At 42.5% G+C, this 56,297-nt stretch carries 59 protein-coding genes, 1 pseudogene and 1 riboswitch (2 of these 61 running past the window's edge); of the genes and pseudogenes, 28 read left to right on the top strand and 32 right to left on the bottom strand.

Annotated features, from left to right (window positions below):
- The 5 genes from NL643_RS05030 to NL643_RS05010 all read left to right on the top strand — a co-directional run.
- Window positions 1-411: the 3' portion of a MarR family winged helix-turn-helix transcriptional regulator gene (locus tag NL643_RS05030; RefSeq protein ID WP_253644027.1), read on the top strand. It extends 72 nt beyond the left edge of the window; only the last 411 of its 483 coding nucleotides appear in the window; its start codon lies off the left edge, out of view; it ends in the stop codon at window positions 409-411.
- 24 nt (window positions 412-435) lie between these two features.
- A complete protein-coding gene (locus NL643_RS05025; RefSeq protein WP_253644026.1) occupies window positions 436-789 on the top strand; it encodes an MmcQ/YjbR family DNA-binding protein in 354 nt (117 codons plus the stop codon).
- A 77-nt stretch (window positions 790-866) separates the two neighbouring features.
- Complete coding sequence (locus tag NL643_RS05020) at window positions 867-1,301, top strand: DUF962 domain-containing protein (protein ID WP_253644025.1); 435 nt, start codon at window positions 867-869, stop codon at window positions 1,299-1,301.
- 208 nt (window positions 1,302-1,509) lie between these two features.
- Complete coding sequence (locus NL643_RS05015) at window positions 1,510-1,821, top strand: hypothetical protein (RefSeq protein ID WP_046874879.1); 312 nt, start codon at window positions 1,510-1,512, stop codon at window positions 1,819-1,821.
- Window positions 1,822-2,029: 208 nt separating this feature from the next.
- Entirely contained in the window at window positions 2,030-2,644 is a 615-nt protein-coding gene (locus NL643_RS05010; RefSeq protein ID WP_006741616.1) for a sugar O-acetyltransferase, read from the top strand.
- A 44-nt stretch (window positions 2,645-2,688) separates the two neighbouring features.
- Here the strand turns inward: NL643_RS05010 and NL643_RS05005 are convergent, their stop codons facing one another.
- The 7 genes from NL643_RS05005 to metA form a co-directional block, all read right to left on the bottom strand.
- Window positions 2,689-3,780, bottom strand: coding sequence for an outer membrane protein (locus tag NL643_RS05005; RefSeq protein WP_065646794.1), 1,092 nt, complete (start codon window positions 3,778-3,780; stop codon window positions 2,689-2,691).
- A gap of 1 nt (window position 3,781) precedes the next feature.
- Window positions 3,782-4,258, bottom strand: a complete 477-nt coding sequence (locus tag NL643_RS05000; protein ID WP_048626317.1) for a hypothetical protein — start codon at window positions 4,256-4,258, stop codon at window positions 3,782-3,784.
- A gap of 9 nt (window positions 4,259-4,267) precedes the next feature.
- The gene (locus NL643_RS04995; protein ID WP_253644024.1) at window positions 4,268-7,447 is read right to left on the bottom strand and encodes a response regulator; all 3,180 of its coding nucleotides are present in this window, start codon (window positions 7,445-7,447) and stop codon (window positions 4,268-4,270) included.
- Between the two features lie 145 nt (window positions 7,448-7,592).
- Window positions 7,593-9,752: a GGDEF domain-containing phosphodiesterase gene (locus NL643_RS04990; RefSeq protein WP_253644023.1), complete on the bottom strand. Its 2,160-nt coding sequence runs from the start codon at window positions 9,750-9,752 to the stop codon at window positions 7,593-7,595.
- Window positions 9,752-10,681, bottom strand: a complete 930-nt coding sequence (locus NL643_RS04985) for a phosphate/phosphite/phosphonate ABC transporter substrate-binding protein (RefSeq protein WP_065646792.1) — start codon at window positions 10,679-10,681, stop codon at window positions 9,752-9,754. The genes NL643_RS04990 and NL643_RS04985 overlap by 1 nt, the downstream gene beginning before the upstream one ends.
- A 269-nt stretch (window positions 10,682-10,950) precedes the next feature.
- A complete protein-coding gene (gene pilW / locus NL643_RS04980) occupies window positions 10,951-11,676 on the bottom strand; it encodes a type IV pilus biogenesis/stability protein PilW (RefSeq protein WP_053807335.1) in 726 nt (241 codons plus the stop codon).
- A 178-nt stretch (window positions 11,677-11,854) separates the two neighbouring features.
- Window positions 11,855-12,796 (bottom strand): homoserine O-succinyltransferase, encoded by a 942-nt coding sequence (gene metA / locus NL643_RS04975; protein ID WP_006741610.1) that lies wholly within the window; start codon window positions 12,794-12,796, stop codon window positions 11,855-11,857.
- A 340-nt stretch (window positions 12,797-13,136) separates the two neighbouring features.
- On the opposite strand from metA, the gene NL643_RS04970 reads away from it, so the two are divergent.
- The gene (locus tag NL643_RS04970) at window positions 13,137-13,523 is read left to right on the top strand and encodes a hypothetical protein (RefSeq protein ID WP_012841885.1); all 387 of its coding nucleotides are present in this window, start codon (window positions 13,137-13,139) and stop codon (window positions 13,521-13,523) included.
- Between the two features lie 152 nt (window positions 13,524-13,675).
- A complete protein-coding gene (locus NL643_RS04965) occupies window positions 13,676-14,032 on the top strand; it encodes a multidrug efflux SMR transporter (RefSeq protein WP_276574079.1) in 357 nt (118 codons plus the stop codon).
- A 74-nt stretch (window positions 14,033-14,106) separates the two neighbouring features.
- Here the strand turns inward: NL643_RS04965 and NL643_RS04960 are convergent, their stop codons facing one another.
- Window positions 14,107-15,534, bottom strand: coding sequence for an APC family permease (locus NL643_RS04960; protein ID WP_145532189.1), 1,428 nt, complete (start codon window positions 15,532-15,534; stop codon window positions 14,107-14,109).
- A 696-nt stretch (window positions 15,535-16,230) separates the two neighbouring features.
- Between NL643_RS04960 and NL643_RS04955 the strand changes: the two genes are divergently transcribed.
- Complete coding sequence (locus tag NL643_RS04955; protein ID WP_041853039.1) at window positions 16,231-17,181, top strand: LpxL/LpxP family Kdo(2)-lipid IV(A) lauroyl/palmitoleoyl acyltransferase; 951 nt, start codon at window positions 16,231-16,233, stop codon at window positions 17,179-17,181.
- Between the two features lie 70 nt (window positions 17,182-17,251).
- Here NL643_RS04955 and NL643_RS04950 read toward each other — a convergent pair.
- Window positions 17,252-17,521, bottom strand: a pseudogene (locus tag NL643_RS04950) (carboxypeptidase M32); the annotation flags it as partial.
- A gap of 34 nt (window positions 17,522-17,555) precedes the next feature.
- Here NL643_RS04950 and NL643_RS04945 point away from each other — a divergent pair.
- A complete protein-coding gene (locus NL643_RS04945) occupies window positions 17,556-19,145 on the top strand; it encodes a recombinase family protein (protein WP_253644022.1) in 1,590 nt (529 codons plus the stop codon).
- Between the two features lie 60 nt (window positions 19,146-19,205).
- On the opposite strand, the gene NL643_RS04940 is transcribed toward NL643_RS04945, so the two are convergent.
- The gene (locus NL643_RS04940) at window positions 19,206-19,436 is read right to left on the bottom strand and encodes a helix-turn-helix domain-containing protein (RefSeq protein ID WP_025818071.1); all 231 of its coding nucleotides are present in this window, start codon (window positions 19,434-19,436) and stop codon (window positions 19,206-19,208) included.
- Window positions 19,437-19,534: 98 nt separating this feature from the next.
- Between NL643_RS04940 and NL643_RS04935 the strand changes: the two genes are divergently transcribed.
- The 8 genes from NL643_RS04935 (at window position 19,535) to NL643_RS04900 (ending at window position 24,875) form a co-directional block, all read left to right on the top strand.
- Window positions 19,535-20,470: a hypothetical protein gene (locus tag NL643_RS04935; protein WP_253644021.1), complete on the top strand. Its 936-nt coding sequence runs from the start codon at window positions 19,535-19,537 to the stop codon at window positions 20,468-20,470.
- 106 nt (window positions 20,471-20,576) lie between these two features.
- Complete coding sequence (locus NL643_RS04930; RefSeq protein WP_045629513.1) at window positions 20,577-20,879, top strand: hypothetical protein; 303 nt, start codon at window positions 20,577-20,579, stop codon at window positions 20,877-20,879.
- A complete protein-coding gene (locus NL643_RS04925; protein WP_253644020.1) occupies window positions 20,872-21,162 on the top strand; it encodes a hypothetical protein in 291 nt (96 codons plus the stop codon). The genes NL643_RS04930 and NL643_RS04925 overlap by 8 nt, the downstream gene beginning before the upstream one ends.
- Window positions 21,155-21,388, top strand: a complete 234-nt coding sequence (locus NL643_RS04920) for a hypothetical protein (RefSeq protein WP_253644019.1) — start codon at window positions 21,155-21,157, stop codon at window positions 21,386-21,388. The genes NL643_RS04925 and NL643_RS04920 overlap by 8 nt, the downstream gene beginning before the upstream one ends.
- A 162-nt stretch (window positions 21,389-21,550) precedes the next feature.
- Window positions 21,551-22,108 carry a recombinase family protein gene (locus tag NL643_RS04915; protein ID WP_253644018.1) on the top strand — a complete coding sequence of 186 codons (558 nt, stop codon included), beginning with the start codon at window positions 21,551-21,553 and terminating at the stop codon, window positions 22,106-22,108.
- Between the two features lie 150 nt (window positions 22,109-22,258).
- Window positions 22,259-23,296 carry a hypothetical protein gene (locus tag NL643_RS04910; protein ID WP_253644017.1) on the top strand — a complete coding sequence of 346 codons (1,038 nt, stop codon included), beginning with the start codon at window positions 22,259-22,261 and terminating at the stop codon, window positions 23,294-23,296.
- A 12-nt stretch (window positions 23,297-23,308) separates the two neighbouring features.
- Window positions 23,309-23,944, top strand: a complete 636-nt coding sequence (locus NL643_RS04905; protein WP_253644016.1) for a hypothetical protein — start codon at window positions 23,309-23,311, stop codon at window positions 23,942-23,944.
- A 442-nt stretch (window positions 23,945-24,386) separates the two neighbouring features.
- Window positions 24,387-24,875, top strand: a complete 489-nt coding sequence (locus tag NL643_RS04900; protein WP_253644015.1) for a hypothetical protein — start codon at window positions 24,387-24,389, stop codon at window positions 24,873-24,875.
- A 38-nt stretch (window positions 24,876-24,913) separates the two neighbouring features.
- On the opposite strand, the gene NL643_RS04895 is transcribed toward NL643_RS04900, so the two are convergent.
- Complete coding sequence (locus NL643_RS04895) at window positions 24,914-25,918, bottom strand: hypothetical protein (RefSeq protein WP_253644014.1); 1,005 nt, start codon at window positions 25,916-25,918, stop codon at window positions 24,914-24,916.
- Window positions 25,899-26,081, bottom strand: a complete 183-nt coding sequence (locus NL643_RS04890; RefSeq protein ID WP_153645775.1) for a hypothetical protein — start codon at window positions 26,079-26,081, stop codon at window positions 25,899-25,901. The genes NL643_RS04895 and NL643_RS04890 overlap by 20 nt, the downstream gene beginning before the upstream one ends.
- 1,332 nt (window positions 26,082-27,413) lie before the next feature.
- Between NL643_RS04890 and NL643_RS04885 the strand changes: the two genes are divergently transcribed.
- The 3 genes from NL643_RS04885 to NL643_RS04875 all read left to right on the top strand — a co-directional run bounded on the left by NL643_RS04885 (window position 27,414) and on the right by NL643_RS04875 (window position 28,741).
- Entirely contained in the window at window positions 27,414-27,680 is a 267-nt protein-coding gene (locus NL643_RS04885) for a hypothetical protein (RefSeq protein ID WP_253644013.1), read from the top strand.
- A gap of 2 nt (window positions 27,681-27,682) precedes the next feature.
- A complete protein-coding gene (locus tag NL643_RS04880) occupies window positions 27,683-27,877 on the top strand; it encodes a hypothetical protein (RefSeq protein ID WP_253644012.1) in 195 nt (64 codons plus the stop codon).
- A gap of 69 nt (window positions 27,878-27,946) precedes the next feature.
- Complete coding sequence (locus NL643_RS04875) at window positions 27,947-28,741, top strand: hypothetical protein (RefSeq protein ID WP_253644011.1); 795 nt, start codon at window positions 27,947-27,949, stop codon at window positions 28,739-28,741.
- A gap of 200 nt (window positions 28,742-28,941) precedes the next feature.
- Here the strand turns inward: NL643_RS04875 and NL643_RS04870 are convergent, their stop codons facing one another.
- The 5 genes from NL643_RS04870 to NL643_RS04850 all read right to left on the bottom strand — a co-directional run bounded on the left by NL643_RS04870 (window position 28,942) and on the right by NL643_RS04850 (window position 31,342).
- Window positions 28,942-29,559 (bottom strand): hypothetical protein, encoded by a 618-nt coding sequence (locus tag NL643_RS04870; protein ID WP_253644010.1) that lies wholly within the window; start codon window positions 29,557-29,559, stop codon window positions 28,942-28,944.
- Between the two features lie 16 nt (window positions 29,560-29,575).
- Window positions 29,576-29,932 (bottom strand): hypothetical protein, encoded by a 357-nt coding sequence (locus NL643_RS04865; protein ID WP_253644009.1) that lies wholly within the window; start codon window positions 29,930-29,932, stop codon window positions 29,576-29,578.
- 2 nt (window positions 29,933-29,934) lie between these two features.
- Window positions 29,935-30,408: a hypothetical protein gene (locus NL643_RS04860; RefSeq protein ID WP_253644008.1), complete on the bottom strand. Its 474-nt coding sequence runs from the start codon at window positions 30,406-30,408 to the stop codon at window positions 29,935-29,937.
- Window positions 30,395-30,586, bottom strand: coding sequence for a hypothetical protein (locus tag NL643_RS04855; RefSeq protein WP_253644007.1), 192 nt, complete (start codon window positions 30,584-30,586; stop codon window positions 30,395-30,397). Before NL643_RS04855 ends, NL643_RS04860 begins: the two co-directional genes overlap by 14 nt.
- Window positions 30,587-30,775: 189 nt before the next feature.
- Window positions 30,776-31,342, bottom strand: coding sequence for a hypothetical protein (locus tag NL643_RS04850; RefSeq protein ID WP_253644006.1), 567 nt, complete (start codon window positions 31,340-31,342; stop codon window positions 30,776-30,778).
- Between the two features lie 186 nt (window positions 31,343-31,528).
- Between NL643_RS04850 and NL643_RS04845 the strand changes: the two genes are divergently transcribed.
- Complete coding sequence (locus NL643_RS04845) at window positions 31,529-33,034, top strand: hypothetical protein (protein WP_253644005.1); 1,506 nt, start codon at window positions 31,529-31,531, stop codon at window positions 33,032-33,034.
- Between the two features lie 67 nt (window positions 33,035-33,101).
- Here the strand turns inward: NL643_RS04845 and NL643_RS04840 are convergent, their stop codons facing one another.
- Window positions 33,102-34,634 (bottom strand): carboxypeptidase M32, encoded by a 1,533-nt coding sequence (locus tag NL643_RS04840; protein ID WP_253644004.1) that lies wholly within the window; start codon window positions 34,632-34,634, stop codon window positions 33,102-33,104.
- Between the two features lie 223 nt (window positions 34,635-34,857).
- Between NL643_RS04840 and NL643_RS04835 the strand changes: the two genes are divergently transcribed.
- Together NL643_RS04835 and NL643_RS04830 are read left to right on the top strand one after the other, a co-directional pair.
- Complete coding sequence (locus NL643_RS04835) at window positions 34,858-35,493, top strand: LysE family translocator (RefSeq protein ID WP_047008704.1); 636 nt, start codon at window positions 34,858-34,860, stop codon at window positions 35,491-35,493.
- The gene (locus NL643_RS04830) at window positions 35,493-36,059 is read left to right on the top strand and encodes a hypothetical protein (RefSeq protein WP_005393418.1); all 567 of its coding nucleotides are present in this window, start codon (window positions 35,493-35,495) and stop codon (window positions 36,057-36,059) included. The genes NL643_RS04835 and NL643_RS04830 overlap by 1 nt, the downstream gene beginning before the upstream one ends.
- A 114-nt stretch (window positions 36,060-36,173) precedes the next feature.
- Here NL643_RS04830 and NL643_RS04825 read toward each other — a convergent pair whose 3' ends face one another.
- Window positions 36,174-37,550, bottom strand: a complete 1,377-nt coding sequence (locus NL643_RS04825; RefSeq protein WP_065646787.1) for a sodium:alanine symporter family protein — start codon at window positions 37,548-37,550, stop codon at window positions 36,174-36,176.
- Between the two features lie 122 nt (window positions 37,551-37,672).
- A riboswitch (glycine riboswitch) is annotated at window positions 37,673-37,772 on the bottom strand.
- Window positions 37,773-38,300: 528 nt separating this feature from the next.
- Here NL643_RS04825 and NL643_RS04820 point away from each other — a divergent pair.
- A complete protein-coding gene (locus NL643_RS04820) occupies window positions 38,301-38,459 on the top strand; it encodes a hypothetical protein (RefSeq protein ID WP_005377784.1) in 159 nt (52 codons plus the stop codon).
- A gap of 31 nt (window positions 38,460-38,490) precedes the next feature.
- Entirely contained in the window at window positions 38,491-39,225 is a 735-nt protein-coding gene (locus NL643_RS04815) for a hypothetical protein (RefSeq protein ID WP_046874891.1), read from the top strand.
- Between the two features lie 91 nt (window positions 39,226-39,316).
- On the opposite strand, the gene NL643_RS04810 is transcribed toward NL643_RS04815, so the two are convergent.
- The 13 genes from NL643_RS04810 to proV all read right to left on the bottom strand — a co-directional run bounded on the left by NL643_RS04810 (window position 39,317) and on the right by proV (window position 52,420).
- Entirely contained in the window at window positions 39,317-39,700 is a 384-nt protein-coding gene (locus tag NL643_RS04810) for a hypothetical protein (RefSeq protein WP_005393414.1), read from the bottom strand.
- Between the two features lie 100 nt (window positions 39,701-39,800).
- Complete coding sequence (locus tag NL643_RS04805) at window positions 39,801-40,166, bottom strand: VOC family protein (RefSeq protein ID WP_253644003.1); 366 nt, start codon at window positions 40,164-40,166, stop codon at window positions 39,801-39,803.
- 142 nt (window positions 40,167-40,308) lie between these two features.
- A complete protein-coding gene (locus NL643_RS04800) occupies window positions 40,309-42,258 on the bottom strand; it encodes an LTA synthase family protein (RefSeq protein WP_253644002.1) in 1,950 nt (649 codons plus the stop codon).
- Window positions 42,259-42,444: 186 nt separating this feature from the next.
- Entirely contained in the window at window positions 42,445-43,857 is a 1,413-nt protein-coding gene (locus NL643_RS04795) for a HAMP domain-containing sensor histidine kinase (protein WP_243327229.1), read from the bottom strand.
- Window positions 43,847-44,503, bottom strand: a complete 657-nt coding sequence (locus NL643_RS04790; protein WP_005393404.1) for a response regulator — start codon at window positions 44,501-44,503, stop codon at window positions 43,847-43,849. The genes NL643_RS04795 and NL643_RS04790 overlap by 11 nt, the downstream gene beginning before the upstream one ends.
- A 3-nt stretch (window positions 44,504-44,506) precedes the next feature.
- The gene (locus NL643_RS04785; RefSeq protein ID WP_253644001.1) at window positions 44,507-45,142 is read right to left on the bottom strand and encodes a hypothetical protein; all 636 of its coding nucleotides are present in this window, start codon (window positions 45,140-45,142) and stop codon (window positions 44,507-44,509) included.
- A gap of 14 nt (window positions 45,143-45,156) precedes the next feature.
- Complete coding sequence (locus tag NL643_RS04780; protein WP_253644000.1) at window positions 45,157-45,951, bottom strand: SDR family oxidoreductase; 795 nt, start codon at window positions 45,949-45,951, stop codon at window positions 45,157-45,159.
- 8 nt (window positions 45,952-45,959) lie between these two features.
- Window positions 45,960-46,643, bottom strand: coding sequence for a TenA family transcriptional regulator (locus tag NL643_RS04775; RefSeq protein WP_164666126.1), 684 nt, complete (start codon window positions 46,641-46,643; stop codon window positions 45,960-45,962).
- Between the two features lie 25 nt (window positions 46,644-46,668).
- Complete coding sequence (locus NL643_RS04770) at window positions 46,669-48,228, bottom strand: AMP-binding protein (protein ID WP_253643999.1); 1,560 nt, start codon at window positions 48,226-48,228, stop codon at window positions 46,669-46,671.
- 80 nt (window positions 48,229-48,308) lie between these two features.
- Window positions 48,309-48,920, bottom strand: a complete 612-nt coding sequence (locus tag NL643_RS04765) for a thermostable hemolysin (protein ID WP_253643998.1) — start codon at window positions 48,918-48,920, stop codon at window positions 48,309-48,311.
- 216 nt (window positions 48,921-49,136) lie between these two features.
- Window positions 49,137-50,144: a glycine betaine/L-proline ABC transporter substrate-binding protein ProX gene (gene proX / locus NL643_RS04760; RefSeq protein WP_005393392.1), complete on the bottom strand. Its 1,008-nt coding sequence runs from the start codon at window positions 50,142-50,144 to the stop codon at window positions 49,137-49,139.
- Entirely contained in the window at window positions 50,137-51,228 is a 1,092-nt protein-coding gene (gene proW, locus NL643_RS04755) for a glycine betaine/L-proline ABC transporter permease ProW (protein ID WP_253643997.1), read from the bottom strand. Before proW ends, proX begins: the two co-directional genes overlap by 8 nt.
- A gap of 4 nt (window positions 51,229-51,232) precedes the next feature.
- The gene (gene proV / locus NL643_RS04750; RefSeq protein WP_253643996.1) at window positions 51,233-52,420 is read right to left on the bottom strand and encodes a glycine betaine/L-proline ABC transporter ATP-binding protein ProV; all 1,188 of its coding nucleotides are present in this window, start codon (window positions 52,418-52,420) and stop codon (window positions 51,233-51,235) included.
- Window positions 52,421-52,858: 438 nt separating this feature from the next.
- On the opposite strand from proV, the gene NL643_RS04745 reads away from it, so the two are divergent.
- From NL643_RS04745 to NL643_RS04735, 3 genes are all read left to right on the top strand, one after another.
- Window positions 52,859-54,739, top strand: coding sequence for a DUF294 nucleotidyltransferase-like domain-containing protein (locus tag NL643_RS04745; RefSeq protein ID WP_006741594.1), 1,881 nt, complete (start codon window positions 52,859-52,861; stop codon window positions 54,737-54,739).
- Entirely contained in the window at window positions 54,739-55,485 is a 747-nt protein-coding gene (locus tag NL643_RS04740) for a 3'-5' exonuclease (RefSeq protein ID WP_253643995.1), read from the top strand. The genes NL643_RS04745 and NL643_RS04740 overlap by 1 nt, the downstream gene beginning before the upstream one ends.
- A gap of 191 nt (window positions 55,486-55,676) precedes the next feature.
- Window positions 55,677-56,297: the 5' end (the start) of a BCCT family transporter gene (locus NL643_RS04735; protein WP_253643994.1), read on the top strand. 1,041 nt of this gene lie beyond the right edge of the window; 621 of the gene's 1,662 nt are visible here — the first part of the coding sequence; its start codon is at window positions 55,677-55,679; its stop codon lies beyond the right edge, outside the window.

Raw genomic sequence — 56,297 nt, 5'->3', positions numbered from 1 at the left:
ATTATGGGTCGGCTAATGCGAATTGCTAAGCACATGGAGTGTCGGGTCGCTGACCTACATAAGAAGTACGATCTTAAGATGGGTGAATTTGATGTGTTGGCGACACTTCGCCGAGCAGGTTCACCATATTGCCTTACTCCCTCGGCGCTAATTGATTCGATGATGCTCACTTCGGGCGCGATGACGAACCGATTAGATAAACTCGAGAAGAAAGGCTTTATTACCAGAACACACAGTAAAGAAGATAGACGCAGTGTCACCGTTGAGTTAACCGAAAAGGGCTTAACCTTAATTGACAAGTTGATCTTAGAGCATGTGGACGTTCAGCAATCGCTGCTACATGGTTTAGAAGGCAATGAGAAAGCGCAGGTTAACCAGGCGTTAAGACTACTATTGCCTTTGTTTGAGTAAAAGATACAGGAAGGGTGGGACGGAATGAGAAGCAAAGAGTTAGAAGGTTATTTAAGTACCTTTATGTGTGCGGAGAGTGATTTCCCATTTGGGCCAGAAGCGCTTGTATACAAAATCAAAGGTAAAATGTTTGCGATTATTGCAGAGAGAAACGGTCGGGAGTATGTCAGCGTAAAAGTAAAACCAGAAGATGGAGAAGTCTTAACATCGCAGTTTACGGACATCACTCCTGGTTATTACCTAAATAAGCGTCACTGGATAACGGTTTATTTTAATGGTGATGTGGAAGATGGATTGATTCAGGATTTATGTGAACGCTCTTATACTCTCGTCGTTGCCAAACTACCAAAAGTGCAACGAGCATTGCTTGGTCAGTAATAGCTATTACAGAAAAATTCGCACCTTTTCCATCCTCAAGCTATATAAGAATAAGTAGGCGGAAAAGTAGGAATGATATGCGAGCATTATCTGAATGGCTAAAAGAATATGGGGAGAGCCATCAAAACCCCATCAACCAAAAGATTCACACAATCGCAGTTCCGGGTATTTACCTATCTGTGGTCGGTCTAATTTGGTCAATTCCTCAAATCTCCATCTTGGGTTTCGAGTTTAACTGGGTCTGGATTGCTGTCATACCGGTATGGGTTTTCTATTTTCGTTTGTCTCTCAGCGTCTTTATGATGATGTTAGGGTATACATTAGCGTGCATCGGCCTGATATGGTCTTTCGAGGTATTGGCGCTGCCCGTACTGCATATTTCGATGCTCCTATTCGGTGTACTGTGGATCTTGCAGTTCATTGGTCACAAAATAGAAGGGAAGAAACCGTCTTTTTTCGAAGATTTGCAGTTTCTTCTTATTGGTCCAATTTGGGTGTTCCGAAAACATTAACTCACTCCGTAATTAACAAGCTGATATCTCCCTGTATTGCGCGATCATGCTAGCGTCCATAAGGTCGTAAAATGCGCAGCATGATGTGTCGCTTTCTCATTGCCATGACAAGCATTCGCTTCTAATTCACACTATCATTAGAGTGCAGCTAAAGCCTGTTACTTTGCCTGAATGTTTGTGGCTAGTGACATTGTCACTTGGGGGATGAATGTACGACCGACAACATAAATATGCCTATTGGCGAGAAGAGCGTAAAAAAGGCAAATGGCATTACATCATGAAGTCTTTTTTTATGATTTGTTGCGCACTATTGCTTGGTAAAGTCATTGGTTTATTCATTTTTGGTGAGCTGCACTCCCTGAGTGATATTTTGGAGCAACTGCCCGCGGATCTTTTTATCATGATGCTAGTGGGCTTCCCGGTTAGTGTTATCGGCTGGTATCACGAGGAGTCGAAGTTTTTCCGAGCGTTACGACGTAAAGAAAAGCGCTTGAAAATGAAACGAGATAAACAAAGCTAACTCTGTATCGAGCTTTGTGTTATTTACTCGTCTGATTCACATATTTCTTTCAAGTTATTCGGTATTTTGCGTTAGGCCTCGCAAGCATGTCATTAAACTTATTGCAAAAAACGACATCATGCATTCTGTTAGCCAATCTTGACAGGAACTCGTACTGCGAGGTGTTCCAGCAGCCTGAGGCTACTGGGCAGATAGAACGGAGGATATTATGGATAGTGAATCAATGCTTCATAGTCAGAAAATATATTTTTGTAATGATGAAGCGTTAGTCGAGCAGCAAACACAGTGTTTAGAAGTTCTTTACGATTACAATCAAACTCGGCCTTCTGAATCTGAAAAGCGTACAGAAATATTACGACGTTTGCTCGGCGCTGTTGGTGACAACTGCTATTTTGAGCCGCCGCTTCGAGCGAATTGGGGGAGGCATACATACGTTGGTGATAACGTGTATGCAAACTTTAACTTAACCCTAGTCGATGATACGTATATCTACATTGGCAATAGCGTCATGATTGGACCCAATGTGACACTAGCAACGGCAGGCCACCCGATTGAACCGGAGCTCAGAAGAGAAGTTGCGCAATTCAATATCCCTATTTATATTGGTGATAATGTATGGATCGGCGCTAACTCAGTGGTATTGCCTGGCGTCAAGATTGGAGAAAACAGCGTAATTGGTGCCGGTAGCGTGGTAACAAAAGATATTCCAAGTAATGTTGTTGCGGTAGGGAACCCGTGTCGTGTATTGCGAGAGATAGGCAAACATGACAAAGAATTCTATTACAAAGAGCGTCAAATCACGCACAACATGTATCAACGATAACAAAGGTAAATGCCCACGGTTTATACGGTGTCAGTATAGAAAAGTTAAAAAACGAAATTTAACATCAGGGTGTAAAGATTGGCGCTGTTATCTTCTGGTATCGATGAAAACGCGCCAGTATCGTTATTGTGGGCGTTAAACTTTTGCCATTCAGCATTCAGTGACACGTTATAATCTAGGTCGTATCTCACCCCAAACAGATAGCTGTCCCCATTCTTTGTATCACTGCTATTAAACTGCTGGCCGTAAACTATGTAGGGGGTCAATTTGTTCACGTTGTAACTCGTTGTTGCGTACCAAGAGGAGGAAATGTTGCTGGTTTGTCCTTCAGCCATTATCACAACGTTATCAAGCTCATACCTTACGCCTAGAGAAAACTGGTCAATCGTATTGCCTTTTTCTTTTAGAACCAAACGGTCAATTAACATGGCTCCTCCTTCAGGTGTGGATTGCTTGGTATTGGAGAGAACCGTAGTTTGGTCATAATCGCCATGTAGATAAGAAAAGTTCAAACGGTAGGCATTTCCGCTGAGTGTTAAGTTTATTCCGGCTGTGTTGTCTGATTCGATCTTCAGTTCAGTGTCTTCGTTGAGGGTGACATCACTGCTGTCTTTAAACCCTATAAACGGCATTGCAGTAAGCATGATTTGCTCATTGAGGTCGTGATTCCAGCGAATGGATAAACCATTGTAAGCGGTGATGCCTAATATGCTGTCATACACTTCATTTGGTGGTCGAGCTTGAGTAAAAGCGTGACCGACATAATTATACTCAGACATCAAAAACAGCGGCAGCCTCAATCGTCCCCCACGTATCTCTACATTTTTATAGGTATAAGCTAAATATGCCCACTCTAATTGGGGCGAGCTCCAATGATCTTGCGGACGCTTGACTATCTGTGCGGATGCTCGAAATGCCTTGTAAAAGTAATCAAGCTGCAGGCCGAAGGTTGTGTCACAATCGTAGCAGGCTTCATCATGAATAAAGCGGTTGACGAGAACCGTTGTGGAGTTATCCGACTTAGACCAAGATGTCGAACCAAAACCACTCAAAGACAGGTGATCTGATAACTCAATGGTGGCTAAGCTCGGAAAGGCGACAACACTCAGTGATAACATGGTCAAATATTTTTTCATATTAATCCTCCGAGCTCACCACACACAAAATACGAGCATTTCCAGGCACGCTCGAAGCAGGGGCATAACCAATCCGATTGGGCTTTTCTTGCATCCACGTGATCAGCGCATCAATGCTAGAGTTTGCAATCACTTTGGGTGGCCTCGCTTTGCCTGAAAAAGACAAGCTCGCCCAGTGCGCGTTCATTTGCGCCAAGTTTTTATTGAGAAGGTAGCGATAGAACTCCGCTCTCTCCGTTGATGTCGCTGGCCAGTCAGATAGCTCAATTCTCTGCCCTTGTAAGAGTTGCGTTTTTCCTCTGTACAACTTTCGCGCTTTATTGATGGTTAGGGGCGAGAACTCACTATTAAACGAGAAAACGGCGTAGCTCTCTGCAGCAAGTACTTGACTATCTATGGGTAGAAGGAAAACAACAATGAATAGGTAGCGTTTTATGCAGCGCAAAAGAAAACAGAGGAGAGAAATGTCGCCGCTCATCATCGCTACCTATATCGCATTTTCAATCTGGTACAACAGCTTTTCTCTACGAACAGGCTTGGGGACATAAGCGTCCATGCCTGAATCGAAGCAGCGTTGAATGTCATCATCCACAACACTTGCCGTTAGCGCGATGATGGGAGTCTTAGGAAGACCTTTACTTGCTTCGTAGGCGCGTATTTGTCGCGAGGCTTCGAACCCATCCATGATCGGCATCATGCAGTCCATCAAAATGATGTCGAACCCACCATCTTTTTGGAACATTTCGACCGCAACCTGTCCGTTTTCGGCCACTTCAAATTGATAACCAGCTTTGGATAACAGCAGCGAAGCGACTTTTTGATTTACTCTGTTATCTTCGACGAGCAAAATCCGTTCTGAGCGAATAGGCGTCACGGTCGCTTCTGATTGTTCAGCATGCGAGGTTTTTTCAGGAGTGTGAGTGGTGTTTGTTGCCAGTCGCTTTTCATCAGAAACAATATTGGAAATGCGTAGTCCAATGGCTTTATCTAATTTCTCTTTCAACAAACCCGCTTTAAAAGGTTTGGGCACATAATCATCCATTCCAACATCAAAACACTTTTGAATGTCATCATCGACTACACTTGCTGTTAGCGCGATAATTGGGATTCTGATCGTCCGTTTTTCTTTTGCTTCAATTTGACGGATCATTTTGGTTGCTTCAAACCCATCCATCACAGGCATCATGCAATCCATTAAGATTAAGCTGTATTGATTCTGTTGAAACATATCTACGGCTTCTTCTCCGTTTACGGCGATATCAAAGTCGAAGCCCGCTTTTGTGACGTGTAATCCAGCGATTTTTTGATTAACGGTGTTGTCGTCGACCACCAAGATTTTTGGGAGAGTCTTAGCATTGGGTGTTGTCGTGTTCTCCTGGTTTGCTTGAGGGAAGTTTGCAGCACAAGTTTCAAGTGCTTTTACTAAGCGCTGTCCTAAGAGGGGTTGAGTTACCAATGCACTAATGCTGTTACCAAAATCACGTTGGGCACTATGAAGGTGTTTAATAAGACAAACTCGAACATTTTGCATGCAAAGTCTTTTCATTTCACCTAGATGTTTGGCTGCGGTATTTGGAGAAGTTTCTACGTTGATAACAACGATGCGCTCGTTATCAATCCACGTTGGCAGAGCATCCAGTGTATTTACTGATTGCTGAACATTGATGTGGAAAAAGCTCAACTCGTCACGCAGCTTTTGCTCCAAAGTAGGGTTGTTGCAAACTATCCATATATCGTTGTGATTAAGGGAGTGATAGCCATTGAACTCTTGAGTCACAATTGGAGCCGTAAGTTCGAAGAAAAATCGGCTACCTTTGCCTTTCTCGGATTCAAGCTGAATCTCACCGCCCATCAACTCTACCAGCTGCGTGCTAATTGCAAGCCCGAGCCCTGTCCCTCCAAACTGTCGGGTGGTGGAGTTATCTTCTTGGGCGAAAGGAGCAAATATCTTCTTTTGTTGCTGCTCATCAATACCGATCCCTGAGTCTTTGACTGAAAACTCGATGCTCGCTTCACCATTTTTGATTTCTCTAGTGATGACAGAGAGTTCAACGCTACCTTGTTCGGTGAACTTTACGGCATTGGACATGAAGTTCATGATAATTTGGCGTATACGGTGATCATCCAACATAACGTGATAGGGCGTATTGCGGCTGATGCTGACTTGAACGTCGATGCCTTTTTCTTTCGCTTTCGGGGAAATAATAGAAGCAATATCGTAGATGGATTCACGAACACAGGTTGAATGAGGGCTGATAAGCAACATACCAGATTCAATTTTAGAGAAGTCCAGAACGTCATTTATTAGGCTCAACAGTAATTGCGAGGAGGTTTCTATCGTGTCGACATAATCACGCTGTGTCGCCGTTAGCGGCGTGTCTGACAAAACTTCTGAAATGCCAATAACGCCGTTTAACGGGGTTCGAATCTCATGAGACATATTCGCCAGAAAGCTACTTTTGGCTTTGCTTGCCTCGATGGCATCATCTTTCGCCTTTTCAGCATCTTCTTTGGCTTGAGTTAACTTTTGTCTTGACTGCTCACGTTCGTAACTCAGTTTTTTTACCTCTTTAGCAAACTTACTGAGCTCATCTTTCCCTTTGGTCAACTCTGTCAGTGGTGAGTTTTCATTGTTGTCCTCTTCGTAAGTGTCTCGACTTAGGAATTCGAGGACTAAATTCAAGTTGCCAGTGACCTTACGCACTAACCTCAGTGTCAAACTCACAACCAGCAATGTCACGAGGCTCATTAGCGCAATGAAGCCAATGCGGTGCTGTGTTGTTTCACTGATCGTCTTGGTTATATCCTCAATAAGTTGTCGTTCCATCTGGTCATCAACGTTGCGTAATAAACTTAAGCGTTTATAAAGCGCAGACAACCCGTCATCTATTTGAGCGGGGGTCAACACGCTAAGGTTTGATGGCTGCAACAAATTGGCTCGAAATGCTTGGCTTTTAACAAACACATTATCGGTAAAGGTTTCGATGAGAAGATGGACTTGCTGCTTATTCGCATTAAGTGTGACAAAACGTTCGAACAGCAGTTGTTGGTTCTGGATTAATGATTGAATACTGGCTTGGATAGCTGGATCGTAAATCTGCCCCTGTTCTGTGGATTCCACTAAGTATTTGCTGAGTCTATGCTCTTCTGTTGACCAAAACATTAACCACTCAAGCTGCATCAATGAGGAGAGGTGAGTGTTGGTTTCATAACTTACATGGCTGAAATAGACTCTATCCAAACTCAAAAGAATCTCTTTGAATGTGTCGGCACGCCACTCAGCAGCATCTAACTTATCTTCTGCATTATTGGACGAGAGCATTGACAGTGTTGCTTCTTCGAAATTCGTGAGCTGATTTAATATATCGGCATTGTCACCAAAAACAGGCGAAGCCGTATCTTGTAAAGTTTGAACGAGCTGGCGGGTTTCTTGAGCGTTATTCGCGACTCTTGGCTCGCTCGTCAAATAATACAGTGAGGAAACACGATCTATATATTGGGAGAAGAGTTGTGCTTTTTGAAGTTCTTGAGCTTGGATAGAGAGGTTTTGTACATGTTTGCCCGCCAGAAGCAATAACAATAAGATTGGTAGTAGGACCAATCCAAAAAGTTTCTGCTTCACAGACAGGTTGTTCCAAGCAAATATCCCGACCACACGCGTTTCCATATCCAAAGAGTTGATATGAAAAGTGTAGTTTACCTATCTCAAATGTTAGATTTTAAGAGGAAATTCATACTTGTGAGATGGCGAAGTGTGACCAATATTGCAGAACGAATCCCCTTTAATTCAATGAACGCGATAAATTATTCAGTTAAGCGTAGTTGCTGGCGGTTGAATCATCTATTGCTTGACGTTGTTGCTCAAACTCTATGATTTCTTCTGCCGGCACCGGTCTACCCAAGAAAAAGCCTTGAACAACGTCGCAGTGAAGTGATTCCATTCTTGTTAGTTGGGTCTGGGTTTCTATGCCTTCAGCTACCACTCTCATTCTTAGGTTATGAGCCATGGATATAATCGCACGGATTAATGAATCATCTTGTTCATTTTTTTGGATTTGAGCGATAAATGAACGGTCAATTTTAAGTCCATCAAACGACATTTGTTGTAGGTAGGCGAGGGCTGAGTACCCAGTTCCAAAATCATCTAGCCACACTTCTACGCCGTTAGCTTGTAATTTTTTGAGCACGTACTGCGCTTTCTCAATATCATCAATAAACAGAGACTCTGTCACTTCAACATGAATGGTTTGAGGGGGGACTTGATATTGTTGTAAATATTTCGAAAAGAGCTGACTTAAATCTTGGCGGTAGATCTGCCTAGGAGACAAATTTAATGCGATATGAAAATCAGCAGCGAAATGATCCGCCCATTGTGCTCGCTGTCTAATTGCTGTCTCGATGAGGTATTCACCAAGCTCTAAAATTAAGTCACTTTGTTCTGCAATCGGGATAAATAATTCTGGGCTGATATAACCCTTCTCCGGATGATTCCACCTAACCAATGCTTCGACACCAATCAACTGGTAGGTGTTGAGGTCGAACTGGGGTTGATACCAAAGCTCGAACTGAGATAAATCACGTATTGAGCGGCGCAGTTCTTTTTCTATGTATAAGCGCTGTTTCACGGTCTCATCAAACGTGGAATCGTATATCGTCATGATATCTTTGCCGCGTCGTTTAGATTCTTGCGCCGCCAGTGAGGAGAGTTGTAAAAGAGACTCTGCGTTTGAGCCAAATTCCGGATACACCGCGACTCCAAGGCTTGCCGTAATTTGAATATCGTTATCTTCCAAGTTAAAAGGAGAAAGCAGTTGGCGATGAATATCGTCCGCTTTTTCTCTAGCGTCGAGACTGTCTTTGCATGGAAAGACCAGCACAAATTCGTCAGCGCCGACTCGGCTTACGATGGTTGAAAGACGGTAAAGAGGCTGGAAGTAACTCGGCAAACGACCTTGAAGTTCTGAGGCGAGATGACCTAGCAATTTATCTCCGATGCTATGCCCGTAGTTATCGTTAATATGTTTAAAGTCATCCAGATCAATAAAAACAACCGCGAGTGAGGGTGATTTGCGGTTCGTTATTTGCTTTTGGATATCAATGAGCAACTTTTCTCGGTTAGGCAGGGAGGTAAGAATGTCGTGATACGCCATGAACTCCACCCGGCTTGTGTATCGGTTCACTTTGTTCGACATTTTGTTATACGCCGAAATAAGATCACCCACTTCATCTTTACTTTTTATATCAGTGATTGGCAGTGCTTGAGTATTTGACTCTGTAAATTGTTCTTTAAGTTGTTTGAGTGGTTTTATTAATGAGCGACCCAAAGCATACGCGATGGCACTTCCGAGCAGAACGGATATCGCACTGATCGTGAGCAGCAAGTTAAACATTTTTTGCTTATCGTTTGAGGTAAGCGCTTGTACTTGCGCAATGTTTTGTTCTTTCTCTTCTAATAGATGTGCTAGGTTGAGTTCAAGATACACTGCGCCCAGTGTGATATTCGATTGCTGAATCGGTGCCGCAATTTCTAATTGATGCTTAGAAAAAGAAATGAGAATTCTAGACTCTTCTATTGCTTTTAAAATAAAGCGAGAACGGTAATGAGGCTGGGCAAACATACTCAGCTGAGTCGTACCGTCGTGAAAGATTAGCCCTTCATTATCAACAACGTGTATCTTCGAGACATCTGGTTGGCTTAATGTTGCTTTAATCTGCTCGTATGCTTGGCTGATATTATCCGTATAGAGTGGGTCAAAAAGTTGCTTTGATAATAACTCTGCGTAAACCAATCCTTTTTGCTTGACGTAAGACTCTGTTTTTTCTTGTGAGTTCTCGGTGATTTGGCGGGTTAAGTTATTTGAGTACGTATCGTAACCATGCATATATAGTGCGAGGTTTATCACTACGACAAACAGGACAACAAAAATGGTCGAGCAAATGTATTTAGTTTCGAGTGAGAGTTTGTGGAACATCAATCCACCTTCGGTAACAAGTGAATAGATGTTCGAACGGTATTTAAGGACGCGGACATTTCTGGCGTTAGAGCGGTGATCTTTTTCGTGTTTTGGAACTGTTTAAGTGCTAGGGCACCTTGCTGAGATGCCTCCATACCGAGCAATATTGACGTGATTTTATGTTGCTGATCTTGGCTTAAGGTCGGAGAGGCGAGAATTAAGTCTCTAGGTATTTCTACCGAGCGAGCGAAAATCGTTAGTTTGCCTTTCATGCTTTCTGGAAGATCTTTAGGGTTGCTCCAATTGAAATTGCTGAACGCTCCTGCTGCGACTCTCTGCTTATACACCCATACTGAAAGGTTGATTTCATTCGATTGAGCCAAGTGCTCGTCAAGGAATAAATATCCAATACTGTCTTTGGCTGGTTTGTCATCGGAGGAGGGGAGGTATTCTAATTTCTCCCCTTGATTAAGCAGTGTAATAGCGGGTAAGTAATAGCTGCTGGTGGATGTACGCTTTTCAAAAACAAGTGTTTTTCCGCGCAGGTCAGAAATCGACTCGATACCACTCTCTTTGTGGGTAAAGAATACCGTATGATATTTTTGTAAACCTTTTTTCCAGCGTATGGCAATGGCTTGGCTACCAGACTCTGCCTCGAGGGTCATTGCATTGAAGGGGGTGGCTGTTGCAATTTGAACGGTGCCATTTTCAAGTGCCACCGCGAGCTGGCGATAATTTTTAAATACTTTTACAGCACCCTTGGTGTATCCGTATTCAGCCAAACCATTGGTCACGTACTGCGTGAAAGGCGTCGACTTTTTGATTTTGCTTTGAGCTTTATTGGAAACAATGCCAAACGTGAATGTTTTTTCAATATTTTCTTGTGCACTGACGACAAAAGGCGAACTCAGCAAAGTGAGTGATAACAGAGTGCAGGCAGGTTTCATCCGGCTTCAACTTCCTTCTGGTGCATGTCAGTAATATTTAGCATTTATCAATGCGCCCCAAATCAATAGTAGAAACAGTATGATGTACAAATTTCGTTTTACTAGCGCACTTTTATAACGTGACTTGGTCACTTATTCCGTTCAAATAGTACCGAATTTGAAGTTTATGTACAGGATGAATGTTTCACCGTGGGTTTTAATTCACTGGATTCTTAGTCAAGTTCAGTAGTGTCTGTGAGCGAGTACACCTTCTTTATCATGATGTCGTGTTAAGAAAACCTCTCCAATTGCTTTTGATATTTTTTCTCGAGTGCTTCATTACCTGCTGCACGTTCAAGTTGAATCATGAGCTGTAAAGAGGGTTTCTTAACGCCATACATTTGATTAAATCTCATTAATCGAATTCTGGCTTCAGTGTAATTGCCGCTATCAATTTCTAGCTTGGCTAGCTGCAAAATAGATTTTGGCCTATGAGGGTCATGATCAATAGCTCGGGCGAAGTAGTATTTCGCTTTGTCTTTATCTTGTGACTTCAACGCGCAAAATGCGGCGTTTTCATAACTGGCCGGAATGAGATAGTAATAAGGTTGCTCAATGGCTCGATTAAACATTTGATCGGCTTTCTCGAAGTCACCCCGCTTGCAAAGAAAGGTGCCGTAGTTATTGAGCACGTTACCGTTTTTGGTGTGTTGGCGTAGAGAGCGTTTATACATTTGCTCGGCTTTAGCATCTTCACCAACCGTTTCATAGTAGTGAGCCATCGATAACTGAGCACGATAGTATTGAGGTGCGTGGGTTAAGGCTTGTTGCAAGTTATCATGCGCGCGAATCATATTGCCGCCTTCTAAATAACCTAGGCCAAGTGCGATACGTGATTCTGCCATTGCTACAGGATCGGCTTTAACGACAGGGCTACCATCTTCTTTCACCGTCACGCAGCCCACAAGTGCAAACTGAGAGATTAATAGTAGTGCACCGAGCTTTGTTGTTTTCATTCTTTGTCCCTACATCCCTGAATCTCCCAGCATGATATGAATTACGTAGCAAAAGCCTATTGAGGAAAAAACACTATGCGATCAGGTTTGCAAACTGGTATGAAAAAGCCGCCATATGGCGGCTTGGTTCACATATTACATTTAGGCATCATAAGCGCTTTGTTTGCGTGCTTTGAGGTTAATCGTCTTTAGTAAAAGCGTCTTCACTGAAGTGATCAAGATCATAAGGTGTTTGCTGGTAAACGCAGTAGTTCAGCCAGTTTAAAAAGAGGAGATGTCCATGACTTCTCCAACTGGCAATTGGTGGATTATCAGGATTGTTGTTTGGATAGTAGTTGACGGGAATGGCTGGTTCCATGCCTTCGCTTAAATCGCGGATATATTCGTTATGTAAGGTATGCGAATCGTATTCAGGATGCCCAGTAACAAACACATTTCTCTTGTCTTTTGTTGTAGCTAAATAAACACCTGCAACATCCGATGTGGCTAGGATGTCTAAGTCGGTATGTTCTTCTAAAAAGTGAGGTGAAAAGTCGGCATAGCGTGAATGAGGCGCTAAAAATGTGTCATCAAACCCACGTAACATAGGATGGAATTGATGATGAATCTGGTGATGGTACACGCCTGAAAGTTTCTCTTTACGCGTTTTTTTAGGTAGATCGTAGAGCAACTTCAGCCCTGCTTGTGCTGCCCAGCAGACATAAAGAGTCGATGTCACATGATCTTTTGCCCATTCCATGATTGTTTTTAGGTGGTCCCAATAAATGACATCTTCAAATTGAACCAAACCTAGTGGGGCACCAGTAATGATCATGCCATCGAAATTTTTATCTCTCACCATTTCAAATTGACGATAAAAAGTATCCAAATGTTCGGTTGGCGTATTTTTGCTTGGGCGGTTATCAATGCGCAATAACTCGACATTGACTTGTAATGGGCTGTTTGAGAGTAGACGCAAAAACTGAGTTTCAGTTTCTATTTTTTTTGGCATCAGATTCAGGATCAGCACTCGTAAAGGACGTATTTCCTGACTCGCAGCACGCGTTTCACTCATTACGAAGATGTTCTCTGTCCTTAGCACATCGGTGGCTGGTAATTGATCTGGAATTCTAATTGGCACGACTTTCTCTCCCTAAGCATAGTCAATCTAGACGTCTATACTTCTAAAGCTAACTTAATTAAGTTTAGATGTCGATACGAAATATGACTTTTCAATCTACTCTTTACATTATGGTAAACCGAGCTCGAAGCTGTCACACAATTGTGACTAGAGCGGAGTTTCTGATGAGATATGTTTGAAACGCTGGTCGTACTATTTGCTGGTAATTATGTGATCACGTTAATATGCGAAAGTGACTTCGTTGTAAGGAAGTCTCAGATTAATGAGCCATACTAAAAACAATCAGCTCACCAATATGCATTAAAGTGTGTATTTGGAAACATCGTCAGTGGAGGACATTATGTTCGGTATTTTTAAAAGAAAGACAAAAATTCAGAGCATCGCTCAAGAGGTTCCTAGCGTACTATTGCGCTTGTTTGGCGATAAAGATACTTATACGCCGAAAGAAATTGATCAAGCCCTTCAAGAGCTTGGTCATGATAAGAGCAAGGATCTAAGTCATTATCAGTATGCCTATGGAATGTTTGCCAATGAAGCTTCTTACGAGCAGCTAGGGCTGACGGATGAGTTAGGTAATTATGGTCACTTTCAACGAGAAGTGGGCAAGATGCTACTCAATACACCAGAGCCAATTGATATGCACATCTACTTTGAAATTGCTCGGCAGCACCAAAAAGCAGGCCTGTCGCTTACTCATCAAGAAGTGAGTGAAAGCGATGGCGTGTGAATGTCTCTATATTCAAGTGATCACGCTGTGAATCCTGCATTTTGAAGCTGCTTGAGTAAGAGGTATTCCATCGAGAGATGAGTTGGGTATAATGCGCGACCTAATTATCCGGACGTGTTGTCGGTTACATTTCTGTTGAGCGTTAATGCCTTATGTTCAAAATGCTTGTCTCTATGCCGCCAATGTTGGCGCTGTCGATCGCGATTGTATGTGAAGTGATTGCCACTTCCTATATTCCCAAAACAGAGCAATTTACGAAAATGATGCCGAGTACAGTCGTTCTGATTGGTTACGGCATTGCTTTCTTCTTGCTTTCCGTCACGGTAAAAACGATGCCTGTTGGGGTTGTTTACGCCATATGGAGTGGGGCGGGTATTGTTTTAGTTGCGACGGTTGGCTACTTTGTTTATGGACAGCGGCTAGATTTGCCGGCGCTTGTTGGCATTGGGTTTATCCTCACTGGTGTGATGATTGTTAACCTGTTATCCAGGACTGTAGGACACGGATAACTAACACAACTTGTGATGCTAAATAAAAAGCCGTAGCGAGAAATTGCTGCGGCTTTTTAATGTCAATCCAATAGTTAACTTACTAGTACCTCAAGCATTTTGCTTTGTTGACGATGTTTTCGATTGCGATACATCACGGCGGCGAACGCTGGGAGGCTAAATGTGATAAATCCTAATATCAGTGCATATGCACCAGTTTTTGCGCTAATTCCTGCTGGCACGTCAAAAGATACAACAATCGTCACCAAGCAACTCATCAAGCCTAACCCAGCCACTAAACACATTCCTATTTTTCCGCCCGAAACTCGAAATGGGCGCTCAATATCTGCGTGTTTGTAGCGTGAGACCAAAAAGCTAACAAAAATACAGATGTACATCACCATATAGAGCTGAGTCATCAGGATATTCAATAACCACATGCCTTGATTGACGTTAGGAACAAAAATGAAAACCAAAGAGAGCACGCTAACAATCGTGCCTTGCAAGAGCAACAATGAGACGGGGGCTTGGTTGCGGTTTTCTTTGGCGAGCGACATCGGCATGAAACTATCTTTTGCGGCAACATGCAGACTTTTAGTTGGGGCGATTATCCAGTTATTCAGGCTTGCAAGCGTGCCAAAAACAATAGCAAGGGCAATGACAGGCAGCAGGAATGAGAGGTGCAGATCATCAAAAAAAGCTTTGAAGGCAAGTATCACTCCTTCACTCAAACTAGAATGGTCACTTGAGACGACCGAAGAAATAGACAGTGAGCACGCCGTCAGAGAAACCAAGATTAAGATTGTGGAGATCAGCAGAGCTTTGGGATAGGCTTTTTGCGGATTTTCGACTTCGCTTGCATAAGAGGTCGTGATTTCAAGGCCTGTCAGTGAAAGAACTACCGCAGTAAAACCCGCTCCGATCCCATCTTGAGAAAGGTCCGGCAACCAGTCAGATACGTGGCGAAGCGAGATATGAGACTCACCAGAGTGGGTATACGCCCAGTACCCGCCTAATCCGATAATCAATAGAATCGGAAATATCAAACCTAGGGTGCCGAATACATTTGTAATCAGGGAAGAGAGGCGCAAGCCAAAGATATTAACTAAAGTTAACGCCCAAAAAATCACATTAATCATCAACAACATAAACATGTTGTTTTGCGCCAGATCTGGGAAAAAAGGGTAGGCTCCCGTTGCAACAATGAATGAAATTAAAGGTGGATAGTAAACAATATTTTCAGCGTATTGATACCACACGGTGGCAAAGCCAAAGTTTGGTCCTAGTGTTTCTTTGCCCCAAAGATATACACCACCTTGCTCTGGATAAGTGGTACTTAGCTCAGCACACACTAGCGCTGTAGGGACAAAAAAACAAAGTCCAGCAAGTAAGAAGAAAGAAATGGCATGGCTACCAAACAAAGCCGCCCCAGGAATGTTCCTTATGCTGTCGACCGAAGTTACGGTAATCATGATGATAGAGAAAACACTCAATTTAACGGCGGATTTAACGATATTGCTCATTCGATACCTTTAATGGATGAGCGCACAGCTTCTAGGTTGTAAAAGTAGCGTGCTACGAGTAAGACTCGCGTATTGTAGATTCCTCATAAATAGTGGGTATATAGCGAAAAACGGTATGTATTTATCCGAAAATGAGCTGAAAACAATGCGCTTTATTTCCATGGGATATAAACGAGTGATATGTCGGATAAATAAACACTTATAGCGATAAATTAGAACCTTTAGGTAAAGGTTTGACTTTCCCCTAAGGTCAAGGAGTACATTAACGCCATATCGAAATGAAACGATGGAGAAACACAATGGGATGCTGTAACCAAGCGCCAAAAGGTGGCACCGGAAAGTTGTCTTACTTGTTCAGGGTAATGGTTATCATGTTTATTGTTATTTTCATGATAGCTGCATTATGGGGTTAAAAAAACACCATTATCTAGCGCATTGAAAACACAAAGTTATGTTTGTCCAAACTTTATGAAAGTGCGGTAGATTAATCACTCCAATCGATGTTAACGTGGTGATTCATCTTTGCTGCTTTTTCATCCCCCTACATATTTCTGCAAAGTTCTTATTGTGTAGTGTGTCGAAGAACCATAGAATCCGCGCGCTTTAATTTATGTTATTAGCGCTATCAATGATAAAAGTGCAGTCCATTATCATTGTTTTTATCACTTATAGATGGGCACATCTGACAATACTCACATGAATAAATACCAAAAGCCTGAATTCAAGGCTGAATTTCTTTTGCCTCGTTACTGGGGAACCTTAATTATCATCAGCGTGATGTACTTACTCAGTCTCCTTCCTTTCAAAGTTCAGTTAGCATTAGGACGTGGCATTGGCCGTTTAGCCATGCGAATCATGAAAAAACGTCAAGTTACGATTAGACGCAATCTTGAGCTTTGCTTTCCTCAGATGGAAGAATGCCAACGCGAAGCAATTTTAAAAGACAATATCGACAATACAGGTATTGCGCTATTTGAGACGGCGATGGCATGGTTTTGGTCTGATAAACGGGTAAACAAACACGTTACGATAAAAGGAATGGAGCACCTCGAGGCTTTAGAAAAATCAGGCAAAGGGGCATTAATGTTGGCCGTACACTCGATGAACTTAGAGTTAGGTGCTCGTGCTTTTGGCATTAAAAAGTCTGGCACTGGTGTTTATCGCCCAAACAACAATCCGTGTTTTGATTACTTTCAATACAAGGGGCGTTCTCGCTCTAATCGTACGCTTATTGATCGCAAGAACGTTAAAGCCATGCTTGAAGCGCTTAGAACGGGTGAGCGGGTCTGGTATGCACCGGATCATGATTATGGAAACCGACGCTCAACGTTTGCGCCATTATTTGCCGTTAAAAATGCTTGCACGACGACAGGTACAAGTCTGCTGGTTGATTCGACAGATTGTGCCATCGTGCCTTTTACGATGGTAAGAGGAAAGGACGGACACTATACCTTGACGATTAGTGCGCCAGTCGACGGTTTCCCGAAAGAAGATCCTCAAGGTGCGGCAGTTTTCGTGAATAAGATAGTTGAAACGTCAATCATGGCAAGTCCGAGCCAATATATGTGGCTTCACCGTCGGTTTAAAACCAGACCTGAAGGCGAGGATTGTTTGTACAAGCCCAGACTTATCCCTAGCTTGGCATAGCATAGAAAGAGCTTAAAAAAGCCCAAGGAACATACGAACCTTGGGCTTTTACGTTCTATTCTTTTTCTATTTACAAGTAGCGGCCTTTTAGGTGCGCTTGGAAGTGCTTAGCATTTAGTGTTTCACCCGTTGCTTCTCTTACGAGATCATCTGTTGTTAATAAGCTGCCTTTACTCCAGATGTTCTTCGACAGCCAATCGAATATCGACGTCAGATCGCCAGAGCGAATAACCGCGTCCACATCTACTGTTTGCTTCATTGCGGCCATGAACTGGGCTGCGTACATCGCACCGAGAGTGTAAGACGGGAAATATCCAAAACTTCCATCTGTCTAATGTATAGTGATAACTTACATTCTATGTTATGGTGTAACAATGAAAAAAGTTTATAGCTATATGCGGTTTAGCCGCCCAGAGCAAGCCAAGGGCAGCAGTATAGATCGGCAATCTCAATATGCCGAACAATACGCACTTGAACATGGGCTAGAGCTTGATAAGAGCTTAACCATGATGGACAAAGGGCTTAGTGCGTTTCACGGCGTGCATAAGACTAAAGGCGCGTTCGGTCAATTCTTATCAGCGGTAACGGCAGGCAAAGTTCCGTCTGGTTCTGTGCTTGTCGTTGAGTCATTAGACCGTTTAAGCCGTGAAGACCCGTTGATTGCTCAAGCTGCGCTCACCGATTTAATACTGTCTGGTATAACAGTCGTCACAGCCGCAGACAATCAAGTCTATTCTCGGGAAGAGATTCAACAAAACCCATTCAAGTTAATCATGTCCCTTGTGGTAATGATTAGAGCGAATGAAGAATCTGAAACTAAACAGCGTCGCTCTAACGCTTTCTTAAAGAGTGCTTTGAATCAATATCAAACGAATGGGAAGATTCGACGACTTGGGGCTGACCCTAGTTGGCTTGATTTCAACAAAGAAGATGACACTTATTCGTTTAACGAACGGGTAGAAGTGATTCGTCGAATACTGAGTTTGTACAATCAAGGAATAGGTTCTCTCAAGATAGCTAGACAACTAACAGAAGAGAGCATACCGACGTTATCAGGCAAGCGTAATGCTTGGGGACAGACTACAGTTGCAAACATCGTTAAGTCTCATGCTCTATATGGAATGAAGCGAATCAACGTTCAAGGTGTTGACTACGATCTTGAAGATTTCTATCCCGCGTTGATTACAAAATCAAAGTGGTTAGCGTTACAACAGCACAGATCAAAGCGAAGTAAAACAATGCATGGTCGAGGTGAAGTTGTTCATTTGATTACTGGTCATGGCAAAGGTTTTACAACTTGTGGTTACTGCGGAGGTGGGTTAGGTGCTCAAACACAAAAGCAATACAAGCGTTCTGGTGAGTACAGTAAAACAGTTACACGACTGCATTGTTTAACTCATAAAGAAACAAGCTCTTGTTGTTCGTCTGTGTTCTTAGAGCCAATAGAAAGTGCGGTATTGTTTGCAGCATGTATCGGTGTTGAACCTCAATCTTTAGTTCCTACAGTCAACAATGTTAACTACTCTGCTTTAATCGATGAAATAGACAACAAAGTTAAACATATCGTTGAACAGGTTACAGCAGGCGCTCCTTGGGAATTGTTCAAAGATGCTCACGACAAACTGAAGTTGGAAAAACAAAAGCTGATTAAAGAACGCGACTCACAGAAGCCAGATGTTAATCAAAGTGATGTTCAGAAATGGGTTAATAAGCTGGTGGAACTGGCTGATAAAGCACGAGCTAATGATAAAGAAGCTAGATTGAAATGTAGAACGCTAATCAACAGCATTTGTAAGAGTATTGTGATTAAGTTACGGGGTCATGATTTAAAATCTGAACCAGTTGTTTCGATTACATTTGTCACTGATGAGCAGTTTGAATTCAAAGTCAGTAAGAATGGAGCAGTACAGTTTGTTGATAATGGTATGGCAGTCAACAGAAGGCTAAAACCGCTACTGGCTTAGTATGTTCATTGATGATTTGAGAGGGAAGCGAAAAGCTTCCCTTTTTAGTTTTGAATAGGGCTACTCAAACAGCGAATTGGCATCGGTGCCTAACACGACACACAAATCCCTGATCATCTCGTCAGTCACACGAATCATGCCGCTTTCAATTTTGGCAAGCTTGCTACGCGTCATATCTATACCGTGTAAGCTACATTCACGCTCAAGATCTGCTTGAGACCATCCCTTGGATAAACGGCAATCGCGCACTCTTAGACCGATAATATTCTTCTTTTCCGTGACTTGGCTCATGGTTCTATTGGTCGAGGTGTAAATGAAAGTAGCTTCTCATGTAAATTTGCCATCTCTGCACCTGCATGGGTGCAATGTGCTTTTATTTTGAGGATGTTATGAGCAAAAAAGTAAAACTAGGAGTAGTCAGTGCGCTATCGGTGGCTGTATTGGCAGGTTGTCAGTCAACGGGGAGTCAATCTACTGCACAATCAGAATCTTACTCTGGCGAAATGACTCGCACAGAAGAAACGAACTTACTTCGATATAGAGACACGGTTGATATAAAAGTCAATTGGGATATCAACAAATTCCCAGATGGAAATAAATGGTCTCAAATGAGTAAAGGGTTTAAGTTGTCAGAACCGTTATCATTTGAATTTCCACTCACACAGATATTGGATTGTGGAGAGCGTAACAACGGTCTCAATACTCAAAAAGGAACGTTAACGATAACTAAAGCAGAAAGCGTCGAAAAAAGTTCGGCTACAACAGTTCATGGTTACGTAACTAGTGATGAGTTTGATGTGTCGGAGTGTTCAGCGACAGTTGAATTTATGGTTAAAGATACTTCTCGCAAGAAAGGACTTATTAGCTTAATAGCAGAAGGTCCTGATCAAAAACCAGCATACGGTACAGGCTTTGCGCGAACAGTTTACCCCAAACTGAAAGAGATGAAAGAAGAGGTATTAGCAGAAAGATATAACGCAGTTATTCAAGGACAAAAACAAGAGAAATTAGCTAGTTGGCACGTTCAAGAATTAACTGATACGGCTCAAGCTATTGGTATGATTGAAGTCTGCATGGAAAAAGGCACTTACTTTTTGCCAAATGATCGAAGAGCGAAGAGATTGATAAATGAATCAGAATCATATGCAAAAAATGACATTCACTCGAAAGTGACTGGTAAGCATTATTGGGACAGCTCAGTCTATAAAAAACAACGCCGCGTAGGGTTAATTGCAGCTAGAGGTATGTGGGAACATAGCTACTTAGAGTTCTCAAATATGTGTGCGGCTTTTCGAAACGCTGCTGATTCGGTAGCAAACAACTAATAGTCTAATGATGTTTATTTGAAGGGAGCAGATTGCTCCCTTTTTCGTATCTCGTTAACCCATAAATAAAACAATAAACGGTTAAAAATAACGGGATAACGGAACAATGGCATTATTCAACTCACAAACAGCTTCCGAAGCTGGTCGCAAGTCTAAACGCACATCGGCAAAGAAACTAATCATCGATTCAACACTTGACGAAGAAGAACTAACTAAGAACGCTTTGAATGGCGATTACGGTGCGGTGACTCAGCGTCAAGTGCTTTTGATGTTGATTCAACACCACCTTAAACATAAAGACAGATTGTTAAAGCAGTCAATTGACGAAGAAGACCTAGTGTCGGCAGCCTATTTAAAGACACTGGCAAGACACGAACTTGAAGCCATCATGGAGTCACACAATGCTTAAGCCAGTTAAGAAAGTACAGCAAGACTCTGAGTTAAATCATTGTGAGCTAACACATACACAGCTATTACGAGAAGTTGGCTCTTTAGATGAATATCGCCGCGAGCAGTTAAAAGACCAAGAATATCAAGAAGCGGCAGATCAACGACTTAACGCCATTCGAGAAAAGATGAAACAACATGAGCAAACGCGTTTGGCTTCGCAAGAAAAAGCGTTGCTTGAGCAATCAAAGCGTGAACGTAAACGAAGAGAGGTGCTTGAACAGCTCGGAGGTTTAAATGAATAAGATACTAGCTGGGTTGTTAGTCATTGTTATGCCTTTAGCGATTTCGAACATTTCGTTTTCAAACAACTATGGTGAGCTGCATTCAACACTTGATACCTTAGCGACACAACAAGAAATGGTGCTGGAAAGAACAGATATCATTCTTGATGATATTGATCTTGTAAAGGCAACGACTAAACACAATGGTGAGCGAATAGAGTCACTTGAAAGACTGCTTGCAGATTAAAACTAAGCCCTCGTAGAAATACGGGGGCTTTTTATTGGTTGTTGTCTATCAATAGAGTATAGCCATAGAGTATTACGATAGGACTCTATCATTTAAAGGTTTTAAAACTCAAAAGATAGAATTATCATATGAATACTTAAATGATAGTAAAGTGAGTACACAATGAAATACATCTATGCCAGAACATCGACTACAGACCAGAACGTTGACCAACAAGCGGCATATCTTCAGCGTACTCATGCCGATGCAAAAATAATTAAAGAACAAGCAAGCGGTAAGTCACTTGATCGACCAGAGTTTAATAAATTAAAAAGCAACCTGAAGTCAGGTGATAGCGTCGTAGTACTTTCGGTAAGTCGTCTAGGTCGTAATACAGTTGAAGTGCTTGAGTTCATCGAATGCATGAAGAAGCGAGAAGTCAACGTGTACGTAGATGATTTAGGGGGCTTAGATGTGACATCATCGACGGGTAAGCTAGTCCTAACGACATTAGCAGCGGTAGCAGAAATGCAACGAGACGAAATTCTTGATAAGCAGCGTATTGGTATTGAGCGTGCGAAGAGTGACGGGAAATATCGTGGTCGTGTTGCTTCTCCAGAGACTTCAAGGAAATGTGAAGAGGCTTTGAGTTATGTCGAAGCAGGGTTAAGCAAAGAGAAAGCAGCAAAAGCGGTTGGTATTGGTGTAGCAACTCTATACCGTCATTTAAAGAACAAGTAAGGCGATGAGCCTTAAGACATTGTACATAGTGTGATAGCGGCAACAATGCCGCTATTTTTGTATCTACGTTAAAGAAAAATGAGAAGTCTGTCGTCAATGATTTTGTACTGATTCGGTATGTTGTTAGTTTTCATTCATTGAGTAGTAAAAATGAAACTAAAGCAATCAACGTTAAACGCAATCAAAAGCTTGGGTAAAATTAATGACGGGCTTATTTTGCACGAAGGAAAACAACTTAGATCGCAAGATAACCTTAACAAGGTTATCGCGTATATTGATATCGAAGATGAGTTTCCACGTACATTCGGTGTATATCATGTAGAAGAGTTTTTGAAATCGATCAAGCTGGTTCATGATGCAGAACTTACTTTCGAAGATACACACGTACTGATTACGAACAAAGAAGGAATAGAGCTGGTTTATCAATATGCGAATCAAGAATTCGTCACTGAAGCTCCTGAAAAGTTGAACTTTCCGTCTGTAGATCCGCAATCTCACGCTGACGCGTTGGCACGATACGAAGAAGTACATAGCCAATATCTAATCGATTTAGAGCAATATAAAGTTAAAAAGGCTCAATACGACATTGATAAAGTGGCATATGAAGAGCAGTATGAAGCATATCGAGAAAAGCAAATAGTCTATATCAAGGAGCTTAACGCACATAGAGAGCGTCAAGAATCAATCGAAGAAACAGAAATCGATGCTGAGTTAGACAGCTTAGTTGAGTCATTGAATGAAAATGTAGAGATCAAAGCTTCAGTAGATACTAAACCAGTAGCTCCGGTAGAACCTAAACGACTTGTGAAGCCAGTTGAACCTAAAGAGCCGACAAAGCCGATTGAGGTTGTTCCTGAAGATTTTATTAACTTTTCTATTGATTATGAAGTCATCGAACAAGTCGTTAAAGCTTGTAAAACTCTTGGTCTAGAGCATATTCGATTTTATTCTGAATCAGAGTCCGAAACTCTTTACATCTCAGCGTGTGACAATTCAGGTTCGAAGAAGCACGCATTCAAAATTCCACTTGACCGATTTGATTCAAAGCGTGTCGTTGAAGCAATTATTCATTTTGATAGATTCAAAGTACTACCTAAAGATGATTATTCTGTAAGCATACACGTAGCTGGTTTATCACAGTTTAGGAACGATACACACACCTACTACTTAGCAACTGAAGCAGTTTAAAAGGAATAGAAAATGACAGAACAATTGAATGAAGTGTCTGAAACTAAAGATCTAGATTTAGAAGAACAACTCAACGTATTACTTAAAGAAAAAGAAAACGCAGAGAAAGCACAGAGAAATCGTGACAAAGCAATCGCGAAACTTCAACTTTCAATGAAAGGAGCAGCGTTAGATGAATTCAAAAAAACGTACGATAGGTTAAATATAACACCGCAAGACTTGGCTAAGCGTTTCGGCTTCGAAATTGCTGAAGAAAAAGTAGAGCTAGAGAAGGACAAAACCAAAAGTAAACGTAAAACTCAAGAGCACGTTTCATTCTTGTATATCAAAGATGGTGTCCAATACGAACGGAAAAGCTCAAGCCCTAGGTCGTTTCTCGTAGAACCGTGGAATTCGTTGTTATTCGACGGTAATATTAATGACCATTGTACGTTGTGGTATGCAGATGTTCCTGAAGAAGAAATCAAAGTTAGTGGTAAGTATGACGAACCCGCTAAGACTGTTAAAGTTACTCGAAAGTACTTTACTCAGGCTATGATCGACGGTGGAGAAAAACTGCCACAGAAGCATGTCGATATTAAGCGTACCGATAATAAAGTAATTCAAGATGTCGAGGCTTTAAAGACTTCTGTTCGTTCAATAAAGTGAAATGGGCACTACGTTAATGACGAAAAGCTAGTTCGTCTACTGGTTAGAAATCTAAATCAAGTTAAGAAGCGGTATGTCAATAAACTAAAACATAGTTTTGATGTACACGCTTTTGATAACTTCAAGAAACATTCTGATGATGTTGGTTTAGATTACGGCTCAGGGGTTCATACTTACGGTCAAGTTAATGCTGACGACATACTTTCAAACTATGTTGAATGGTATTCGTATTTTGATGATTCAGCACTTGCTGAAGAGTCATTTAGGAAAGCTCATGAAGATAGCAGGATCTGGTGTGACATTGAACTAAGTGAAGATGAACTAAAAGACGTAGTACAGCCTGATTTAGATGAAGTTCGTTTAGAGCTTTCAAAGAGTCGCAAACTTAAATCTGCCGCTGATAGCTCAAATGTCCAGTGGTGAAATTAATATAGAGGAATTGATGAAAAGATTACTAACCTACTTACTATGCTTATCTGCATTTTCAGTTAATGCAGATTTATATAATAAAAATCAAAACATGGAAGAAGGTTGGGCGTTGCTCTACGGTAGTCCGATGGCTGTGTCGCAAGCACCACAGTTACCTGGTGGAATGGTAATGACATCAATTCGAGAGGTCGAAGGCTACCCATCAGTCATTTTGAATACATATCAAGAATGTCCCACGCCAGAAGTGTATGATGTTAATAAAGCACAAATAGGGCAAACATGGGTCAACATGATCTCAGTATGCAGCAATGATAAACGAGTCGTTATTGGCGCAAAGACAAAAAGAGGTGCTGATTTCATTGTGCAACGATTGGTAAAGTCAAATACTCCAGTCGTGTTGAATCTACAGACGCCGTATTCGATACTAGATATATCAATTCCAGCTACTAACTTTAAACAAGCACTAGATTACTTCAGAGAAAAGGAACTAAATGCTCTGTAGTAAAAAATGAATAAACTAGCCCCGAACTCGGGGCTTTTTTATTCTTCAAGCATTTCAAATTGCGCTTCCTCTTCAGACCAATTTTTCTCAGCTAGGGCAGCACTGGCTAAGCGGTATTCTTCTTCGGTGATAATGTTTTCGGTTTGTTGAAAGTTTTCATTGCAGAACATCGACGGGTAGAACTGAATGATCTTTTCAATAGTGAATCTATCTGGCAGCAGTCTCATGCCTTTATCAAGTAGCTTAATTATGTCTTCAAGGTATTCGACATGCTCGGGTTCGATTAGAGGCTTGATAGCTTTCAATAGGTCACGGTTGTAGTTAATCGCTAATGAACTGATCATTTTATCGATTTTTTGTTGGTCTACTTCTGGCTCTTTCTCGAATAAATCTTCAATCTCATTCTCTTCGACGAGTAGTTCAATTTCTTCTACTTGCCAGTTCAAAGTTAGACTAGCCTTAACAGGGATACGTTTTGGTTTCGACTCAAGCACTTCTTGTCCCTCGTTGTTATTTTTAATAATCGATAGTATTTCGTCTTTTGAACGACTAAATGTATCGCAAGCATTCTGGACAATTGCGTCGAAACTGAGTTCATCATTGATTAAAAGAGTTGAAGTCTCTTTTAGTTTGCCGTGTACGTTTTTCGCGTCACCGTTATGAACTTCACCTATTTTGTTTTTATCAACACATGTAACACAAGCTATTTCAATTTCATGAGTATTGATATCGGCAAATAGTACTTGGGCGGTAGTCGCGTCAAGAGCAATAAAGTAATTGCCAATAGCTGCCGTATATAAATCGGAAGTGCTGTGTAGTTTACGGGAAATCTTCTTAGACAGTTGATCATGCTTTGAATCAAGCTGTTTATCTTTGCGGTCGTACTCAATCAATGTACGGACATTCAACTTATCGGTTTTCTTCAAAGTTACACGTTTGACCAAGTCTTTGTATGCGCGTTGACCTGTTTGTTCTTGCAAACGAACTTGAATCAAGTTGTTATTGGTGAATAGTGTTGCTTTTTTAGTTAATGATTGGTTCATTTTTCTTCTCTCTATTCTCTTTGGAATTTGTGTTAGATAGTTTGGTGTCAGTTAAGTCTGCAATGATTCGGGTAATTGATTTGTTGTTGTATTCAGGTAGTTCTTGTAGTGCTTCAGCTATAGCAATTGGAATACTGACTTTTAAGTATGCCTTATCTCTCATTTTCTATTTCTCTCACGATTTTGTAGATAGTCGATGTTGATATTTTGTATTGCTTGCTTATCTCATCGATGGTCAACTCGCTGTTCAAGTACAAGTCGTAAATGACTCGCTTTTGTTCTGGGGTTCTACGTGGCTTTCTGATTCTCATCTTTTCAATTTCTCTCTTTTTTGTGTTCTTACAATTCTATTTATATCGATGAAATCGATGAACGATGTGGTTTTAGTAAAAAAGTTGAAATTATTTTCAAATAGACAAGGTGAGGAAGAGGAGTGGGTTATAACTTCGCGTACGTTTTGACGTACACTTTGACTAAATCTCGCGTACGTTTTGACGTACACTTTGACTAAATCTCACGTACGTTTTGACGTACACTTCAAGTACAATTTCGCGTACGTTTCAAAAGGTATGATCGAGTAAAAACAATAGGTTATGATTTGAGAATCAAGGAGAACATAAACACAGGCAACGAGAAAGAGAACGAGAGTCCAAGGGAGGACAACAAGAAGAAAACGGGGAGCGAAGCGACCGACGCGAAGCGTCTAATTGGTCGTTCTTGGAACGTGGCTTCAATAGGTCTTCAATTGGGGCTACGCCCGTTCGCCTTCGGCTCACCTTGTTATCGCTTCGCTTATTACAAGTAGATGGTACTTGTGGTTCTTTGAATTGTCTTGACTTGTGTAGCGCAAGCTAGAAGTTCTTCAACGCGATTTTAAGACGGTTTTAACTGGCAAGTGATGAGTTTGCTAAATGAGTTGTTAAAGTTGGTTAGAATCGATTCTAGAGAATTGTGAATGGTATAACGTAAGCTAACGGTCTTCATGTACTCTCTAATACTTCTAATATTACTAACTTCACTAAAACTACTAATACTACTAAGATGATGCGGAATTTTTCCGGTTCTTCCAATTTGGTTCTTCTGGGTCTTCAATTGGTGCCTTCCGGCACGTTCGCTTCGCTCACAATGTATTTGACTTGTATAGCGCAAGCTAGATGCTCTTCAACGCGATTCTAAGACGATTTCAACTGGCTAGTAGTGTACTTTGTAAAATGAGTCTTTAAAGCCGCTTAGAATCGATTCTAGATGGGCTTTGACTGGTTTTAATGTAGATTTGCCTTGTATAAATACTTTTGAATGTTTTCAGGACTCTTGATTGTAAACCTTTTAGATGTTTTAAGCTGTCTCCAGTGACTTATAAATGCGATCGAATTCGTTAATCGTTAATTCATTCAATCGTAAAAACCTCTTGTTTGTTAAGCAGCCGCAAGGCTGCTTTTTTTTGGTTTGAATTTTTAGTGCCGTTAAATAAAAAAAACGAACAAGAGGTAAAATCATGCTTTGTCCAAGCTTATTATCAAGTCAAAATATCGATCCAGAAGAACATTTTTCAAATCAACAATTCGACCGTTCCTATTTGATTAAACGAATATTCGAGTCCATCGATGAGACTCATAAAAAAAGAAAAAGAGGTTTAACTGATGCTGACAAGAAGTACTTTGATCGACTCTTAACGGTTATTGAAGAATGGAGCCAAGAAGAGCTACTGGAACTTGCAGATGCAACACCTAGCGAATTCAGAAAATTGATGCGTGGGTGGTAGGTATGCTTGTTGAATCAATCAGAGCGGCAACACATGAACCAGCCATACGTTTTAAAACTGACTTAACAGAAGCTCGTCAACGTGTCGTAGACCTCGCTGTAGCTGAAGTTCGAAAGAAAGCCGAGCAAGGTGAAACTGTTGCAGAGTTGACGCTTGACCACATCGTAAACACCAGAGCGTATAACTCTCAGTATTAAATGGTAATTACCGTTTAGTACGCGCACTATGCTAATATGCTAGTACGCTATTATCATGGAGCACATGCAGTGGGAAAAGAGCAAGTAGAGAAAGAAAATGAAATAAAATGTTTTGTAATCATGCCTATTTCTGCTCAAAGCGGTTATGAGCCTGAGCATTTTACGTTAGTTTATGAAGACATAATTAAACCTGCGATAAAAGCGGCTGGGATGATACCCGTTAGAGCTGATGAAACGGCAAATACTAATTTGATACAATTAGATATACTGAGAAAGGTTATCGAATCAGATATTGCTATCTGTGATATGAGTTCTAAAAATCCTAATGTATTTTATGAGTTGGGTGTAAGGCAGGCTTTCGATAAGCCGACAGTATTAATGATTGATGATGAAACAGCAGCTCCTTTTGACGTTTCTAGTTTAAGGTATGTTGATTATAAACGAGGTATGAAGTTTAGGGATGTAAAGAGTGCAATTGAAAAGCTTAAAGTTACGCTGATTGATACTTATCATAAACGTGAAGACCGGTCAGAAATCAACTCTCTGATTCGATTGCTTGAACTCACTGCACCAGCTCAACTTAGTCAATCAGATTTGACTGATGAAGACCGTAATGAAAAGTTACATGAAATACAGTTGAACACGATGATGGAGTTAATGCATTCATTAAATGTTAGTCAAAGTCAAATTATGAGTGAGTTGAATGAAATTAGAAGAAAGGGCGATTTTGACGTGCCAGTTTCAGCTGAAGAACTTTTTAATAAAAGTTATTCTCCTAAAGTAAGGAAGCCAACAACATGGTTTACTGAGAAAGAACTAAAAGATCTTCTTTCTGCCTCAACAAAAGATAATATCAAAACCTGAGTTGCATTAGTTGTAATACAATTACACAACCATCATCAATATTGTAATGTCAACAAGCGAGCTACTAGCTCGCTTAATTTATTAAAATCAGCGCTATTTCAATGAGTTGTGGTTCTTTATCTAATTCAACAACCTTTTTCTTTCGTCTACTCGCTTCTGACTTCAGTATGGGGTTGTCGTCCAGTTCTAATTGTTCTTTATTATTCATCATCTTTCCCATCTAAAATAGTGTTAATCACGCTTTCAATTTGTTCAAATGAGCCATTGACTCGTGCCTTTCGTAAAGCGATCAAATCAGACAGCTTAGCGTTTGAATTAGCAAGAATTGAACTGGCGTCGGCAAGTTCTAGGTCTTCTAAGAAATCTTGAATGTCCATTTCCTCTTGAACTCTATCTAGTTCAAACAAAGCATTAAACACAGCAAGTTGTTTAGTAATGGCAGAACCAAGTACACTTTTCATCGAAACATCACGAGCCAATTGACCAATGGTTGTCGCCGAACAACCAGCCGCTTTAGTCCTCATTAACTGCTTTTCGTGATCAAGTACTTGTTGTGGCGTACGGCAATGAATGACTTGCCAACGTAGTTCGCCAAGTGCATCAACTTGACCAGTACTCAAGTACTGTGATGCGGCAACCGAGTCATCAATAGCGCGGCTATGTTGTTTAAAGCTAGTTAACTCGACAGGCTTAACCGTAATGCTTGATTTAGTAACCTTCTGTTCTTCAGCTTCTTCTAATCGTTCCAATTTTAACTCAGCAGAGTACAAGGCGGCTTCAAGTTCAGCGATTCGTTTTTGTTCTTTAGTTAGTCGCATGTCCAATATCCTTTAATTATTTTCTATTGATTCGAAGCCAGTCTCGGAAAGCGTGGCTATCTGTTTTAGCTACTGGTTTAGGCATGCTAGAGTAGTGCTGACACTCGCGCATGAACTGGTCGAGGTGCTTGCCATGAAGCAAGTACTTAATATCATCGGCTAAGTCTTCCATACTCCTTTTACTGCCTATTCGTTTTTCGACTGTTGCTAGGTATTCAATTGATTTGTCTTTTAATACGATTTCAAATTCGTGTTGATATACCTTTACAGCGTTTGGTGACTGTTGTTCAAGTGTTGCTAATCGACTAACAACGCTATATAGAAAGTCACTGTCCAACGCTGAAGCTGCCTTTTTTAATTCTTGAAAATACATGTTTAAATCCCGTTTTTTATGATTATTGTTTGTGCCTTCGCTAGCCAGTAGTTGGCAGCTAACAAATCTTCTCGTTGTGACACCGTAATGTCTTTACGTTCTAGTTGACGTTGAACCCAGTTCTTAAACTGAGAATCAGTAAACGTCATTTGCTCGCGGTCTAACGTCGTTCTACCAACAGCGAACTTAAGATCGTCGTTTGCTTTGTCGTAGGCGTAGAGTACTTGTGACTGTTCTTTAGTTCGTTTGCGTTCTTCAAATTCGGCTTGCCTTTGAACTTGCTCTAGTTCATTTGAATGAGCAGATAAGAGTATTTCAAGCTCTTCTTCGTCTAACCATTGATTAAGTCCACCAGCAACACGACAAGAAGCTTGAAACGCTTCCGGTGCTTGATATTGAATAGCATCTAGAACAGCACTAGCAAGCCAACGATTTGAAGTGTCACGCTGAACGTGATTGAGATTAATCTGCTGCATAACCGAGTCCTTTTAAACGTGCTTTAAATCGATTAACGTACTTGGTTACAGTGTTCCGTGAGCAATTGTTTTCACGAGCTAGAGAGCTAATCGATTTGATACCTAGACAAGACAATATTGCCAGTTCGGCACTGGCTATCTCATCAAACCGTTCTGGTCTGCCGCCTGCGTTTTTCATATTATTGCCTCTATGTTGTAATTTAGAATTGCCGCTTTTCGCACCAACTAGCGCGGCTAACTAGCAGGAATTGGAATCATTCGGTGCATGAGCAAGAGCAACTTTGCTTCATACAGTTATTTATAAAGAGTTTTTGAGCAGGTTATTGAGCATGAAAAAACCCTCGACGTGATGCGAGGGCTAGAGTGATTAGAGTTTGGCGTTGATGATGAATTGTAATTGTTTACTAGCGGCTTCTACGTTGTCTATTGCTAGAAATGCCGCTGCCTTTGATGTCTGGTCACAGAGCTTTTCTATTGCTTCAAGCTTGCGAATGGCTTCGGCGTATAGCTTCTTGTCGATCTTGCCTTTAATAAGAGTTAATTTGCCGCCTTTAGTGCTTGAACGTCGGTAGTCTTCTAGAGTCGTTAAAAACTGGCTGGTCATCTGCCTTGTTTCTATCGCAAGAGTTTTAAGCTGCTTAGATTGTTTGGCTTGATCGTTGGTATTGTTAACAACTATTTTGGCGAGCTGTTGAAGCTCTTCAAATGAAGCAACAAGAGTTGTTGTATATGAGTTAATCTGGCGACTTAACTTTGTTGCTTCACTTGGCTCAAACAAACTCGATAAGGCGCGTTCAAGGAGTAGTTTCAATCTTTTGTTGAGTACTTTTCCTGTTTTAGCCGTGTTCTTTCGTAACCATTTACGAGCCGAGTCGATAGCACTAGATTCAGCAAGGAATTCATCGAATGTCAGAGTGGTTGGTGTTGGTTTCATGTAAATATCTCCCGTTTTGAAGATATTTATGGTTGGGTCAAACTTGAGTTGATACTAGGAGAATTGAGCGTAATGCTAAGCTGTAGTCCGATCATGTTTCCATCAAAAATATCTATGTATTTCTTTGATTTAGTGATGAATATGGAGGAAAATGCGTAGATATACGCGAAAAAGGGTGGGGTGGCTTTGTTTTTAACTACTGAACAACGTTTAACTGAAAAGCTGAACGAAGAAAAGGGATATCTTTGGAAAGCGGTTGAAGAACTCAAAGCCAAGATTGATGAAACCAATAACCAGTTGAACTTACTTGAGCAGAGCGCACCTGATCATTTTTCCAAGGTGCTTGGTGCGAGACAGAGAGTCAGCGAAGTCAAGAATAAGGCTGAAGAGCGCTTAGGAGAGATCGACGCCATCTATAAAAGCGTTGAAGCGGCAAAGGAGCTTGTAACATCGTTGAAAGAGGAAGCTGATTCAAATCTGGCTACTGTTAAAGAATATGAATCAACAGCTTCCGATAAATCAGAGTCTATAGCTCAATACCACGAGCAATATTTGGAGTCAAAGGCGGAAATAGATGAAGCTCTAGTTGAACTTAATCGTCTCGTTGCTGAGAAAGAGCGTTTAGCTGTCAAAGTTGAGTCGCTCTCTGAACAAGTGACCAGTACCGAACTGGTAGCAAGTAAGTTGAAGTCTTTACTGACTACTGCAACTAAGCAAAAAAGTGAATTTGATACTCTTCATGGAGAAGTCTTTGGTTTTACATATGAGGATGAAAACGGCGAAGAAGTTGAACAAGCTGGTTTAAAAGATGAGCTTGAGATTGCTTATTCTAAAGTCAAAAGTGACGTTTCTTCATTGAACGAAGAAGTTTCAAACATAGAACAACGATACAATGAAAAGCTAGATACTATTGAAGGGAAATATCAAGAAGGCTTACAGTCTTTTGTGTCTAAGGCCGAAAAGCAATACAGTTCTATCGTCGAGCAGATAAAATCACTTCTTCCCGATGCTCTAACAGCCGGTCTTTCTGGTGCATATATCGACAAGATCAAAGTTGAAAAAGAACAACTGGAGAAACATGAAGCTTCATTCAATAAAGCGATTGGTTGGTTAATTATATGTTCTTTGCTGCCCGTTGCTTTCAGTATGGTTCGAGTGATTTTTTTAAATGAGCCGTTTGAATCAGTTATTCAAGATGCACCAATGATTTATTCGATGATGCTACCGGTTTATGCACCAATTCTTTGGGTGGCTTACTCTTCAAATAAGAGCTACAAGCTTAGCAAACGACTAATCGAAGAGTACACACATAAAGAAGTTTCGAGCCGAACATTTGAAGGGTTGTCAAATCAGATTGACAACATCGGTGAAGATGATACGAGTGGTGAGTTGAGAACTAAATTGCTCTTCAACTTACTTCAAGTAAACAGTGAAAACCCAGGTAAATTAATATCTGATTACAACAACTCTGATCACCCAATCATCGACGCTATCGATAAAAGCTCAAAGTTAGCCGATGCGATTAATCGACTAGACAATGTACCTTTGGTTAGTCCATTGCTACGGCATCTTAATGCGAAAGAAAGAAACAAGATTGAGCAAAAAGAAAAAGATATGTTGAATGTAGTTGATGTAGCGATGACTCCCGAAGGTAAGGCTCAAGAAGAAGAGTCGCCCCATAAAGCAAACTAAGTCGGCTAATTGAACAACTTGTAAAAGGTTCGTTAGCTTGAATACTAACGAGCCTTTACATTGATAATTAGAGATAACGACTTCGTAAGTGTTCTTTAAAGTAGTTGGCGTTCAGTGTCTCGCCAGTTGCTTGTTTAACTAGCTCATCGGTAGTTAATAAGCTGCCCTTGCTCCAGATCTTCTCTGACAACCAATTACAGATTGGCGACAAGTCACCAGAGCGTATAGCGCCGTCAACATCTACAGTCTTCTTCATAGCGGCCATGAACTGTGCGGCATACATAGCACCTAGTGTATAACTCGGGAAGTAACCGAATGCACCTTGAGTCCAGTGAATGTCTTGTAAGCAGCCGTCTTTGTAGTTATGCACTGTACATTTGCTCTCCGTCCAATGAATGTCCTGCATACAACCGTTTTTGAAATTGCCTTCCGTTGAGAGTCCCAAATACGCTTTCATTTTTTCGTTCCAGAGCTCTGGTACGTCTGTATGCTTGATGGCACCGTTCATAAGATCACGTTCAATCTCATATCGAAGAATAACGTGGGCAGGGTATGTTAATTCGTCCGCATCTACGCGAATAAAGCCTTTCTCTACGCGAGTGTAGATTTTGGCTAGATTGTCTTTTTCAAACTCATCTCCAGAAAAATGCTTGGAAGCCATGTGAGCAAGATGGTCGATAAATGCGTTGTTTCGTCCTATTTGCATTTCAAAGAAGAGCGACTGTGACTCATGAATTCCCATAGAGCGGGCTTGACCAGCTGGTGTTCCTGCTAAATCTTTTGGTAGCCCTTGCTCGTATCGGGCATGGCCAGTTTCGTGGACGATCCCCATCAATGATTGGACAAACTCGCTTTCATCATAACGTGTTGTAATACGCACATCTGTTGGCACACCGCCACAAAATGGATGGACACTTTCATCAAGCCGACCGTGTTCAAAATCGAATTGAAGTAGCTTCATGACTTCCAGTCCCAGCGCTTTTTGTTTTTCCGCAGGGTAGTGCGCAGTTGGCAATAAGATGTTGTCTGATTGCTGTTTTTCAAGCGCTTCGTCTATCAAGGAAGGTAGCCACGTTTTTACGTCAGCAAAAAGCGTGTCTAACGATGCAGACGTTGTGCCTGGTTCATAAATATCAAGCATGGCATCGTAAGGCGCTGTGCCGTTTGCTTCGGCTCTAATTTGCGCTTCTTCTTGCGATAGCTTGACGACTTCTGCCCAGTTCTTTTCAAAGCCAGACCAGTCATTTTCTCCGCGTTGCGTACGCCATGCATGTTCACATTTGGAGCCAGCAAGAGATTTAGCTTGAACTAATGATTCTGGTAGCAAGTTAGCTTGTTGCCATTCACGTTTCATTTCTCGTAGGATGGACTTTTCACTTGCAGATAGCGTCTCTTCTTCTGCCTGAGCGAAAAGCTCGCCCAAGTGTGGCTGAGTCATCAATGAGTGGATGTGTACATCAAGTTCTGCCATAGCATTGGAGCGCGCTTCAGCGCCACCAGATGGCATGACCGCTGCTTGGTCCCAACCTATGATGGCAGAGAGGTGCTCAAAATTTGCCACTTTTTTGGAATGTTCAATGAGTTTTGTAAATGCTTTCATGTGACTACTCTTATTCTTTTGTTCTTTCCCTAAACACCCGATAACGGGTCCTTTACGTCGAGTTGCACGAAACAACCTGCGTTAATTTACTAATAATTAACAATTAATCGTCACTCATTGTCCATAAATTCACCCAGTTGTATAGCTCTCTTAAAAAAGAAGCTTGCGAATCTCGTGGATTGACGGTATTGATGACGGATTAACAATTAATTATCACGATAATATGGATATCTTGAATTTTGAGGCATTTATTATTGCCATCACTATTTTAACGCTAACGCCGGGTTTAGATACGGCCCTTGTTATCCGTAATACCAGTCGCGCGGGTTTAAAAGACGGATGTACAACCAGTTTAGGGATTTGCTTTGGCTTATTTGTGCATGCTTTCTTTTCAGCGGTTGGAATTTCGGCCATTCTGGCGCAATCTGCAGAGTTGTTCCAAATCGTAAAAATGATTGGTGCAGCTTATCTTATTTGGCTTGGTCTGAGCAGTTTAAAAGCCCTGATGGCGTCGAAGAATGGTTTGTCAGTGACTGAGCAGGTTCATGAAGTGTTTAATGGCAAACGCTCTTTTAGAGAGGGCTTTCTTTCTAACGTCTTGAACCCAAAAACGGCAGTTTTCTACTTGGCGTTCTTGCCACAGTTTGTGAATCCAGAAGGTTCTCCTTTGCTTCAATCAATGATGATGGCATCCGTGCACTTTATTATTGCGATGGTTTGGCAGTGTGGTTTGGCTGGCGCACTTAACTCAGCTAAGAGCCTGTTAAAGAATGCGAGCTTTATGAAGTGGATGGAAGGGGCGACGGGCGCTGTCTTAGTCGCACTTGGCGTAAAGTTATTGATTGAAAAGCCCGTGTAATGCGCAATATTTACCACCTTTTGATATTGCTCGTTGTGTTTATTACTGGCGTGGTTGGTGCCATTGTTTGGCAGACATGGCCACAGGTACAGTTTGCGCAACGTGGCATGACCTGGTCTTGGCACTGGGGCTATTTCGAGCCATTTTCCAATGGAATACAACAGACGCGAACTCAAGATACGAAACAGCTGTTACTTCGACGTGTGTATATGAATGACGGTATTGTCGTTTTTGTCTCGACAACAATGGACAATAAATTTGAAGTTGATGTTGTAAAAGAGCAAAGCTGCGAACCTAAAACGACAACTTGGGCTTCAGTATCCGTCAACCATCAACGCATGAGACATGTGCCGATGGTTTGTGATGCACTGGGGCAGAGCTACTTTTATCGCTACATCGGGAAGCATCTTGAATCGATTGAAGTTGGGGTTGGAGATTCGTTTGTAACAGAGGCGTTTTCAGACTGGCCGCTATCAGAGCTGAAGTCGGATCAATTCAAGCAAAAAAATGCGAAGTTTTTTCAAGAACGTGGAGAAAAGGTTGAGCATCAATGGTTGAGAGATTAACCGCTTAACTTAAGATAAAATAAAGCCCGCTGAATACCAGCGGGCTTTATGTTTTTACCATTTCCAATTTACTTTCAGCGATTGACGGTTCATTACTGAACACTTGTCATGTCACTAAGCTTTTACTGCTTCAATTTCATCAGATTGCGATGCTGAGCTAAAGAACAGCTTGGTTTCTGCCAGCACGACGTGACGCAGTGCGATCAAACCGATTAGGTTAGGAATCGCCATCAGACCATTTACGATATCGGCGAGTAGCCAAATCATGTCTAGATGGAGGAACGCGCCTGATGCCACTAAACCAACGAAAATCAGCTTATAAGGAAGCACCGCTTTTGTACCAAAGAGGAACACAACGCAACGCTCACCGTAGTAGTTCCATCCAAGAATGGTTGTGAATGCAAAAAACATCAAACCAATTGACACCAGCATTGGGCCAAATGTATCCGCATTCAAACCTACCGCAAAGGCATGAGTCGTCATTGCTGCACCAGAAAAGTCGCTTTGCCATGCGCCAGTAAGGATCAAGGCTAGGCCCGTCATGGTACAAATAATGATGGTATCAAAGAAGGTACCTGTCATTGAAATCAGGCCTTGTTTCACACAAGAGTCTGTTTTCGCTGCCGCTGCTGCCATAGGCGCGCTACCCAAACCAGATTCGTTTGAGAATACGCCACGAGCGATACCTGATTGGATTGCTAGCATGATACTTGCACCTAAGAAACCGCCGGTCGCTGCTGTTGATGTAAATGCTGAGACCAACACTAATTCAACGGCGTTGACCAATTGGTCTGCATTCATGATGATCACGCTTAAACACGCCAACACGTAAAATACAGCCATGGTAGGAACCACTTTTCCTGCAACGTTAGCAATGGATTTGATGCCACCCAAAGTTACGAAAGCAACCAAAAGAGTCAGTACAAAGGCAGAGAGCTCACGGTCAACACCGAGAGATATCTCACTTGCATCCAGAATCGCGTTTACTTGTGGAAACGTACCAATACCAAAACAAGCAACACCCAAAGCAAACACTGCAAACATGATCGCGAGGGCTTTTGAGCCAACACCGTATTGCAGATAGTACATCGGGCCACCAATCATTTGGCCTTTATCATCTACTCTTCGGTATTTAACCGCTAACAAACATTCGGCGTATTTAGTCGCCATTCCGAAAAGGGCGGCGAGCCACATCCAGAATAGGGCACCTGGTCCACCAAGTTTGATCGCGGTGGCAACACCAACAATGTTACCAGTACCAATCGTTGCTGAGAGCGCAGTACAAAGTGCTGCAAAGCTAGAAACGTCACCTTGTTTATCAGATGACTTATCTTTACTGAATACCATCGCTAGCGCTGTTGGGAGATGTTTAAACTGGATCAAGCCGAGGCTAAAAGTGAAGTAAACACCGGTACCCACTAGCAAAATAAGCAGTGGTGGACCCCAGACAAAATTATCGATGGTTTGTAGTAAAGATTGTAGGTCGTTCATGATTTCCCCTTAATAAAACAACTAATAAGGAGAAGAGGGAAAGGACGAGATCAACGATCTCTAAAAGAACTAAGCTATTGGTTGTAGGCGGGAAGGCCAAGCAAAATAGTTAGGTTGTAACTTTCCACTCCTCTGTCCTTTTGCCTGAGAGTTTCACCTTGCGTGAGTGCAAGACTTGCTCCTTCGGCGACCGATTTAACGGTTCTCTCCAGAGGTTCCTCCAACTACAGTCCCCGCTACCTAGGTAGCACCTGAAATAGTTAATTCTTCGGCGAGTTATGCTAATCAAATGTTACAATTTGATTAATAACCACTCTCCTGCAGTCTTCATCGGAACAATTACTCAATTAAATGAGTAAAGGTTAGTTAATGATGCTGGTCATCATTAACGTGTGAACTCTATCATGTTTTTGGTCCATTTCAACACCCTATATCAATTTATTTTCAACGAAATAACCCCACTTATTTTCACGAAGCTATGTTTACCAAGTTTTTTGTGTGAGCTACTGCATAAACAAAACTCATTGGGCTAGGGAATAGAACCAAGAACACACTTCAGAACGATAAATATGTTTCGATTATTACGGTATAAGTTATTCAATTGAGAACACAAATTTGATTAAAATCGAAGCACTTATTTTAAAATCTACGCTAAGTTGACCTTATGGGGCGTATAAATGAGTTACAATAAATCTTTGTGAAACCGTCTATGGACCTAGGCAGTTTTTCATAAGTGGACAAGGAGGCGGTATGACCAGATTATTAGCCATTGCGGTGTTGATTGCAGTAGCATTTGTGCTGTTTCGTTATCGAACCAATGAAAAAGTCCAAAAAGCGACCGTTATAACATTAATTGGCGCCTTTCTGATTTATACAGCATCGATTATGTTTGCGGAATTGATCCGCTAGCAAAGTAAAAGAGTCCTTGGAGTAGTATACGGTGAGTTCTCAGAACAAGATGGAAGAACAAGACGACGTTGTTGTCATTGAAGAGCGTGACAAACGTACTCATATCTATATCGCGATTGCTGCGGTATTAGGCTTGGCATTTGGTGGCCTTGTTGGTTCGATTGTCACTGCGAACAAGTGGGAATCGACTTATCATGTGCTAGAAGAAAAATACCAAGCGTTGACGCAAGATAAAACGCAGTTGGTGTCTCAAGTAAAAGTGCGCGAAGAAGCGCTCGACCAAGAAATACAAGATAAAGTCACTGAACTGCTCGCTGCGAAAGATGAAGCGCACGAGAAAGCGCTTAAGAAGTTACAAAAGCAATTGACTGAGGTCGAGAAAGTTAACCTGTCGCTAGAGTCTCAATTGAAACAACAGGCAGATAAGATCAACACGACAAAGTCAGAAAATGAGAAGCTGAGTCGTCAAGCGGATATGCAAGCGACTATCTTTGAACGATCGCGCGAGGTGTTTCAAAAAGAGCTGAAAATTTCGCAAGAATTGGAGTCTCTAGAGAAAGAAAGGGCGAAATTATTGCCTAAGATCGAGAAACTCAAAAAAGAGTGTGATGTATTTTTGGAAGGTAAATCTTGGGACGTGAAATCGGACGCGTGTGATAAACACGATGAAGCCAATTCACGACTAAGTCAGGTCGATCAAATGATTGAAGTTTATAAAATGGATCTCAAGCAAATCAAAGCAATAACTGAAGATATCGGCCTCTAGATCTTTTATACCTGATTTTGGAAAGTAAAAGGAGCTCTTTAAGAGCTCCTTTTTCGTTGCTAGCTTTAAACTCGGGAGCTAACGTTTATTCTTAGATACGCGAGGCGTCATAGCCTGAAGCAAGCAGCAATTCTCGCTCATGTTTAATCAGTTGGGCGCGATCTTCAATCAGCTCATTGAGAGCTAGTGAGGGCTTGCCTGCTAAAGCCTTGAACGACTCAAAAGATTCCGCGGTGTCGATTTTATCAATCATCTGACTGATGACATTACGAGCCTCACACGGGTTACTCGTAGTGGTAAAGTATTCCACTTGCTTTGCTGCCGATTTCATCTCTGTCAACAGCTCAAGTGGGCTGCTCTCTTTTGCTACCGCCATGTAGTTATCCAGCACGCGCTTTGCGTAAAGCAGTTCTTTGAGGGGGATATCTCTTCCACTCTCGATTAGAGATTCGCTAAGGATCATACTTGAGCTCATGGGCATTCCTTCTTATATACAACGCAGCTTTTGATGTTTCCCTGAGTCTAATTTATTGAAGTCACATTGGGAATGGGTAAAAAGCATTTTTAACGCATTTTTATTCATTAATGAAAACGCGAATGCGATGTTTATCCGGATCGGTAGCCACAAAATTTAAGCCATACACCGAAGTCCTTGGTGGTTGAGCAAACTCAACGCCCATGTTTTTCCAACTGTTGTAAACGTGCTCTAACGTATGGCGGTTGCGCACTGCAAATGATAACTCGGTGCCACCACCTTTGATGTCGCTGGAAGGGGAAAGAACATCACTTTGCTTGAGTGTCAGTTTTAAGCCATTTGCGAGTGGCATAGAAGCAAATGTTGGAGACAAAAACGTGACCTCACAATCAAACAGTTTCGAGTAAAAAGCTTGGCTTACGTGGATGTCCTCAACATAGAGGACGAATGAATTGATAGTTAGCATGGTCTGTTTCTCAATTTACTAGAAGTATGAGGTTGAATCTAACGGAAGGGTAAGACAGGCTTTGTCAGTAGAAGATTCGAAGGAGAGTGTAAGAATAAAGAAAAGGAGCCATTTGGCTCCTTTTTAACTGAATCAGCGGATATTAGTTGGTACGTTTCGAAGCGTACCAGTTGTTTTGATACGCCTTAGATGCAAACAATGCGTTTGCTTTTGCGCGTTCAATAACGGATTCATCGACTTCTAGCGGTTTCATGGTTTGGCTTTCAAAGTCGTATTCCATGGTCGACACTTTTTCACCAGGAGAAAGCACAACTAGGTTGCCACGCGTTAAATAACCAAAGTTTTTGTCGTATTGCATCATTGCGCGTTCATCTTCGCGAGCCAGTGGTTTCGTTAAATCACGACCAATCATCGGCGTTTTGGCGTCTACGCCAATAAGAGACAACAGCGTAGGCGGCATATCTATGTTGTTTGCGATACGGTCATCTTTACGTGGTTGAATGTCTTTACCAATGATCAAGGCAGGAATGTGGAAATGCTTAACCGGAACCAAGTTAGCGCCAGACACGCGGGCATCGTGGTCTGCAATGACAATGAAAATAGTATCATCCCAGTAGGATGAGTTTTTCGCCTTTTCAAAGAACGTACCCAAAGCGTAATCTGAATATTTCACCGCGTTGTTACGCGTCATGTGTTCGGAATCGTATGGCTCAATTTTACCTTTCGGATACTCATAAGGACTGTGATTGCTTGACGTAAAAACTAAGCTGAAAAAAGGTTTGTCGCTTTTTGAAAGACGTTCAAACTCTTCGTCTGCTTTGTTGTATAAATCTTCATCACTGACCCCCCAAGAGCCAACAAAGCTTGGGTTATTGTAATCATCTTCTTCGACGATTTGATCAAAACCATTACCGAAGAAGAAGGTTTTCATGTTATCGAAGTTTGCTTCACCGCCATAAATAAATTGCGTGTGATAGCCTTGTGCTTTGAGTAAGTCTGCGATGGTAAAGAAGCCTGTTTGGCTTTTGCTTAGTTTCACCACTGCGCGAGAAGGGGATGGTGGAAAACCCGTGGTTACGGCTTCGATACCACGAACAGAACGAGTACCCGTTGCGTACATTTGCGTGAACTGCCAACCTTCAGCCATGAGTTCATCCAGGTTTGGCGTAAGAGGCAGACCACCCAAAGAACCCACAAATTGCGCTCCTAAGCTCTCTTGTAGCAAGATCACTAAGTTCTTACGTTTACCATGGTAAGTCGCGGGGTTACTGTTCATGGTTGGAAGCAATGTTGGATCAAAGTCGGACTTTTTTGACGAAGCGCGAACTAGCTCCAGCATCTTTTGATTATCCATCTTGCCGTAGAACTGCTCTGCGCTTTTTTCTGACTTCATGCTGTTGACAGCAAACAGCAGTGAGTAAGATGAGTTTAATGCTAAGTCGTTAAGCAGTGGATCGTTAGAAAACGCCACCATGGCTGGGTTTAGTGGGCGGTGGCCTAAAGACGAGCGTGCGCCTGCAACACCAAGAAGCACAACAAAAATGGCTAATAGTGGGCGCCATTTCCAGTTGATCTGCTGTGCATTGTCGGTCAGTTTTTTGCTCCACTTCCAACCCAAAACTAGAGTTAATGCCGTGCCTAACGCGCCAATAAACAGCTCTAGCTTATAGCCAGTCCAAAGCATGCCCATGACCTCTTTCGGATAGATAAGGTATTCCACAAACAGACGGTTTGGGCGTAGGTCATATTCTTGAATGAATGGTGCCGTTGCCAGTTCCATGTACACGAGAATCCAAAGCCCTAAAACCATCCATATGCGCAATATCCATTTCCAGTATTGCCCAATCTTGCCGTTTAATGGCATTAGGGCTGAAAGCAGTGCAGGGAGGATGAATAACCAGCACAATGTTGCAATGTCTACGCGTAAGCCTTGGCCTAGGATGTAAATTAAGTCGTTGAAAGAGTCAATTCGATCAAGTTGCCAAAAGGCGAGCAAAACGCGTGAGATAGACAAAAATATAAGTGAAAACAAAGAAAAAGCAGCAATTGGCTGCAAAGGCCCCCACACAGAGCCCTTAGATAAGTTTTTCATATTTATTCGAATAGTTTAATTGTTATGTTGTGTTGTTTTTAACAAAGCAAGCGTGAAATAAACGTGAATTATAATGTGGGTTTATGGTCGAGTAGTGTAAGTGTTGGTATGTCTATGTAAGTGTGGAATGAAGCTCATGTTCGGCTGGAACATAAATTAAACAGGTTATGGTCTGTATCGCTTTTGTTAGCACTTTGGGAAAGTGACGACAAACGTATTCCTACTATTTTCTCTGGGAATGAGCTCAAGTGTTGCACGGTGTAGTGCTGTAATGTCTTTGCAAATTGACATCCCTAAACCCGCACCGTCGCCATGTTCGGAATGACCCCGATAAAACTGTTCGAAGATTCTTTCACGAGTTTCTTTCGGGATTTCTGGACCAGTATCGGAAATTAAGACTTTGATTGTATTATTGTTCTCAGTGAGGCTGACTTGTATGTCACTGTGCTCGCCGGAGTAACGAATCGCATTATCGACGAGGTTACGAAATAACACCTCTAACAACATTCGATCACCGGATATAGCGATGTTGGAAGATGATAAACTGATGTCTTGCTTCTGCTTCAATGCTAACGGTGCCAAATCAGCAACAACGGTTTGCAACAAAGGGGTTAGCTCAACGGTGTCGAATACACGTTCTGATAAGCTATCTACTTTAGCTAAAGTCAGTAGCTGATGGATAAGGCGGTCAGTGCGTTTAATGCCTTGCAGAATGTTGTGTAAATCTCCTCTCAGTTGCTCCGGATCATTACTTTCAAGTGCATTTTCTACGTTAAGACGAAGGATTGTTAGTGGGGTTTTTAGTTCATGCGCTGCAGCACGTGTAAAGCGTTTCTCTCTTTGCCAGGCTAACTCTAGTTCAGAGAGGAGAGAGTTGAGCGAATCGACAAGTGGTGCGAGTTCAACGGTGTTGTCTTTTACATGAATGCGATCTAATCGGTGTACGTTTCTTTGTGTGATGGCGGTGCGCAGGTCGTTAATCGGTCGGAAGTGTTTATCGATCAACCAAAACAGCAAAAGCAACAAAGTTGGTAGTATCAGCAATTGTTCTATTGATGTGGATAGGGCAATTTCGTGGATGATCTCTTTACGTATCTTGTATTTTTCTGCAACCACGACGTATTCATTATCATGTTTTGTTTGTGGTAGTGAAATCTGAAATGTACGCCATTGTGTAGCGTCTTTTACGATATCAGCGTAGCCGTTATTATCAAAGGACGTAGAGAGTGCGTGCAAGCTTTGATCAGAGCTCCAGATTAGTGTGTTGTCTCGATAGAATTGGAAAACCAAGTTTTGTTCATAAGGGTGGCCGAACTTTGTGACATTGTCATCGTCAGACTTTGATATTGACTCAATGTTTTCCATCCACTCATTAAATAACTCTCGATGGTTAGCGAGAGTCCTCTCTTCCGTTGAAATTGAGAGCGTCAGCAACATTAATTTTGCGGATTGTCCAAGCCTAGCGTCATAAACTTCTTCGACCTCGTGCTTCGCAGATTGGAAACTGAAATAAAGTGAGATGAGTAAGAGAACACTTACCAACACGCCGACTGATAGAGTTAACTGACGTTTGATCGAGTACGATTTCTTATCTTTCAAGAATGTACCCCACACCGCGAATATTTTTAATGACCACTTTGGGCGCTTTTTTACGCAAATTGTGAATATGAACTTCGATAGCGTTGTCGCTTGAACCTTCATCCCAGCCGTGTAGTGATTGTTGCAATTGCTCCTTACTTTGCACGCGTCCGGCGTTCGTCATCAAACTGGTGAGGATTTTAAATTCATTGCGTGTGAGTTTAAGCGGCGCGTCATCGTAGCGAATGCTTTGTTCCGATAAGGATAAAGATAACTGTCCAACTTGAATGATTTCTTCTGCACTACCGGATTGACGGCGAATCAACACACGCAAGCGAGCGAGCAACTCTTCGAGTGCAAACGGTTTTCCGAGGTAGTCATCTGCGCCGCCGTCGAGGCCTTGAACGCGATCGCGAATGTCGTCTCGTGCGGTAAGTATCATCACTGGGAGCTTAAATCCGCCTTTGCGAATATTACGCAGAACTTCCAATCCATCGATATCGGGGAGAGTGAGATCCAAAATCACGGCAGTGAACGCTTCTGTTTTGAGTGCGCTAGTCACGCCAGACCCTTTTTCCACCCAATCCACGGTGTACCCATGGCGACTTAATGAAGTCACCATGGATTGACCGAGTAGTTTGTCATCTTCTACGAGTAATAAGCGCATGGTTTATTTCAGTCTCCCAAGAGTCGCTTCAATTTCCAGTTTTCGACCTTTATCCGCCAAAGGTCGGTCAGGGCGAGGTGACGCCTGCATTGCGCGAGTAAAATACACTTTCGCTTCCTTGTCTCGACCTTCTTCTGCAAGGAAGTCTCCATAAAAATAGTTCGGATCGATGCCTTTTGGATTGATCTCTAACGCTTTTTTCAACATTTCTTCGGCTTTATCGTCATCACCAAAGCCAATTGGCCACCCCGGAACTTTGTAATACAAAGAACCTAAACTGGTGTATGCAGAGCCATCAAGCGTTTGCGGAGACGTTGCAATTACCCCTTCGAGTAAAGATTTGGCTTCTTTGGCGAGTGATAGTGCACCTAAGCCACCTTGAGCACCAGCCAGCGATGCTTTATTGATTGCCAGCCAAACAGTGAGTTCGGGATTGCCGGGTTCTCTGTCGAGATAAATACTGGTTTTGGCAATCGCGCGATGGAAGCATTGTTCCTTTTCGTCATCGTCAGGCGTGCTGTACTGACATTCCGCCCATTTCTTTTGAACCTGTTGCAGTGGAGCATTACCTGCCAACGCAGCGGTCGAAGCTAACGTTGAACAAATCGTCAAAGCGCAAAGTAGTTGTTTGGTATTCATCGTCCATGTCCTCTTCAGTGACTGACTCGGTTTACGTACTGGTGAATGGTTTCTTGTTGCTTACGAATCGCAGAAGAAACCACACTTGGAAGCAATTGATTGATGCGAGCAAAAAGCTTTTCTGGCCAACCAATCCATTTCGCGGAAATTTCTTTTTCCAACATGGTGACAACGTGATCGGCTACAACTTGCGGCGAGTCCGTTTTGTTACCCAGTTGTCGATTCATTTCATTGACGGCATCGCTATTGAGTGAGGTTTCTGTCGCTCTTGGTGCCAAATACAGCGCACTGATTCCGGTTGCGAACAGCTCTCTGTCGAGCGATTCGGTAAACCGGTGCAATCCCGCTTTTGCCGCGCAATAGGAGGTATAGCCAGGGTAGCCAATTGAGCCGAATGTTGAACCAATATTGAGAATCACCCCAGGCTGTTTTAACCACGTTAACGCCGACTGGCACAGCAGCATCGGCGCGACGAGATTGAGTTGGATTTCGTCTGCAATCTGCGTTGGTCGTTTGTGGCTTAACAACGAGAAATCGTTGCTACCCGCATTGTTAATCAGTGCGTCCACTTTTTGATGTTGACGCGCTCGATCTTTAATCGTTGTTAATCCTTCTGATGAGGTGATGTCTGCAACGACTACGTCATGACGTTCTGGATTTGACAGTTCACGCTGTAGTGCTTGCAAGCTTTCTTCGTTTCGTCCAACAAGAATGAGGCTGACACCGCGCTTTGCTAACTCTTGCGCGATGGCTTGCCCAATTCCACCCGTTGCGCCTGTCAGGAGAATGGTGCTGTTGTTAATGTTCATGCCTCACCTCACGCCGCTTGTTGGGTTGAGAAGGAAGGCAAAGAGCGCAGCATTTGTCCGTACAATGCGAACACCATTCTTGCGGAGTCGATGATGACTTGTTGATCTTCCACTTTGGTGATTTTGTTCATCAGTGATTCAAAAAATTGCAGATGATCTTGGTCTAACACGCTGTGTGAAATTAGGTAAGTCATTGCTGAAGGCGGTAGGCTTAGCGTTGACTGGATTTTTTCTGCCATTTGGCCACCAATGCCGACGCTGGTGCCTTCTAATACCCACACCATGCCAAACAGCGCGAGTGGGTTGTGGCGGTCAATGTTGTGGTAAAGGTAGGAAACCATCAATTCAATCGGCGCACCAACTTGGCCTACATCTTTGTTGTTGCGCACTGCTTCGGCATCGCCGCCGCACGCTTTGATGTCATTTAAAATCCATTCTTGATGGCCTTTCTCTTCCTCGATGTACTCGGCAATGGCATCTCGTACCCATTCGTATTCGCCAGATAGTCTGCCTCCACACGCCATCAGCAAGGGAACAGTGTGCTTAACGTGATGGTAAGCTTGGGTTAGAAAGGCGATATACATATCTTTGGAAATGTTGCCTTGTTGAACGTCTGCGATGACTGGCGCAGTTAACATTGCTTGTTGAGCAGCGGTAGTGCTTTGTTTGAGTTGTTCGAAAAATAAAGTCATAACCTTCTCCTTAAGAAGCCGTTAACTAAGATGCAGTTTGGAAAGACGTAATGTGTTGCTGGAAGGGCAAAGCGATGCGTTGGATCTTTTGCGCTTGCAGCGTTAATTCAGGCGTTGTGCTCGCTAATAACTGAGCCACATCATGTTCGATTTGATTTCGTTTGAGCTTGCCGTTATCCGTGTACCAACCAGAGATGGCTCGTGGGTTGTCCAGCAGCAATAAGGTTCGGATTTGAGCATAATCGGGTAGGGTTCGGTTTAATGCATGAACCTTTGCTTCGACGTCTTCGCTATTGGCAATGACAGCACATAATGTTTGTTGGCTTTCGCCTGTAACGATCAGTGGCGTCATCGGAAAAAACGCCAACGCTTCTGATTCAATCCACTCCGGTGAGACATTTCTGCCATACGCGGTGACAATAAGGTTTTTCTTGCGCCCCGAGAGAGTGACAAAACCTTGTGCGTCAATTTGGGCTAAGTCGCCAGTCGCTAACCATTCTTGAGTAAACGGTTCATTCAAATAACCAAGAGCAACGTTGCCTTTGACGAGCAGTTCACCATCTTCCGCGATACGAATCTGAGCGTGGGGAAGCGGTTTGCCACACGTTCCTGCTTTAAATGTGGCTGGTGTATTCAAACAAACGACGGAGCCACATTCAGACAAGCCATAACCTTCAAACGCAGGGATGTTCAGCGCATGCGCGGTGTTAATCAGTTGCGACGACACTCTTGCGCCGCCAACGGCGACAAATTTTAGAGAATCCACAAGAGAGGGCTGCTGTTTCGCGATGTGAATGAGCGCAAGCAATAAAGCTGGTGTTAGCACTAAGCTTTCTGGTTTGATGGTCACTAATGCTTGTGCAAACAAACGCGGTTCGAATTGGCTTGAACCGAGTAGGCCGGTTTGCTCTCCGGGTAAAATATATGACGTCACGCCCAACATGAGTGGTACATAAACACCGGTTATGTTTTCGAGAAGCGTCGATAACGGAAGCAGCACTAAGTGCGAGTGCGCCGCGCTGTTTACTGCATCGGCGAGCGACTTCGCCACCAAACACAAATGATCATTGCTTAAACACACGCCTTTAGGCTGACCAGTCGAGCCAGACGTAAATGTGATTTTTCCGGTTTCTGGTAGATAAGCTACCTGTGTACCTTCATCTCCCAACTGGTTACGACGCAGCAAAGGCAAATTTGCAATGGAAAACGGATGGTCTTGCTGGTTAAAGCTTTGCTTAGGATGAGAAGCCAACCATGCTTGCCAATCGCCAACTAAAGCATCGACGCCTGATTGCTCTAACGTATGTTCAACTTGTGCATCAGAGAAAAAAGTCGGAATAGGTACGACGACTATGTCTGCCGCCATCGCCGCCAAATCAACAATGGCCCAATCGATGCTGTTTTCTGCGCGTAGCGCGAGTGCTTTGATGTTCTGTGCAATAAGCTCGGCGGCAACGAGTTCGATCTTGTTTAACAATTCAGAGTAAGTCAGTTCAACGGTTTGATTCGCTTCGTAGCCGACAAGTGCTACTCGATCTGGTGTCGTTTTTGCCCATTTTGTAATGGCATCGAGGAGAATATTCATACATCACCTATATTCTGGCGTTGTGTTTAACCAAGTGGTTGTGGTTGTGTTTGCGGTTTTAACGACGTTTACTTTTCTATCTAGGCTTGTTTGCGTTTTCTTTCTTGGACTAATCGAAGACGCTCGAGTCCTTTTTGCAGATTGCCAGCTAACACACGCGGTTGATGTTCGTAGTATGACCCCCAAGTAGACTCGGCATCGGGGACTTTGTTTTGATCGGCCTGCGCGATGATATGAGGCTCCAATCCTAGGCGCGCCATCATGGCGTGAAGTGGATCTGTCGCGGTGAAGATGCACCATTCAAAACCGAGATTGACCAGCATTTCTGCGATCAGGTAGAAGTGCAGAGATGACATGCCCTTAGCGAAAGATGCCAAGTGACCAAACTCCACTAAGTTCGAACGTTTTACGTCGCAGTTAAATACGTTAGAAACCAGCTTTTGGGCGTCGTCTTCCAAATACTGTTCAAGGAACAAGGGCTCATCTTCGGCGATGCGAAAGCCGCATACGGAAATAATTTGAGCGCCTTCAATGAGGGTTAAATACGCCGGCATAAATTGTTTCAGCTCGGCAAAGAATGCTTCTTGATAACGCTGAGAAACATGCTCGATAACTTGGCTCCAAAGCGGATGCATTGGATAGACGATGTCTAAAGTAAAGCCATCTGCAGAAATTTGTGCATGGTGTTTCATGAGCGCTTCCTTTGTTTGATTGGATATCAACAAAATAAAACGCGAAACTTAAGAAACTCTTAAGGAATGAAATTAAGTAGAAACTTTAAGAAAATACTTGGGAGCAGGGCTCAATATTGTTGTAACCCTTTTTACTACGGTGAATAAAATTAGAGCCAACCGATGTGATCGGTTGGCTCTAAAGTTAGGTGTCACGTATTTTAATGGTCGTGTCGGTTACATGGCTGCTTTTTTAGCTTCGTCTACCCATGCGTCGAACTTCTTCTGGTTCGCTTTGATCCAGCCATTTACATGAGACTCGATGTCTGCTGAGCTGTTCTTACCTTGGCTCATCATCATATTCTGCGCACTAACATCATTGATGTTTAGCTTGATGATTTCAAACAGCTTCGCTGCTGCTGGGTTCTTTTCAGTAAACTCTTTGTTCGCAACGATGCGCATAGAGTTCATCTCAAAGCCGTAGTTCTTACCGTTCTCTAGTGTTGTGTCGATGTCCTTACGCTCACCAGGAAGTGAAGAGAATGGCACTTCTAACCAAACAACATCTTTACCCGGAACTAAGACGCCGCTTACCCAGTAAGGTGTCCAAGTGTAGTAAAGAATCGGATCGCCTTTTTTGTAACGAGAAATCGTGTCAGCGATAATCGCAGCGTAGTTACCTTGGTTGTGCGTTACTGTGTCACGAAGCTTGAATGCATCCAACTGATGCTCAACGACCATTTCACAACCCCAACCTGGGTTACAACCTGTTAAGTCCGCTTTACCGTCACCGTTGGCATCGAAAAGCTTGGCCAGTTTTGGATCTTTTAATTGACCAATATTTGTGATGCCATATTTTTCAGCGGTTTTTTTATCGATCAAGTAGCCTTGCGCAGCACCACTTACATATTGACCTTTGCGGAAAAACTTATCATCACCGCCAGACATTGTGTACTTATCGGCGTGAAGAGGGAACCAACCTACTGCTAAGAAAGTAGCGTCGCCTTTAGCAATAGAGGTATAGCCTACGTTGTAATCCACTTCTTTAGTTGGTTTTACATCGTAACCAAGCTCTTCAAGTGCACGGTTTACGATCAATGTTTGAAACGTTTCCTCTGCAACGGTTGATTGAACTGGCTGAACAGTCACACCTTCACCCGGTAGTTCGCTTGCCACACCATAAGTTGAAAATGCGATAGTACTTAGAGCTCCAACAGAGAGCGCTTTCTTCCATGAATTATTCATTGATGTTTCTCCTAAGTTTTAGATCGTCTTGGTTCGTCTTTGTTTTCAGTTTTAATAGGTATGAAACAGGACCTGTGTGATACCAGCGAAGCTTGGTGTTACCCGCATTAACCCCTAATACTTGGGTAATACGGTCTAATAAAATGGCAAGAATTACGATGCCTAAGCCACCGACAGCAGCAAGACCCATATCAAGTCGGCCGATACCACGAAGTACCATTTGGCCCAAGCCGCCAACCGCAATCATTGAAGCGATCACTACCATAGAAAGTGAAAGCATCAAGGTTTGGTTTACCCCTGCCATAATCGTTGGTAACGCCAATGGCAATTGGATGCGGTAAAGCATCTGTTTTTTGTTTGCCCCGAAAGAGTGGCCCGCTTCGATCAGCTCTTCAGGTACTTGCTGAATCCCTAAAATAGTCAGGCGCACAACGGGAGGCAGTGCGAAAATGATGGTTACTACAACGCCTGGAACGTTACCAATACCGAACAGCATAACGATTGGCACTAGATAAACGAACGCGGGGGTCGTTTGCATTGCATCGAGTATTGGTCTAACAAATTTGGCTGCGGTTTGGCTTCTCGCCAACCATATCCCCATCGGTAGCCCGATAAGCAAACAGAAGAAGACGGCGGTTAAAACCAGTGCGAGCGTTGTCATCGCCTGTGACCACGCACCAATTAGGCCGATAAAAACAAGGGATATAAGCGTTGAAAAACCGAGTTTTACATTGGAAAACTGCCACGCCAGCAAAAATAAAATGAGCACCATGATGGGCGCAGGTGTGGACACCAAAGCAGTTTCAAACGAGGTAAGAATAAAGTCTATTGGAACTCGAATTGCTTGGAAAACAGGGCGACCATGTTCCACCAACCAGTTCAATCCCGATTCTACCCAGCTATCAAGTGGTAGAACCGCATCTTGGAATGGGTTCATAATGTCGAATGGCGCTTGCTCTACAGTTTCTGAGCTTAACCAGTCATTACTTGGGGCAGCGTCAGCACCTGCACCTTGTGACCAAGGATCATCTTGTGCAGGAGCGGTATTCGACCAGGGATCATTGTTAGTTTGCTCTGAGGACATCGTGTTAATCCTTATCTAGTGTTTGTAGAAGACGTGATTTAGTCACGACACCAAAGTAAGTACCTTGCTCATCAACGACAGGTACGGCATAAGGAACGCCTGCAACTAGTCCCAAAATGTCATTGATTGACTGCTCTGGCTGAAGAGTGACTTCATCCGTCAATTGAGCACTGGCTAGAGAGCGGTTTTCTTTGTGAGCCAAACGTAGTGAGTCAAGAGACACGATGCCGGAATATCGGCTAGATTTATCGACGACAATGCCGTAATCACGGTCATGATCCATCAGAATCTGCATCGCAGAGCCCGGGCCATCATTTTCCGATTTCTTAAAGACGGCGGCTGGCTTCTTGCGAGCGATATCTTTTGCTGTCAAGACACTTGCGATGTTTACGCCGCGGAAAAATGCTTCAACATAATCATTTGCTGGGCTGTGCAATATTTCATCAGGTGTGCCAACCTGAACAACCTCACCGTTTTGCATGATGGCGATACGATCACCAATACGCATTGCTTCGTCCAAATCATGAGAGATGAAGACAATTGTGCGTTTATCATCGTTTTGTAGACGAATAAGCTCATCCTGCATCTCAGAACGGATTAATGGGTCTAAAGCGGAAAACGCCTCGTCCATTAATAGAATGTCTGGGTCACAAGCCAATGCCCTTGCTAAACCCACGCGCTGTTTCATACCACCGGATAATTCGTCAGGGAAAGATTCTGCATAAGGGTCTAAGCCAACTCTTTCCAAGGCGGAAAGGGCACTTTTCTGACGTTCATTAACATCAATGCCAGCAAGTTCTAAACCGAATGCAGCGTTTTCGATCACCGTCATGTGAGGCATAAGCGCGAAACTTTGGAAAACCATTGAGATATTGTTGCGACGAACTTTTCGAAGTTCGTCTTCAGAGATATGGGCAATATCTTTCCCTTTGAGATAAACACTGCCTTTCGTTGGCTCAATGAGTCGGTTTAGGAGTCGAACGAGAGTAGATTTTCCCGAACCAGAAAGCCCCATGATTACGAAAATTTCACCTTCGTTAATGGTGAGAGATACATCGTTTACGCCGACTGTTAAACCTGTCTGTTCAAAAATACCATCCTTATCGATACCTTTTTCGATAAGCGAGAAGGCTCTTTCTGGGTCTTCTCCAAACACTTTATACAGTCCCTTAACTTCCAGTATGGGATCCATGTTATCTGTCCTTTTTTGTGTGTTTATAACTGTTTAACGATTTGTACTCTAATTAATTTTAGTTCAACTTTCAACGAATGGGGTTCGGTTAACTGGGTTTTATGTGCATACAATGAACAATTAAGTAGGTGTGGCTAAATGGTGTTTTTATTAACAAAAATAGATACTTATGGTTAGTCTTGTCTTTGCGTAACTTTTCCATGACATTGGTTTGAATTTATTTTGAAGTTTTTAGTACATTTCAACTCAGCCCACCTGCATAGCTATAAGGAGAAATAGATTAGAGGTCTATATTTAAAAACGTTAGAGCTCTAATTTTTAATTGGAGTTTTATTCTGCGAACTGGGTTAGGTGTTGTTATTCTTAGATTTATTCATTGATTGATTTCAATCTTGGTGATATTTATCGCTGTAGTTTAGGCAACGTATGGAATAAAAGATGGAAGCCGAACAGTTAGAAGTGCTCAACTTCATTAGTCAGTACCCACCTTTCGATGATCTACCCGAAGAGCAGTTAAAAAAGATCGCTCTAAATGCCGAGGTTGCATACTTTCGGCAAGGCACAGAGATACTCAATTTTGGAGACACGATCCGCGACTTATATATGGTGAGAAGCGGCGCTGTGGAGATCTACCGACGTAAAGGCGAACTCTATAACAGGATTGACGCTGGTGGACTGTTTGGACAGATGGGGTTGTTAATGAACAACCGTGTGCGTATGCCTGCCAAAGCGATAGAAGACACCTTGGTTTACTGTATTCCGGAGGATATTTTCAACGAGCTTTGTGACGAGTTTGAAAACTTTGCTGACTACATGGAACTGGAAGACAGCGCGCGTTTGCGAAGCGCAATATCCAGCCGCTCAGAAAGCAATGACTTTACCACTGCCAAGGCACGTAAGATCTTAGCGAGAGATCCGGTAACGTTGGAGGCGACGGCATCGATTCAAGAAGCCGCGATACTGATGGCGGAGGAAAATGTCACCTCTTTGCTTATTGTTCGCCCAGCAGAAGAACTCACAGAAGAAGATGATGAACAACTACTTGGAATATTGACTGATCGCGATCTATGTATTCGCGTATTAGCTCAGGGCATTGATACCAATATCCCAGTGAGTGAGGTCATGAGTTATGACGTGGTGTCTCTGGATTACAACGCTTATGTCTTTGAAGCCATGTTAACCATGTTGCGCTACAACGTGCACCATCTCCCTATTTTAAAAGATAAAAAGCCGATAGGAATTATTGGCATGACGGATATTGTCCGTTATGAATCTCAAAACAGTTTGTTACTCGTTAGCTCCATCTTCCAACAAACCAGCGTTGAAGATCTCAAGCAAGTTTCTGAACAAGTGAAAGACTGCTTTGTACGAATGGTGAATGAAGATGCCAACGCTCATATGATTGGTCGAGCCATGTCGGTAATTGGTAGTAGCTTTAAACAGCGTTTGGCTGAATTAGCAGAGCAAGAGCTTGGCCCTGCGCCAATTCCGTATTGTTTGGTCGCTATGGGATCGATGGCCAGGGATGAGCAGTTAATTGTAACGGACCAAGACAACGCCCTTATTCTCGACAACAGTTATGATGTTGAGATGCACGGGGAGTACTTTGAAAAGTTTGCCAAATTCGTTTGTGATGGTTTAGCAGCATGTGGCTATGCTTACTGTACTGGCGACATTATGGCAACCAATCCAGAGTGGCGAAAAACCCGAGCGGAGTGGGAGGAGTGCTTTGGCAACTGGATAGATAACCCAACTCCTGAAAGGTTGTTAAACAGTAATATCTTTTTTGATTTATTAGGTGTTCATGGGCGAGTGAAGTGGGCGGAACAATTAAGCAGCTTTATTGTTAGGCGCGCGAAAAGAAACAACCGCTTCCTTGCATGTATGGCTTACAACGCGATACGTCGTACACCGCCATTGGGCTTCTTTAAAGATTTTGTTATGGAAAAAGATGGTCGTCACCGCAATTCTATTAATTTGAAAAGAAGAGGTACTGCGCCATTGGCAGATTTGATTCGAGTACATTCATTGGCAATTGGTTCCCGTTCGCAAAACTCGTTTGACCGTTTAGACGATATCAATGATGCGGGCATTTTACCTAAAGGTCGAGGAATGGACTTGAGGGATGCAATGGAATTGATCTACATGGTTCGAATTCGTCATCAAGCACTCGATATCGAAAATGGAGATGAACCAGATAACAACATTGAGCCAGAGAACATGTCAGAGTTTGAGCGCCGAAACTTAAAAGCTGCTTTCCAAATCCTTAGTAATGCACAGAACTTCATCAAGTTCCGATACCAGAGAAGTAGCAAGTAATGTGGTTCTCAAAAAAGGCAGCAAAAGATCAGCCGTTGTTGGATACGTCTCGGACGCCAGAGTGGTCAACGTTATTCAAACAGCTCGAGAAAGAAGCAAGAGACGAGAGGCTCAAACGTTATTACTCGACACCGATGGTTAATGGGGAAACCCCAGTTGAGGAAGTGCCATTTGTCTCGGTAGATTTTGAAACGACAGGTTTGAATGCGGAAGAGGATGCAATTCTCACGATTGGACTTGTGCCGTTTACCATTGATCGTGTTCAATGTAGTGGCTCTGCGCATTGGGTTGTTAACCCTAATCGTGAGTTAAACGAAGAGTCAGTCGTGATTCATGGCATCACTGATTCTGAAGTCAAAAACGCACCCCAATTAACCCACATTTTAGGGGAAATATTGGATGCGCTGTCAGGCAAAGTTGTGCTTGTTCATTATAAAAATATCGAAAGGCAGTTTTTTAATAACGCGTTGCTAAATAGCATTGGGGAGGGGATACAGTTTCCCGTTGTCGATACGCTAGACATTGAACACGCGATACAGCGCCGTGAATGCAGTGGCCTATTCAATAAGTTAAAAGGTAAGAAGCCAGGCTCTGTCAGGCTGGGGCATGCTCGTGAAAGGTATCGCCTTCCTGCTTATCAACCTCATCATGCTTTGACCGATGCGCTGGCAACTGCTGAACTGTTTCAAGCACAGTTGCAATATCATTTTAATCGAAGCATGCCAATCTCTTCGATTTGGCAATAAGCGTTGTTTATGATGAAGACAATAAAATGCAATGAAAGGTAGGGGGCTTTGCGATTATGATGGCGGACTGAGTAACCGCTTATAAGAACTATGTTTTTTGAACATGTGCTTGGTAGTGATGGGAGGTTTCATCACTCAAACTCCGACGAAAGTAATTTAAATTTGGTCACGTATTTTTAAGGAGATTATCCGTGAGCACCGATAATAACGGTGGCATTCAACGCCCCGATGGAAAGGTAAACGCGATAGACACTGACTATCAAATTGGTCAGGATAACGTCGCGTTAAAAGTAGGCCCGTTTGGCCTTGATATTCATAACCGTGTTTTTGCAATTTCTGGTTTAGCAATCATCCTATTTGTTGTAGTAACACTATTATTTCGAGAACAGGTAGAGCCGTTTTTCGCAGATCTAAGAGCGGGTTTGTTACACCATTTGGATTGGTTCTTTCTCGCATCTGGTAATATTTTTGTCATTGTCTGTGTTGGGTTGATTTTTACACCGCTAGGTCGTGTACGAATCGGCGGTACAGAAGCGACGCCAGATTATTCCTATGCGGGTTGGCTGGCAATGCTCTTTGCAGCAGGTATGGGTATCGGTCTGGTGTTCTTTGGTGTATCAGAACCTATGTCTCATTTTAGTTCTGCTATTGGTGGCGTGAACGTTGAGAATGGTGTTCGTACTGACTGGGCCCCTTTAGGTGGTGCAGAAGGCGATGCAAGTGCTGCATCTGCACTAGGCATGGCGGCGACGATTTACCACTGGGCGCTTCATCCGTGGTCAATCTATGCGCTATTGGCCCTTGGTTTGGCG

It is taken from the genome of Vibrio sp. Y42_MX_L11 (genome assembly GCF_024181785.1).
GTDB lineage: Bacteria > Pseudomonadota > Gammaproteobacteria > Enterobacterales > Vibrionaceae > Vibrio > Vibrio diabolicus.
This window is presented reverse-complemented; position numbering and strand designations above follow the sequence as displayed.

What these genes read in the sequence shown, in the direction of transcription:
- NL643_RS05025 (WP_253644026.1), top strand. Translation starts at nt 436, where the DNA reads ATGAGAAGCAAAGAGTTAGAAGGTTATTTAAGTACCTTTATGTGTGCG.
- NL643_RS05020 (WP_253644025.1), top strand. Translation starts at nt 867, where the DNA reads ATGCGAGCATTATCTGAATGGCTAAAAGAATATGGGGAGAGCCATCAA.
- NL643_RS05015 (WP_046874879.1), top strand. Translation starts at nt 1,510, where the DNA reads ATGTACGACCGACAACATAAATATGCCTATTGGCGAGAAGAGCGTAAA.
- NL643_RS05010 (WP_006741616.1), top strand. Translation starts at nt 2,030, where the DNA reads ATGGATAGTGAATCAATGCTTCATAGTCAGAAAATATATTTTTGTAAT.
- NL643_RS05005 (WP_065646794.1), bottom strand. Translation starts at nt 3,780, where the DNA reads ATGAAAAAATATTTGACCATGTTATCACTGAGTGTTGTCGCCTTTCCG.
- NL643_RS05000 (WP_048626317.1), bottom strand. Translation starts at nt 4,258, where the DNA reads ATGAGCGGCGACATTTCTCTCCTCTGTTTTCTTTTGCGCTGCATAAAA.
- NL643_RS04995 (WP_253644024.1), bottom strand. Translation starts at nt 7,447, where the DNA reads ATGGAAACGCGTGTGGTCGGGATATTTGCTTGGAACAACCTGTCTGTG.
- NL643_RS04990 (WP_253644023.1), bottom strand. Translation starts at nt 9,752, where the DNA reads ATGTTCCACAAACTCTCACTCGAAACTAAATACATTTGCTCGACCATT.
- NL643_RS04985 (WP_065646792.1), bottom strand. Translation starts at nt 10,681, where the DNA reads ATGAAACCTGCCTGCACTCTGTTATCACTCACTTTGCTGAGTTCGCCT.
- pilW (WP_053807335.1), bottom strand. Translation starts at nt 11,676, where the DNA reads ATGAAAACAACAAAGCTCGGTGCACTACTATTAATCTCTCAGTTTGCA.
- NL643_RS04970 (WP_012841885.1), top strand. Translation starts at nt 13,137, where the DNA reads ATGTTCGGTATTTTTAAAAGAAAGACAAAAATTCAGAGCATCGCTCAA.
- NL643_RS04965 (WP_276574079.1), top strand. Translation starts at nt 13,676, where the DNA reads ATGTTCAAAATGCTTGTCTCTATGCCGCCAATGTTGGCGCTGTCGATC.
- NL643_RS04960 (WP_145532189.1), bottom strand. Translation starts at nt 15,534, where the DNA reads ATGAGCAATATCGTTAAATCCGCCGTTAAATTGAGTGTTTTCTCTATC.
- NL643_RS04955 (WP_041853039.1), top strand. Translation starts at nt 16,231, where the DNA reads ATGAATAAATACCAAAAGCCTGAATTCAAGGCTGAATTTCTTTTGCCT.
- NL643_RS04945 (WP_253644022.1), top strand. Translation starts at nt 17,556, where the DNA reads ATGAAAAAAGTTTATAGCTATATGCGGTTTAGCCGCCCAGAGCAAGCC.
- NL643_RS04940 (WP_025818071.1), bottom strand. Translation starts at nt 19,436, where the DNA reads ATGAGCCAAGTCACGGAAAAGAAGAATATTATCGGTCTAAGAGTGCGC.
- NL643_RS04935 (WP_253644021.1), top strand. Translation starts at nt 19,535, where the DNA reads ATGAGCAAAAAAGTAAAACTAGGAGTAGTCAGTGCGCTATCGGTGGCT.
- NL643_RS04930 (WP_045629513.1), top strand. Translation starts at nt 20,577, where the DNA reads ATGGCATTATTCAACTCACAAACAGCTTCCGAAGCTGGTCGCAAGTCT.
- NL643_RS04925 (WP_253644020.1), top strand. Translation starts at nt 20,872, where the DNA reads ATGCTTAAGCCAGTTAAGAAAGTACAGCAAGACTCTGAGTTAAATCAT.
- NL643_RS04920 (WP_253644019.1), top strand. Translation starts at nt 21,155, where the DNA reads ATGAATAAGATACTAGCTGGGTTGTTAGTCATTGTTATGCCTTTAGCG.
- NL643_RS04915 (WP_253644018.1), top strand. Translation starts at nt 21,551, where the DNA reads ATGAAATACATCTATGCCAGAACATCGACTACAGACCAGAACGTTGAC.
- NL643_RS04910 (WP_253644017.1), top strand. Translation starts at nt 22,259, where the DNA reads ATGAAACTAAAGCAATCAACGTTAAACGCAATCAAAAGCTTGGGTAAA.
- NL643_RS04905 (WP_253644016.1), top strand. Translation starts at nt 23,309, where the DNA reads ATGACAGAACAATTGAATGAAGTGTCTGAAACTAAAGATCTAGATTTA.
- NL643_RS04900 (WP_253644015.1), top strand. Translation starts at nt 24,387, where the DNA reads ATGAAAAGATTACTAACCTACTTACTATGCTTATCTGCATTTTCAGTT.
- NL643_RS04895 (WP_253644014.1), bottom strand. Translation starts at nt 25,918, where the DNA reads ATGAACCAATCATTAACTAAAAAAGCAACACTATTCACCAATAACAAC.
- NL643_RS04890 (WP_153645775.1), bottom strand. Translation starts at nt 26,081, where the DNA reads ATGAGAGATAAGGCATACTTAAAAGTCAGTATTCCAATTGCTATAGCT.
- NL643_RS04885 (WP_253644013.1), top strand. Translation starts at nt 27,414, where the DNA reads ATGCTTTGTCCAAGCTTATTATCAAGTCAAAATATCGATCCAGAAGAA.
- NL643_RS04880 (WP_253644012.1), top strand. Translation starts at nt 27,683, where the DNA reads ATGCTTGTTGAATCAATCAGAGCGGCAACACATGAACCAGCCATACGT.
- NL643_RS04870 (WP_253644010.1), bottom strand. Translation starts at nt 29,559, where the DNA reads ATGCGACTAACTAAAGAACAAAAACGAATCGCTGAACTTGAAGCCGCC.
- NL643_RS04865 (WP_253644009.1), bottom strand. Translation starts at nt 29,932, where the DNA reads ATGTATTTTCAAGAATTAAAAAAGGCAGCTTCAGCGTTGGACAGTGAC.
- NL643_RS04860 (WP_253644008.1), bottom strand. Translation starts at nt 30,408, where the DNA reads ATGCAGCAGATTAATCTCAATCACGTTCAGCGTGACACTTCAAATCGT.
- NL643_RS04855 (WP_253644007.1), bottom strand. Translation starts at nt 30,586, where the DNA reads ATGAAAAACGCAGGCGGCAGACCAGAACGGTTTGATGAGATAGCCAGT.
- NL643_RS04850 (WP_253644006.1), bottom strand. Translation starts at nt 31,342, where the DNA reads ATGAAACCAACACCAACCACTCTGACATTCGATGAATTCCTTGCTGAA.
- NL643_RS04840 (WP_253644004.1), bottom strand. Translation starts at nt 34,634, where the DNA reads ATGAAAGCATTTACAAAACTCATTGAACATTCCAAAAAAGTGGCAAAT.
- NL643_RS04835 (WP_047008704.1), top strand. Translation starts at nt 34,858, where the DNA reads ATGGATATCTTGAATTTTGAGGCATTTATTATTGCCATCACTATTTTA.
- NL643_RS04830 (WP_005393418.1), top strand. Translation starts at nt 35,493, where the DNA reads ATGCGCAATATTTACCACCTTTTGATATTGCTCGTTGTGTTTATTACT.
- NL643_RS04825 (WP_065646787.1), bottom strand. Translation starts at nt 37,550, where the DNA reads ATGAACGACCTACAATCTTTACTACAAACCATCGATAATTTTGTCTGG.
- NL643_RS04820 (WP_005377784.1), top strand. Translation starts at nt 38,301, where the DNA reads ATGACCAGATTATTAGCCATTGCGGTGTTGATTGCAGTAGCATTTGTG.
- NL643_RS04810 (WP_005393414.1), bottom strand. Translation starts at nt 39,700, where the DNA reads ATGAGCTCAAGTATGATCCTTAGCGAATCTCTAATCGAGAGTGGAAGA.
- NL643_RS04805 (WP_253644003.1), bottom strand. Translation starts at nt 40,166, where the DNA reads ATGCTAACTATCAATTCATTCGTCCTCTATGTTGAGGACATCCACGTA.
- NL643_RS04800 (WP_253644002.1), bottom strand. Translation starts at nt 42,258, where the DNA reads ATGAAAAACTTATCTAAGGGCTCTGTGTGGGGGCCTTTGCAGCCAATT.
- NL643_RS04790 (WP_005393404.1), bottom strand. Translation starts at nt 44,503, where the DNA reads ATGCGCTTATTACTCGTAGAAGATGACAAACTACTCGGTCAATCCATG.
- NL643_RS04785 (WP_253644001.1), bottom strand. Translation starts at nt 45,142, where the DNA reads ATGAATACCAAACAACTACTTTGCGCTTTGACGATTTGTTCAACGTTA.
- NL643_RS04780 (WP_253644000.1), bottom strand. Translation starts at nt 45,951, where the DNA reads ATGAACATTAACAACAGCACCATTCTCCTGACAGGCGCAACGGGTGGA.
- NL643_RS04775 (WP_164666126.1), bottom strand. Translation starts at nt 46,643, where the DNA reads ATGACTTTATTTTTCGAACAACTCAAACAAAGCACTACCGCTGCTCAA.
- NL643_RS04770 (WP_253643999.1), bottom strand. Translation starts at nt 48,228, where the DNA reads ATGAATATTCTCCTCGATGCCATTACAAAATGGGCAAAAACGACACCA.
- NL643_RS04765 (WP_253643998.1), bottom strand. Translation starts at nt 48,920, where the DNA reads ATGAAACACCATGCACAAATTTCTGCAGATGGCTTTACTTTAGACATC.
- proX (WP_005393392.1), bottom strand. Translation starts at nt 50,144, where the DNA reads ATGAATAATTCATGGAAGAAAGCGCTCTCTGTTGGAGCTCTAAGTACT.
- proW (WP_253643997.1), bottom strand. Translation starts at nt 51,228, where the DNA reads ATGTCCTCAGAGCAAACTAACAATGATCCCTGGTCGAATACCGCTCCT.
- proV (WP_253643996.1), bottom strand. Translation starts at nt 52,420, where the DNA reads ATGGATCCCATACTGGAAGTTAAGGGACTGTATAAAGTGTTTGGAGAA.
- NL643_RS04745 (WP_006741594.1), top strand. Translation starts at nt 52,859, where the DNA reads ATGGAAGCCGAACAGTTAGAAGTGCTCAACTTCATTAGTCAGTACCCA.
- NL643_RS04740 (WP_253643995.1), top strand. Translation starts at nt 54,739, where the DNA reads ATGTGGTTCTCAAAAAAGGCAGCAAAAGATCAGCCGTTGTTGGATACG.